Source organism: Mesorhizobium sp. AR10, assembly GCF_024746795.1.
In the GTDB taxonomy this organism is placed as follows: domain Bacteria; phylum Pseudomonadota; class Alphaproteobacteria; order Rhizobiales; family Rhizobiaceae; genus Mesorhizobium.
Genome location: NZ_CP080524.1, coordinates 230,200 through 287,048, shown reverse-complemented (window position 1 = coordinate 287,048; position 56,849 = coordinate 230,200). Strand labels below are relative to the sequence as shown.

Annotated in this window: 46 protein-coding genes, 1 tRNA gene, 2 pseudogenes and 1 riboswitch (2 of these 50 only partly in view); of the genes and pseudogenes, 30 read left to right on the top strand and 19 right to left on the bottom strand. The window is 62.7% G+C overall.

The genetic code is table 11. The features are described 5' to 3' along the window. The 3 genes from LHFGNBLO_RS04810 to pdeM all read left to right on the top strand — a co-directional run. A protein-coding gene (locus tag LHFGNBLO_RS04810; protein WP_258604822.1) for a C40 family peptidase crosses the window boundary here: on the top strand, positions 1–266 show its final stretch. It extends 595 nt beyond the left edge of the window; only the last 266 of its 861 coding nucleotides appear in the window; the start codon falls outside the window, past its left edge; it ends in the stop codon at positions 264–266. A gap of 67 nt (positions 267–333) precedes the next feature. Next, positions 334–2,853 (top strand): ligase-associated DNA damage response DEXH box helicase, encoded by a 2,520-nt coding sequence (locus LHFGNBLO_RS04805; protein WP_258610042.1) that lies wholly within the window; start codon positions 334–336, stop codon positions 2,851–2,853. A 13-nt stretch (positions 2,854–2,866) separates the two neighbouring features. Beyond that, on the top strand, positions 2,867–3,583 hold the full coding sequence (pdeM, locus tag LHFGNBLO_RS04800) for a ligase-associated DNA damage response endonuclease PdeM (protein ID WP_258604820.1): 717 nt from the start codon (positions 2,867–2,869) through the stop codon (positions 3,581–3,583). A 6-nt stretch (positions 3,584–3,589) separates the two neighbouring features. Here the strand turns inward: pdeM and LHFGNBLO_RS04795 are convergent, their stop codons facing one another. Genes LHFGNBLO_RS04795 through LHFGNBLO_RS04785 form a run of 3 tightly spaced genes read right to left on the bottom strand, consistent with a single transcriptional unit; the run spans position 3,590 to position 8,196 of the window. Next, entirely contained in the window at positions 3,590–4,525 is a 936-nt protein-coding gene (locus LHFGNBLO_RS04795) for a dimethyl sulfoxide reductase anchor subunit family protein (RefSeq protein WP_258604818.1), read from the bottom strand. Positions 4,526–4,534: 9 nt separating this feature from the next. Further along, the gene (locus LHFGNBLO_RS04790; RefSeq protein ID WP_258604816.1) at positions 4,535–5,269 is read right to left on the bottom strand and encodes a 4Fe-4S dicluster domain-containing protein; all 735 of its coding nucleotides are present in this window, start codon (positions 5,267–5,269) and stop codon (positions 4,535–4,537) included. Continuing rightward, the gene (locus tag LHFGNBLO_RS04785) at positions 5,266–8,196 is read right to left on the bottom strand and encodes a molybdopterin oxidoreductase family protein (protein ID WP_258604815.1); all 2,931 of its coding nucleotides are present in this window, start codon (positions 8,194–8,196) and stop codon (positions 5,266–5,268) included. The genes LHFGNBLO_RS04790 and LHFGNBLO_RS04785 overlap by 4 nt, the downstream gene beginning before the upstream one ends. Before the next feature lie 380 nt (positions 8,197–8,576). On the opposite strand from LHFGNBLO_RS04785, the gene LHFGNBLO_RS04780 reads away from it, so the two are divergent. Beyond that, positions 8,577–9,467 carry a LysR family transcriptional regulator gene (locus LHFGNBLO_RS04780; protein WP_258604814.1) on the top strand — a complete coding sequence of 297 codons (891 nt, stop codon included), beginning with the start codon at positions 8,577–8,579 and terminating at the stop codon, positions 9,465–9,467. Positions 9,468–9,473: 6 nt separating this feature from the next. Here LHFGNBLO_RS04780 and LHFGNBLO_RS04775 read toward each other — a convergent pair whose 3' ends face one another. The 4 genes from LHFGNBLO_RS04775 to LHFGNBLO_RS04760 form a co-directional block, all read right to left on the bottom strand. Further along, entirely contained in the window at positions 9,474–10,730 is a 1,257-nt protein-coding gene (locus tag LHFGNBLO_RS04775) for an Hsp70 family protein (protein ID WP_258604813.1), read from the bottom strand. A gap of 117 nt (positions 10,731–10,847) precedes the next feature. Next, entirely contained in the window at positions 10,848–11,636 is a 789-nt protein-coding gene (locus tag LHFGNBLO_RS04770; protein ID WP_258604811.1) for a TIGR02186 family protein, read from the bottom strand. Continuing rightward, positions 11,636–12,559, bottom strand: coding sequence for a sulfite exporter TauE/SafE family protein (locus LHFGNBLO_RS04765; protein WP_258604809.1), 924 nt, complete (start codon positions 12,557–12,559; stop codon positions 11,636–11,638). Before LHFGNBLO_RS04765 ends, LHFGNBLO_RS04770 begins: the two co-directional genes overlap by 1 nt. 191 nt (positions 12,560–12,750) lie before the next feature. Continuing rightward, positions 12,751–16,821, bottom strand: a complete 4,071-nt coding sequence (locus LHFGNBLO_RS04760; protein WP_258604807.1) for a peptidoglycan-binding protein — start codon at positions 16,819–16,821, stop codon at positions 12,751–12,753. A 439-nt stretch (positions 16,822–17,260) separates the two neighbouring features. On the opposite strand from LHFGNBLO_RS04760, the gene LHFGNBLO_RS04755 reads away from it, so the two are divergent. From LHFGNBLO_RS04755 to LHFGNBLO_RS04720, 8 genes and pseudogenes are all read left to right on the top strand, one after another. Beyond that, positions 17,261–17,722, top strand: a complete 462-nt coding sequence (locus LHFGNBLO_RS04755; protein ID WP_258604806.1) for a MerR family transcriptional regulator — start codon at positions 17,261–17,263, stop codon at positions 17,720–17,722. A gap of 295 nt (positions 17,723–18,017) precedes the next feature. Further along, positions 18,018–19,814, top strand: coding sequence for an acyl-CoA dehydrogenase (locus LHFGNBLO_RS04750; protein WP_258604804.1), 1,797 nt, complete (start codon positions 18,018–18,020; stop codon positions 19,812–19,814). A 52-nt stretch (positions 19,815–19,866) separates the two neighbouring features. After that, the gene (locus tag LHFGNBLO_RS04745) at positions 19,867–21,039 is read left to right on the top strand and encodes an acyl-CoA dehydrogenase family protein (RefSeq protein WP_258604803.1); all 1,173 of its coding nucleotides are present in this window, start codon (positions 19,867–19,869) and stop codon (positions 21,037–21,039) included. 31 nt (positions 21,040–21,070) lie between these two features. Then, a complete protein-coding gene (locus LHFGNBLO_RS04740; protein WP_258604801.1) occupies positions 21,071–22,279 on the top strand; it encodes an acetyl-CoA C-acetyltransferase in 1,209 nt (402 codons plus the stop codon). Positions 22,280–22,293: 14 nt separating this feature from the next. Beyond that, complete coding sequence (locus LHFGNBLO_RS04735; protein WP_258604799.1) at positions 22,294–24,513, top strand: 3-hydroxyacyl-CoA dehydrogenase NAD-binding domain-containing protein; 2,220 nt, start codon at positions 22,294–22,296, stop codon at positions 24,511–24,513. Positions 24,514–24,545: 32 nt separating this feature from the next. Beyond that, positions 24,546–24,926: pseudogene (locus LHFGNBLO_RS04730) on the top strand (thioesterase family protein); the annotation flags it as partial. 92 nt (positions 24,927–25,018) lie between these two features. Continuing rightward, positions 25,019–25,669: a helix-turn-helix transcriptional regulator gene (locus LHFGNBLO_RS04725; RefSeq protein WP_258604796.1), complete on the top strand. Its 651-nt coding sequence runs from the start codon at positions 25,019–25,021 to the stop codon at positions 25,667–25,669. A gap of 10 nt (positions 25,670–25,679) precedes the next feature. After that, positions 25,680–26,507: a thermonuclease family protein gene (locus LHFGNBLO_RS04720; protein ID WP_258604795.1), complete on the top strand. Its 828-nt coding sequence runs from the start codon at positions 25,680–25,682 to the stop codon at positions 26,505–26,507. On the opposite strand, the gene LHFGNBLO_RS04715 is transcribed toward LHFGNBLO_RS04720, so the two are convergent. Further along, positions 26,470–28,119: a lysine--tRNA ligase gene (locus tag LHFGNBLO_RS04715; protein ID WP_258604794.1), complete on the bottom strand. Its 1,650-nt coding sequence runs from the start codon at positions 28,117–28,119 to the stop codon at positions 26,470–26,472. The two genes, LHFGNBLO_RS04720 and LHFGNBLO_RS04715, sit on opposite strands and share 38 nt — an antisense overlap. Before the next feature lie 156 nt (positions 28,120–28,275). Here LHFGNBLO_RS04715 and LHFGNBLO_RS04710 point away from each other — a divergent pair, with 156 nt between their 5' ends. Beyond that, positions 28,276–28,689 (top strand): tellurite resistance TerB family protein, encoded by a 414-nt coding sequence (locus tag LHFGNBLO_RS04710; RefSeq protein WP_258604793.1) that lies wholly within the window; start codon positions 28,276–28,278, stop codon positions 28,687–28,689. Between the two features lie 83 nt (positions 28,690–28,772). On the opposite strand, the gene LHFGNBLO_RS04705 is transcribed toward LHFGNBLO_RS04710, so the two are convergent. Further along, positions 28,773–29,624, bottom strand: a complete 852-nt coding sequence (locus tag LHFGNBLO_RS04705; RefSeq protein ID WP_258604791.1) for a transporter substrate-binding domain-containing protein — start codon at positions 29,622–29,624, stop codon at positions 28,773–28,775. A gap of 258 nt (positions 29,625–29,882) precedes the next feature. Here LHFGNBLO_RS04705 and LHFGNBLO_RS04700 point away from each other — a divergent pair, with 258 nt between their 5' ends. The 3 genes from LHFGNBLO_RS04700 to LHFGNBLO_RS04690 all read left to right on the top strand — a co-directional run bounded on the left by LHFGNBLO_RS04700 (position 29,883) and on the right by LHFGNBLO_RS04690 (position 32,131). Beyond that, entirely contained in the window at positions 29,883–30,614 is a 732-nt protein-coding gene (locus tag LHFGNBLO_RS04700) for a helix-turn-helix transcriptional regulator (protein ID WP_258604789.1), read from the top strand. 96 nt (positions 30,615–30,710) lie between these two features. Continuing rightward, complete coding sequence (locus LHFGNBLO_RS04695; protein WP_258604787.1) at positions 30,711–31,349, top strand: acyl-homoserine-lactone synthase; 639 nt, start codon at positions 30,711–30,713, stop codon at positions 31,347–31,349. 32 nt (positions 31,350–31,381) lie between these two features. After that, positions 31,382–32,131 (top strand): enoyl-CoA hydratase-related protein, encoded by a 750-nt coding sequence (locus tag LHFGNBLO_RS04690; protein WP_258604785.1) that lies wholly within the window; start codon positions 31,382–31,384, stop codon positions 32,129–32,131. 108 nt (positions 32,132–32,239) lie between these two features. On the opposite strand, the gene ppk2 is transcribed toward LHFGNBLO_RS04690, so the two are convergent. Then, a complete protein-coding gene (gene ppk2 / locus LHFGNBLO_RS04685; protein WP_258604783.1) occupies positions 32,240–33,142 on the bottom strand; it encodes a polyphosphate kinase 2 in 903 nt (300 codons plus the stop codon). 113 nt (positions 33,143–33,255) lie between these two features. Here ppk2 and LHFGNBLO_RS04680 point away from each other — a divergent pair, with 113 nt between their 5' ends. From LHFGNBLO_RS04680 to LHFGNBLO_RS04670, 3 genes are all read left to right on the top strand, one after another. Beyond that, positions 33,256–34,518, top strand: coding sequence for an ATP-binding protein (locus LHFGNBLO_RS04680; protein ID WP_258604781.1), 1,263 nt, complete (start codon positions 33,256–33,258; stop codon positions 34,516–34,518). Positions 34,519–34,631: 113 nt separating this feature from the next. Further along, complete coding sequence (phoU, locus tag LHFGNBLO_RS04675; protein ID WP_258604779.1) at positions 34,632–35,357, top strand: phosphate signaling complex protein PhoU; 726 nt, start codon at positions 34,632–34,634, stop codon at positions 35,355–35,357. Positions 35,358–35,479: 122 nt separating this feature from the next. Further along, positions 35,480–36,487 (top strand): magnesium and cobalt transport protein CorA, encoded by a 1,008-nt coding sequence (locus LHFGNBLO_RS04670; RefSeq protein ID WP_258604777.1) that lies wholly within the window; start codon positions 35,480–35,482, stop codon positions 36,485–36,487. A gap of 113 nt (positions 36,488–36,600) precedes the next feature. Here LHFGNBLO_RS04670 and LHFGNBLO_RS04665 read toward each other — a convergent pair whose 3' ends face one another. Then, complete coding sequence (locus LHFGNBLO_RS04665) at positions 36,601–37,119, bottom strand: GcrA family cell cycle regulator (protein WP_258604775.1); 519 nt, start codon at positions 37,117–37,119, stop codon at positions 36,601–36,603. A 357-nt stretch (positions 37,120–37,476) separates the two neighbouring features. On the opposite strand from LHFGNBLO_RS04665, the gene LHFGNBLO_RS04660 reads away from it, so the two are divergent. From LHFGNBLO_RS04660 to LHFGNBLO_RS04650, 3 genes are all read left to right on the top strand, one after another. After that, on the top strand, positions 37,477–38,676 hold the full coding sequence (locus LHFGNBLO_RS04660; RefSeq protein ID WP_258604771.1) for an aspartate aminotransferase family protein: 1,200 nt from the start codon (positions 37,477–37,479) through the stop codon (positions 38,674–38,676). 16 nt (positions 38,677–38,692) lie between these two features. After that, entirely contained in the window at positions 38,693–39,604 is a 912-nt protein-coding gene (gene argF / locus LHFGNBLO_RS04655; RefSeq protein WP_258604768.1) for an ornithine carbamoyltransferase, read from the top strand. A gap of 78 nt (positions 39,605–39,682) precedes the next feature. Then, on the top strand, positions 39,683–40,711 hold the full coding sequence (locus LHFGNBLO_RS04650) for an Hsp33 family molecular chaperone (protein ID WP_258604765.1): 1,029 nt from the start codon (positions 39,683–39,685) through the stop codon (positions 40,709–40,711). Positions 40,712–40,900: 189 nt separating this feature from the next. Here the strand turns inward: LHFGNBLO_RS04650 and apaG are convergent, their stop codons facing one another. After that, positions 40,901–41,293 carry a Co2+/Mg2+ efflux protein ApaG gene (gene apaG / locus LHFGNBLO_RS04645; RefSeq protein ID WP_258604764.1) on the bottom strand — a complete coding sequence of 131 codons (393 nt, stop codon included), beginning with the start codon at positions 41,291–41,293 and terminating at the stop codon, positions 40,901–40,903. 208 nt (positions 41,294–41,501) lie between these two features. On the opposite strand from apaG, the gene LHFGNBLO_RS04640 reads away from it, so the two are divergent. Continuing rightward, positions 41,502–42,659 (top strand): ceramide glucosyltransferase, encoded by a 1,158-nt coding sequence (locus LHFGNBLO_RS04640; protein ID WP_258604762.1) that lies wholly within the window; start codon positions 41,502–41,504, stop codon positions 42,657–42,659. A gap of 50 nt (positions 42,660–42,709) precedes the next feature. Here LHFGNBLO_RS04640 and LHFGNBLO_RS04635 read toward each other — a convergent pair whose 3' ends face one another. Continuing rightward, complete coding sequence (locus LHFGNBLO_RS04635; RefSeq protein WP_258604760.1) at positions 42,710–43,900, bottom strand: O-succinylhomoserine sulfhydrylase; 1,191 nt, start codon at positions 43,898–43,900, stop codon at positions 42,710–42,712. 57 nt (positions 43,901–43,957) lie between these two features. Next, positions 43,958–44,035: riboswitch (SAM riboswitch) on the bottom strand. A gap of 82 nt (positions 44,036–44,117) precedes the next feature. On the opposite strand from LHFGNBLO_RS04635, the gene LHFGNBLO_RS04630 reads away from it, so the two are divergent. Together LHFGNBLO_RS04630 and LHFGNBLO_RS04625 are read left to right on the top strand one after the other, a co-directional pair. Continuing rightward, entirely contained in the window at positions 44,118–45,212 is a 1,095-nt protein-coding gene (locus LHFGNBLO_RS04630) for a 2'-deoxycytidine 5'-triphosphate deaminase (RefSeq protein ID WP_258604759.1), read from the top strand. A gap of 94 nt (positions 45,213–45,306) precedes the next feature. Beyond that, entirely contained in the window at positions 45,307–46,074 is a 768-nt protein-coding gene (locus tag LHFGNBLO_RS04625; RefSeq protein WP_258604757.1) for an ABC transporter substrate-binding protein, read from the top strand. Positions 46,075–46,238: 164 nt separating this feature from the next. Here LHFGNBLO_RS04625 and araD1 read toward each other — a convergent pair whose 3' ends face one another. From araD1 to chvE, 4 genes and pseudogenes are all read right to left on the bottom strand, one after another. Continuing rightward, positions 46,239–47,240: an AraD1 family protein gene (gene araD1 / locus LHFGNBLO_RS04620; RefSeq protein ID WP_258604755.1), complete on the bottom strand. Its 1,002-nt coding sequence runs from the start codon at positions 47,238–47,240 to the stop codon at positions 46,239–46,241. A gap of 194 nt (positions 47,241–47,434) precedes the next feature. Then, on the bottom strand, positions 47,435–48,727 hold the full coding sequence (gene mmsB, locus LHFGNBLO_RS04615; RefSeq protein ID WP_258604754.1) for a multiple monosaccharide ABC transporter permease: 1,293 nt from the start codon (positions 48,725–48,727) through the stop codon (positions 47,435–47,437). Next, on the bottom strand, positions 48,724–50,256 hold the full coding sequence (gene mmsA, locus LHFGNBLO_RS04610) for a multiple monosaccharide ABC transporter ATP-binding protein (RefSeq protein ID WP_258604752.1): 1,533 nt from the start codon (positions 50,254–50,256) through the stop codon (positions 48,724–48,726). The genes mmsB and mmsA overlap by 4 nt, the downstream gene beginning before the upstream one ends. Before the next feature lie 122 nt (positions 50,257–50,378). After that, a pseudogene (gene chvE, locus LHFGNBLO_RS04605) lies at positions 50,379–51,447 on the bottom strand (multiple monosaccharide ABC transporter substrate-binding protein). A gap of 317 nt (positions 51,448–51,764) precedes the next feature. Between chvE and LHFGNBLO_RS04600 the strand changes: the two are divergent. The 4 genes from LHFGNBLO_RS04600 (at position 51,765) to LHFGNBLO_RS04585 (ending at position 54,442) form a co-directional block, all read left to right on the top strand. Next, the gene (locus LHFGNBLO_RS04600; protein WP_258604750.1) at positions 51,765–52,754 is read left to right on the top strand and encodes a LysR family transcriptional regulator; all 990 of its coding nucleotides are present in this window, start codon (positions 51,765–51,767) and stop codon (positions 52,752–52,754) included. Positions 52,755–53,001: 247 nt separating this feature from the next. After that, complete coding sequence (locus LHFGNBLO_RS04595; RefSeq protein WP_258604748.1) at positions 53,002–53,298, top strand: PadR family transcriptional regulator; 297 nt, start codon at positions 53,002–53,004, stop codon at positions 53,296–53,298. A gap of 7 nt (positions 53,299–53,305) precedes the next feature. Beyond that, complete coding sequence (locus tag LHFGNBLO_RS04590) at positions 53,306–53,620, top strand: hypothetical protein (protein WP_258604746.1); 315 nt, start codon at positions 53,306–53,308, stop codon at positions 53,618–53,620. 339 nt (positions 53,621–53,959) lie between these two features. Further along, complete coding sequence (locus tag LHFGNBLO_RS04585) at positions 53,960–54,442, top strand: hypothetical protein (RefSeq protein WP_258604744.1); 483 nt, start codon at positions 53,960–53,962, stop codon at positions 54,440–54,442. A 76-nt stretch (positions 54,443–54,518) separates the two neighbouring features. On the opposite strand, the gene LHFGNBLO_RS04580 is transcribed toward LHFGNBLO_RS04585, so the two are convergent. Both LHFGNBLO_RS04580 and LHFGNBLO_RS04575 read right to left on the bottom strand, forming a co-directional pair. Continuing rightward, positions 54,519–56,039, bottom strand: coding sequence for a putative bifunctional diguanylate cyclase/phosphodiesterase (locus tag LHFGNBLO_RS04580; RefSeq protein WP_258604742.1), 1,521 nt, complete (start codon positions 56,037–56,039; stop codon positions 54,519–54,521). Between the two features lie 361 nt (positions 56,040–56,400). After that, a tRNA-Gly gene (locus LHFGNBLO_RS04575) sits at positions 56,401–56,474 on the bottom strand. A 141-nt stretch (positions 56,475–56,615) separates the two neighbouring features. Between LHFGNBLO_RS04575 and LHFGNBLO_RS04570 the strand changes: the two genes are divergently transcribed. Next, positions 56,616–56,849, top strand: the 5' portion of a protein-coding gene (locus LHFGNBLO_RS04570) for a DUF6460 domain-containing protein (RefSeq protein ID WP_258604741.1). It continues 30 nt past the right edge of the window; 234 of the gene's 264 nt are visible here — the first part of the coding sequence; it begins with the start codon at positions 56,616–56,618; its stop codon lies beyond the right edge, outside the window.

Genomic DNA, 56,849 nt, shown 5'->3' with positions numbered 1-56,849 from the left:
TGCGCATGGCCAGCAGGGACGTGCTGCGCGATTCCGACATGCAGGCCGCGACTATTGGCGAGCCGCTCGACCCGGGGCCGGAGTTTTCCGGGCTGCGGCGCGGCGACCTGGTGTTCTGGAAAGGCCACGTCGCTGTCATGACCGACGCCGAGACGATGATCCACGCCAATGGCCACACCATGCTGGTGTCGCGCGAGGGGCTGAAGGACGCCGTCGCCCGCATCGGCTATCTCTATGGCGGCCCGACCGGGTTTCGGCGGCCGTAAACCTTTTCGATCACCTTTTGTTCCGATTCTGCTTGGCGATTGCGTGCCGTCGCGGTACCTCTGGCGGGTGACAGAGCAGCCGCGCCTTGCCGAACAGAATGCCACTGTGGCCCTGCCCGAACCATTCATCAAATGGTTTGGGGAAAAAGGCTGGTCGCCACGCGCCCATCAGATCGAATTGCTGGCAAGGGCTCAAGCCGGGCAGTCGGTGCTGCTGATCGCGCCCACCGGCGCCGGCAAGACGCTGGCCGGGTTCATGCCCTCGTTGACTGAACTGGCCGGTCGGCCAAAGCGAAAGCCCGGGCAGGCGCATCACGGCATCCACACGCTCTACATCTCGCCGCTGAAGGCGCTGGCCGTCGACATTGAGCGCAATCTCGGCAAGCCGGTGGAAGAGATCGGGCTGCCTGTTGCGATCGAAACGCGCACCGGCGACACGCCTTCGCACAAGCGCCAGCGGCAGAAGCTGGTGCCGCCCGACATCCTGCTGACCACACCCGAGCAACTGGCGCTGCTGATTGCAGCGCCCGACGCAAGGCGCTTCTTCGAGGATCTGCGCTACGTCGTGTTCGACGAATTGCATTCGCTGGTGATCTCGAAGCGTGGACATCTGCTGGCGCTGGGGCTGGCGCGGCTGCGCAGCATCGTCCCCGGCCTGCAGACGATTGGACTTTCCGCCACAGTGGCAGAACCCGACGAATTGCGGCGCTGGCTGGTCAGCCAGAACCCGCCGGGCACCATGGCCGGGTTGATCACCGTTACCGGCGGCGCCAAGCCCGATATCTCCATTCTCGATTCGCAGGAGCGTGTGCCGTGGTCGGGACATTCGGCGCGCTACGCCATTCCCGAAATCTATGAAGCGATCAAGCGCCATCGCACGACGCTGCTGTTCGTCAACACGCGCAGCCAGGCCGAACTGCTGTTCCAGGAACTGTGGCGGGCGAATGAGGACTCGCTGCCGATCGCGCTGCATCACGGCTCGCTCGATGTCGGCCAGCGTCGGCGGGTCGAAAAGGCAATGGGCGAGAATGCGCTGCGCGCCATCGTCGCCACCTCGACACTCGATCTCGGTATCGACTGGGGCGATGTCGATCTGGTCGTGCATGTCGGCGCGCCGAAGGGCGCCAGCCGGCTGGCGCAGCGCATCGGCCGCGCCAATCACCGCATGGACGAGCCGTCCAAGGCGATCCTGATTCCGGCCAACCGCTTCGAGGTGCTGGAATGCCGGGCAGCGCTCGATGCAAATTATCTTGGTGCGCAGGACACGCCGCCGCTGATCAACGGCGCGCTCGATGTGCTGTCGCAACACGTGCTGGGCGTCGCCTGTGGTGCGCCCTTCCAGGCCGATCTCCTGTTCGAGGAGGTGCGCAGTGCCGCGCCTTACGCCGGGCTGGAGCGGGAAACCTTCGACCGTGTCGTCGATTTCGTTGCCACCGGCGGTTACGCGCTGAAAAACTACGAGCGCTATGCCCGCATTAGAAAGACGAATGACGGGTTATGGCGCGTCTCGCATCCGCGCATTGCGCAGCAATACCGGCTGAACGTCGGCACCATCGTCGAGATGCCGGAGCTGAACGTACGCTATGTCAGGCAGGGGCGGGGTCTTGTCGGACGCGGCGGGCCGGTGCTCGGCAAGGTCGAGGAGTATTTTGCCGAAACACTGCGGCCCGGCGACAATTTCCTGTTCGCCGGCAAGGTGCTGCGCTTCGAGGGCATCCGCGAGAACGAATGCGTCGTCTCCAACGGCGCCGGCGCCAACATCATCGTACCGTCCTATGCCGGCGGCAAGTTTCCGCTGTCGACCTATCTGGCCGACCAGGTGCGCGGCATGCTGGCAGATTCCGACCGCTGGCAGGCGCTGCCGGAACAGGTCGCCGACTGGCTGCGCCTGCAGAAAGAAAAGTCGGTGCTGCCGAAGCGCGGCGATCTTCTGGTCGAGACGTTTCCACGCGGCAACCGGCACTACATGGTCGCCTACCCGTTCGAGGGCCGCCTCGCGCACCAGACGCTCGGCATGCTGCTGACGCGGCGGCTGGAGCGGGTAGACGCCCGGCCACTCGGCTTCGTCGCTACCGACTATTCGCTGGCCGTGTGGGCGCTGGACGACATGGCGGCGCTGTTCAAGGCGAAGAAGCCGTCGCTCAGCGCGTTATTCGATGAGGATATGCTTGGCGACGATCTCGAAGCCTGGCTGAACGACAGCTGGATGCTGAAGCGTACCTTCCGCACCTGCGCGGTGATCGCCGGGCTGATCGAGAAACGGTTTCCCGGACAGGAGAAGAGCGGCCGGCAGGTGACCGTGTCGGCCGACCTGATCTACGACGTGCTGCGCAGCCACGAGCCGGACCATATCCTGCTGCAGGCGACGCGCACGGATGCGTCGGCGGGACTGCTCGATGTCAGCAGACTTGCCGAGATGCTCTCGCGCATCCGCGGTCGAATCATGCATAAGCATCTCGAACAGATCTCGCCGCTGGCGGTGCCGATCATGCTGGAGATCGGCAAGGAATCGGTGAATGGTGGCGCCAACGAGTCGCTGTTAATGGAAGCCGCCGATCTGGTCGAGGAGGCGATGGGCCAAAGATGAGTCTGATTTCGCGATGAATTTTTCGCTGGCGCGCGCATCGCTGGTAGCCGAAGCCGAAATGGTCGGCATCGCCGGCGAGCGTGCCGTCTGCGATCCGCGCGGCGTCCTCTACTTTCCCGAGCTTCGGCTTCTGGCTGTGTCCGACCTGCATCTGGAAAAGGGTTCCTCGATCGCCAGGCGCGGCACGCTGATCCCGCCTTACGACACCGGCGCGACGTTGCTGCGGCTCCAGGCAGTGATTGCCGAATATCAGCCGGCCATCGTCATCAGCCTGGGTGACTCGTTTCATGATGGCGGCGGCGCCGAACGCATGCATTCGAGCTTCCGCGAGCGACTGCAAGCGCTGATGGCTGGCCGTGACTGGTTCTGGGTCGCCGGCAACCATGATCCGGAAGCGCCGGCCGATCTGCCCGGCGACACCGTGCGCGAACTGGCCATCGGCTCTCTGCTGTTTCGGCACGAGCCTTCGGCGGTGAGAGTGGAGGGCGAGGTCGCTGGCCATCTGCACCCTTGCGCCCGCATCGTCCAGCGCGGCCGCTCGGTGCGGCGGCGCTGCTTTGCCGGCGATGGCGGCCGCATGATCATGCCGGCCTTCGGCTCCTACACCGGCTCGCTCAATGTGCTCGACCGCGCCTATGACGGGCTGTTCCGTCTGGAAACGCTGATGGCCTACATGCTCGGCACTGAGCGCATTTTTGCGATATCACACTCGATGCTGCGGTCCGGCTGAGCAGTCCTATCTGCCGTAATAGAGAGTGACTGTGTGCTTCGCCTCTGCGAAGAACAGCCAGCGCTCGACCAGCATGCCGGCAAACTGGCCGATGGCGGCGAGGCCCGACAGCACCGTCGCATAAGGCCAAGGCAAAGCGAACGCGGCTATCAGCAGCGCGGCGGGCAGGGCGAAAGTCAGGATTTGTGTGATCTGGCGCAGCCTCGCGCTGTGCTTGCGCGCGATGCGAAAGCCCATTTCCTTGAGCAGATAGTTTTCCTCGGTATGCGGCCATTCCAGCGACTGCACCGAGCCGCCGGCCAGCCCGGTGGCGGTGTTGGCGGTTGTCGGGATCTCCAGCCTGTCATTGTATCGCCAGGTCGCCAGCTTCCAGCCCCAGCCGAACAGGGTCAGTAGCACGCAAGCTATCAGAAGGATGTTCGAGGCCATTCCAAAACCTTGCAGCAGCGCGTTCAAAAGTACGCTGCCGGTCATCACCGAAAAGATCAGATAGGCCGGCAGAGTGAAGCGGCTGTGCCACTGGGCGATCGGCTTTAGCGACGCATAGATCATCCCGGTCGTGCAGACGGTGACGACCGCGCCGATAGCGGCCAGCACCCCTGCAATGGCCACCCAGCCGTTGGTGCGGCCGAGCAGTACCCAGCCGATGGCAAACAGCCCCGCCGGAACGAAAGTGGCCACCGACGCAACGCCTTCGCGCGACAGCCAGGAGCTCCGCCATTGCGAAAAGGCGCGCCAGGCGCGCTCGGGTCGGCCGAGATGGCCGGCCGACGACAACAGGCCGGCCGAGATCAGCCCAAGCGCCAGCCCCATACCGACGAGCCCAAGCCAGAAATCTGGCGGGACGAACCCTTGTCCGGCGAGCACGCCAAGCAGCGCGAGCAGGCCGTAACCGGCGCCCGTGGCGGTGGTGAAAAAGACGACGGAGAAGGCTGGATGCATGAGGGCTGGTCAGTTCGAAAGCATGCGGTCGACCCAGCCAAGGAAGCCGCCTTCGGCCCGCACCGGCTCAAGCGCAGGTGCGGCCACCGATGCGGCGCGCGTGCTGTGGGCGCGCGGCGGCAAATATTTGTTGGTCGGACGATAGCCGAGTTCCGGCATCAGGTCGACGCCGCCGCGCTCGGCAACCAGTTGCGAGACCGCCGACAGGGGATCGCCGAGATCGCCGAAATGCCTGGCGCTGGTCGGGCAAGCGGCGACGCAGGCCGGCACGCGGTCTTCCTCGGCCAGATTGTCGTTGTAGATGCGGTCGACGCACAGCGTGCATTTCTTCATCACGCCGACATCGGTGTCGAACTCGCGAGCGCCATAGGGACAGGCCCAACTGCACAATTTGCAGCCGATGCACTTGTCCTCGTCGATCAGCACGATGCCGTCCGAGCTTCTCTTGTAGGAGGCGCCAGTCGGGCAGACGGTGACGCAGGCCGGCGTCTCGCAATGCAGACAGGAGCGCGGGAAATTGACCGTGCGCCCGCCCATCTCGGTCGTGTGTTCATAGCTGTGCACGCGGTTGAACCAGACGCCGTCGACATTGCCGCCATAGGGGTCGATGTCGGTCAGCGGCGCCATGTGGCCGCCGGTGTTCCATTCCTTGCAGGCGGTTACGCAGGCCTGGCAGCCGACGCAGGTGTCGAGGTCGATGACCAGGCCGAGCCTCTTGTCGGTATGAGCGGGGAGGCAGGTCATTGGGCTCTTTCCCGTTCAAGTCGGAACTCGGCGCCGAAACTGAGCTTGTCGGGCGAGGGGTCGACATGCGGCGGTTGCTGGAAGCGCTCGAACTGCGGTTCGGTGAAGCCGGCCTCCTCGGCTGCGCATTTGACGATGCGGACGCGCAGATCAAACCACGCCGCCTGTCCCGTGACAGGATCGGAATTCGAATAGCGCTTGCCATTTGCGTCGGCAGAAGTCTGGTCGCCGATGATGTGGTTGAGCAGGAAGCCGCGATTGCTCTCAGCGGCATCGTCCTTCAGCCCCCAGCTGCCGCGGCGCTTGCCGATGGCGTTCCAGGTCCACACCGTATCCGCGTTGACGCCGTCGACCAGCTTGATCTGTCCCTTGACCTTGCCGTTGATGCTCTCGATCCACACCCAGTCATCATCGATGAGCCCGAGGCCGGCGGCGGTCTGCTGATGCACGAACAGCCGGTTCTGGCTGGTGATTTGCCGCAGCCAGGCGTTCTGCGATCCCCAGGAATGGTACATGTGCATCGGCCGCTGGGTCAGCGCATGCAACGGATATTTCTGCAGGTCGACGCTGGCCTCCTCGAACGGCGTGTACCAGAACGGCAGCGGGTCCATATAGGTCGCGATTCGATCGCGCTCTGACTCCGGCGGCAGCACCTTTCCATGGCCGCGTGCGGCGAGGCGGAAGCGCTGGAGCGGCTCGGAGTAAAGCTGGAAGACGATCGGCTCGGCTTTCGGGATGAAGCCCATGCTCTCGGCGAAGTCGAGATAGGAACGGTTGGCCATCTTGTAGTAGCGCTGGTCGTCGGCAAAATCATGGTGCCAGAAGCCGCCATTGTCGATGTAGCGCTGCAGCTGGTCGGGATTGACCTCGCCTCGACCGATCGAGGTCCCGTCCTTGCCGCGCCAGCCGGCAAGCGGGCCGATGCCCGGCGTGCGCTCGTGGTTGACGATGTAGTCGGCATAGTCGCTGTATTTGGCCGCGCCGTCGTCGTTGACGAAACCGGGCAGTCCCAGCCGCGCGCCGAGCTCGATCAGCACCGACTGGAACGGCCTGACATCGCGGTCCGGCTCGACGACGGGATGGCGGATGGCATCGCCCGGCCCGTCGGCGTGGCTGATCGGCCGGTCGAGCAGGCTGATGCAGTCATGCCGTTCGAGATAGCTGGTGTCCGGCAGCACCAGATCGGCGAACGGCACGGTCTCGGAATAATAAGCGTCGGAATAGATGATGAAGGGGATCTTGTAGTTTCCGGCCTCGTCGGTGTCGGTCAGCATCGCCATCGTCTCGACGGTGTTCATCGACGAATTCCAGGCCATGTTGGACATGTACATCATGAGCGTGTCGATCTTGTAGGGATCGCCGGCCCAGGCGTTGCGGATCACCGTGTGCATCAGGCCGTGCGCGGCAAGCGGCGTGTCCCAGGAATAGGCCTTGTCGATACGAACAGGCGTGCCGGCATCATCGACCAGCAGATCTTCCGGCCCGCAGACGAAACCGAGCGGCATGCCTTCCAGCGGCGTCATCGGCTTGACGTTTCTGCCCGCGGGCCTCAGTTCCGGCGGCGCCGACCGGGGATAAGGCGGCTTGAAACGAAATCCGCCGGGAACGTCCACTGTCCCCAGCAGCACCTGAAGCAGGTGGATGGCACGGCAAGTGTGAAAACCGTTCGAATGGGCCGAGATGCCGCGCATGGCATGCATCGACACAGGCCGTCCCTTGATCGTCTCGTGCCGGCGACCGGCCCAGTCTGTCCATGCCACCGGCAGTTCGATCGTTTGTTCGAAGGCGACGTGAGCCAGTTCGGCAGCGATCCGGCGGATCGTGTCGGCTGAGACGCCACAGCGCCCGGCCACCGCATCGGGTGCATAACTCTCGTCCAGATAGCGGTCGGCGACGAGCTGGAACACCGGCACGCAGCGGCGGCCGTCGATGGTGAAGCTGCCGGTCAGCGCCGGTTTCGCGTTGGCATCGGCGGCGTTGATGGGCGTCTTGGCCGCCCGGTCCCAGGCCAGCGGATTGCCGTCGCCGTCGCGCGCAAACAACCCGTCGTCGGCAGCACCCGGCTCCTGGATGACCAGCACGTGCGCGTTGGTGTAGCGCAGCAAATAGTCGAGGTCGACGCGGCCGGCCTTCAGCAATTCATGGATGAGGGCAAACACGAACAGGCCGTCGGTGCCCGGCCTGATGCCGATCCAGTCGTCGGCGATAGCGTTGTAGCCGGTACGGCACGGATTGATCGAAACTACCTTGGCGCCGCGCGCCTTGAGTTTGCCCAGGCCGATCTTGATCGGATTGGAATCGTGGTCCTCGGCAACGCCGAACAGCATGAAGTATCTGGTGTTGTCCCAGTCGGGTTCGCCGAACTCCCAGAACGAGCCGCCGATCGTGTAGAGGCCGCCGGCGGCCATGTTGACCGAGCAGAAGCCGCCATGGGCGGCGAAATTCGGCGTGCCGAACTGGCTCGCCCACCAGCCGGTCAGCGATTGCGACTGGTCGCGCCCGGTAAAGAAGGCGAATTTCCTGGGATCGGTCCGTCGGATGTTCGACAGCCGGTGCGTCGCGATCGAGAAGGCTTCTTCCCACTCGATCTCACGGAACTCGCCCGAGCCGCGCGGACCGCTGCGCAAGAGAGGCTTCTTCAGCCGCGCCGGACTGTAATGCTGCATGATGCCGGCGCTGCCCTTGCCGCACAGCACACCGCGGTTGACCGGATGATCCTTGTTGCCGTTGATGTAGCGGACCTTGCCATCCTTGATATGGACGTCGATGCCGCAGCGGCAGGCGCACATGTAACAGGTGGTCTTGGCGATGCTGTCAGAGATGCTTGGCGAGGTGTCGACGCCGTCGCCTTCGTCAGGCGCGCGCGTGTCGGCAAGCGGCCCTTGGGACGGTGCGGAATTGGCGCCGCGCGGCGCTCCGTTGCTCATGATCTGGGGGCGCTTTTGCGGTCCGCGTTCTTGGCTCTCGTCTTGGGTCCGGGACCGCGCATATAGTGCTGCTCAGGGTGGTAACGTTCGCCAGCGACGCGCCGCTTCAGACTGCGCGTCCAATGTGCGAACAAAGACCTAAACCGCCCCATCATTTCTAACCTTCGCGACTCGCGCATGACCCCGAAAATCGGAATCGATTTTCGGAAAGGATCATGCGCCAATCAAATTTCTACAGCGTCCTTTGCGCGTCCAAGTGGACGCGCGGCGCTGTAGTGCGCGATTTTTTTCCAATTTCACGCAAGAACTTAGAACAAAGCAATCGATCTGTCTAACAAGTTGCTCTTGTAATTCCGATCGATTTTGCTTCTTAATTCGATATGACACTTGACCAGTTGCGCATCTTCGTCGCGGTCGCCGAGCGCGGGCATATGACCAAGGCGGCCGAGTTGCTGGGTATTTCCCAGTCGGCGGCTTCGGCCGCCATCCGCTCACTTGAACAGCAGCACGGCGTCAAGCTGTTCAACCGGGTCGGCCGCAACATCGAGCTGGCCCAGACCGGGCTCAGGTTCCTGCCCGAGGCCAAGGCCGTCCTCGAACGGGCGGCGGCTGCCAACAATGTGCTGGAACATGTCTCGCAGACGATATCAGGCAGCCTTTCGATCGCCGCCAGCCAGACGATCGCCAGCTACTGGCTGCCACGCCGGCTGGCCACCTTCCACGAAGCTTATCCCGCCGTCAGGCTGAGCGTCACCATCGGTAACACCAGGCAGGTAGAGACCAATGTCCTCGATGGCACGGCGGACTTCGGCCTGGTCGAGGGGCGCACAGAATCCGACATCCTCCGGCGCGCCAAAGTCGACGTCGATCGCATGATGCTGGTCGTGGCGCGTTCGCATCCACACTTCGCCGAAGTCGCGCGCGGGCGTCCCGATATCAGGGGGCTACGCTGGATCATCCGCGAAGCTGGCTCGGGCACGCGCGAGGTGCTGGAGGATGTTGCAAGCCGCGAGGGGATTTCGTTCGCCGAGCTGCAGATTTTCCTGGTGCTGCCGAGCAATGAGGCCATTCGCCAGGCGGTCGAGGCCGGCGCCGGCGCCACGATCATTTCGGAGCTCGTCGTCGCGCGCGCGGTTGCCGAGGGCAGCCTGCGATCGGTACCGATCGACCTGCCGAAGAGGGATTTCGCCATGATCACGCATCGCGACCGGCAGGCGAGCCTGGCACAGATGGCGCTCAAGGCGCATCTGGGGGCGAAGCTGCCGGAGTAGGAAGACTCAGCCGAACTTCCGCTGTGCGTCCAGCGCCAGCCCAAGTCCTACCGAGCCGAACATGTCGCCTTCGATGACGGACGCCTGCGGCAGCAGCCCCAGGATCTGCTGCCGGGCCAGTGGTATTGCCGTCGATCCGCCGGTCAGGAACACCGCCGTGATCTCTGCGGGCTTCACTTGAGCATCCCGAATGGTCTGCGCGACCGTGGCGGTGACCCGCTCGATGTCCCTCGCGATCGTGGCCTCGAGTCCGCCGCGGGTAATTTCAGCCGCGAACTCCACCCCAGGCAGAGCAACCGCGACATGCGCGGACAGTTGATCCGTCAGCTCGATCTTGGCCCTTTCGACCAGAGCGGCCAGCGCGTGGCCATAACGATGTTCGACAATGTGGATGAAGCGGTCGACCAGGTCGGCGCGTTCCGCCTCGTAGCGGATCTGGCGCAGATGCGTCATCGCTTTGGCGGTGTAGACCAGGTTGATGCGCTGCCATGTCGCCAGGTCGATGAAATAGCTGGCCGGCAAATTGCGCTTGCCGTCCTTTGTCGGCGAGAGATAGCCGAGTTGCGGCATCACATGGGCGATGCTCAGCAGCCGGTCGAAGTCGGTGCCGCCGATGTGGATGCCGCGGCTGGCCAGGATGTCATCCTTGCGGTCGAGGGCGCGCGCGCGTTGCGGCGAGACCCGCACGACCGAGAAGTCTGACGTGCCGCCGCCCATGTCGACGATCAACGCCAGTTCTTCGCGCGTAACCTTCTGCTCGTAGTCGAGTGCAGCCGCGATCGGTTCGAACTGGAAAGCGATATGTTTGAAACCCTGGGCGCGTGCTGCGGTTTCGAGCTCACCCTGGGCCTTTGCGTCGGCCTCGGCATCGTCGTCGACAAACTGCACGGGACGGCCGAGCACGACGCTCTCGACTGTGTCATGGGCGTGCTCGTCCAGCCTCTTCTTCAGATGGCCGACGAACAGGCCGACGATCTCCATGAAGCCGATCGAGCGAGATTTGATGCGCGTCTTTTCATGGGCGAGCGAACTGCCGAGCACGCTCTTCAGCGAGCGCATCAGGCGGCCTTCGATGCTGTCGGTGTAGTTGGCGATGGCGCCACGCCCGAAATAGGTGCGGTTGTCCTCGAAGTTGAAGAACACCGCACTGGGCAGTGTCACCTGGCCGTCTTCCAGCGCCACAAGCCGCGGCTGGCCGTTGCTGACCACACCGACGGTGGAATTTGACGTGCCGAAGTCGATACCGCCGAATGCTGGTCGCATCGCAGGGTTCCTGTAATTGTCTTTGGGGAGCGGCAGCTCATGTCCGGCCAGCCCGGGGAGAGCGCGGTCTAACGCATGACCCTTGAAAGGGAAACCACCTTTCGGAAAAAGCTGGTCCTAATCTCGTCTGAAGATCAGCCTTCCGAGCCAACCAGTCAGCATGGCCAGCGATACGGCAAAGACGCCGTAGAGAAATGAATAGTCGTGCGCGGCACGGAAGATCGACTGTTCGAAACCGGACTTGCGGATTTCGAGCTGGGCGGAGCTTTCCTTGATGAACAAACCACTCTTGAACAGGAAGGCGCGAGCCTTGTGGGTGCCGACCGGAACGTTGGGGGCGAGCCTGACCGTGGCGCGGAACAGGTTCTGCGACAGGAACTGCACGCCGCCGACATTCTCGCTGTAGAGGCCGGTTGCCGACTTGCGCTCGCGCAGTGCTGTGGTGAATTCCGCGATCGTCGCCGGGCTGTCGCCGGCGTCGGCCGGCTTCATGTAGAGGTTGGAGGCGCCGAGCGACAGTTGCTTGTAGCTGTTCGGTTCGGTGATGTCCTGGAGCGGCCGCGTCGTCGCCACGGAATAGGACATCGGTACGTTCTCGAAGGTCTCCGACTCCAGGTTGACCCAGATGCCGAGCACCCGGTCCTTGCGACGCACGACAACCGGCCGGGCCGGGCCTTCGAGCACGACGATGACATCATAGCGTCCCTGGCGTGCGACCAGCGGGTCGGCGTTTTCCAGCGAGCCGAAGATGGTGAGGTCGGCGCCGGAGAAGTCGGCGGTGATCGACACGGCGTCGGTAGACAGGCCGATCTGGATGCTTTCCATCGGCGTCTGCGCTTGCCCCGGCGACCCCGCGGCGAGAAGCGACAGGAAAGCAGCGGCCACGAACGTCCTCAGCTCCGCCATCAGTTCAGGCCCACGCCGGACAGCGAATAGAGGTTGGGCGGTGTGACGAAGAGATCGATGGCAAGCCGGATGGCAACCGCCAGCACCAGCAACGCCAGCAGCGCCCTGAGCTGTTCGCCGCGCAACTTCTGCCCGGCCTTGGCGCCATATTGCGCGCCTGCGACGCCGCCTGCCATCAACAGGAAGGCGAGCATGACGTCGACCGTCTGGTTGGTCGTGGAGTGGACCAGCGTGGTATAGGCCGAGGTGAAGATGATCTGGAACAGCGAGGTGCCTATGACGACGTTGGTCGGCACTTTCAGGAGGTAGATCAGCGCCGGCACCATGATGAAGCCGCCGCCGACGCCCATGATCGACGACAGGAAGCCGATGCCGGCGCCCAGGCCAAGCACCGGGATGACGCTGACGAACAGCTTCGACGCCCTGAAGCGCATCTTCAGCGGCAGCCGGTGGATCCAGTTGTGCTGGCCGGACTTCTTCAGCACGGGTGCAGCACCGCTGCGGGTGGCGCGCAGCGCATTGACGCTCTCGACCAGCATCAGCCCGCCGACAGTGCCGAGCAGCACGACATAGAGCAGCGAGATGAACAGGTCGAGCTGGCCCAGCCGGCGCAGGAAGGCGAAGACAAAGATGCCGCCGGTGGAACCGACAATGCCGCCGGCCAGCAGCACGCCACCGAGCTTGAAGTCGAGCGTGCCGCGCTTCATGTGCGACAGGGCCCCGGAGAAGGAGGAGGCGATGACCTGATTGGCGCCAGTGGCGACCGCGATCGCCGGCGGGATGTTGTAGAAGATCAGCAGCGGCGTGATGAGAAAGCCGCCCCCCACTCCGAACATGCCCGACAGAAATCCCACCGCCGCGCCCATGGCCAGCAGCACGAAGACGTTGACGGAAAGTTCCGCGATCGGGAGATAGATGCCCACCCGTCAGTCTCGATCAGTTTTGCCCCAGGCGAATGCAACCGTTGCGGGCATTTTGCGCCGAAAAGCTGTCTCGTTCTTGCGCCGGCAAGGCGGCGAAGTCAAACCGCGCCGCGTCGCCGAAACAAAAAACATCTCAATCAGTTAACAGGCAAATGTGTGGCGGTGGCGTCGCGGAAGCGACGCATCTGCCGTTATTTGCGCGCCAACAGCGCCTTGATCAGCTTTTCGTCGACCAGCCCCGTTGCCGTCATCTTGTTGTCGGTCTGGAAAGCCATGATCGCGTCTTTGGTCTTCTGACCCATCACGCCGTCGGCGCCACCGGCCTCATAGCCGTTCTTGTTGAGGATGAGCTGGATGTTCTTGACGGCCTTCTTCATGTCGACGCTGGCGGTCGTCTGCGGCGTGCCTTCCTGCCATGATTCAGGGATGTCGGCCGAATTCGCCGCCGGCTCGAGCGCCTTGGCCTTCCACAGCTCGGTGGCGGCGCGCGCGCGCTCCAGCTGCTCGGGCCTGAGCGCATTGGCGATCTCGTCGCGCTTGGCCGCCGCGTCCTTGTCGCCGGTCTTGGCGACGAGCGCGAACCATTTGTAGGATTCCTCGAGGTTCTGCTTCATGCCGACGCCCTTTGCCGCCAGGATGCCCAGATTGAACTGGCTGTCCTTGACGCCGAGGTCGGCTGCTGCCTGGAACCAGTGCGCCGCCGATTCATTGTCGGTCACACCGTCCGCCGCCATGGCGAAGAGCACGGCGAGGTTGTGCATGGCGCTGGCGTTGCCTTGCTCGGCAGCGAGCTGGTACCAGGTCTTCGACTTCTTGACGTCGCGGGCGACACCGATGCCCTTCTCGTAGAAATTGCCGATACGGTACTCGGCCGGTGCAAAGCCAAGCTCGGCTGATTTCTCGTACCATTTGGCCGCCGCCGCCAGGTCTTCCTTGACCCCGCGCGATTCGGCGTAGCGCGAACCGATCTCGAACAGCGCCTTGGCGTCGCCGCCGGCAGCCGCATCACGCAAGGCGGCGGGGCCGGCATCGGCCGGGATGTCGATCTTGGCGGCGGTTGCCGCCGTTGAAGCATCGGCAGGCGGGACTGCGCCGGTCGTATCCTGGGAGGGCGCGGCTGGTGCGGTGGCCATAGGCTGAGCGCCAGCATCTGACGCCGCCGGTTCAGCAGCATCCGGGATGGATGCGGCCATCGCGTCCGTTGCCGGCGCCGCCGGCTCAGGAAACGGTGCCGAAGCCGGCGCAGCCACATTGTCCATCGGTGCTTCGATGTTGGATGGCATGGCTGAGGCAATTTGCGCCGGCATCTCGTCCTTGGCTGCCGGTTCGGAGGGTTCTGCTTGCCTGACGACACGGGCCGGCGCGTCTTGCGCCGCAACTGGCGTCTCTGCCTTCGGCTGGCTTGTGGCACTGACCGCAGCCGTTTCCATCGGTTGTGCGGCAACGATCGGCGCCGCATTGTGGCTGGCCATTTCAACAGGGTCGGTGAAGAAAGCCTTGCCAAGTTGCAGGCCGGCAAGGGCGAGCATGATTGCGATGGCCCCCATCAGGATCGGCTTGCGCCGAGCCTTGAGCAGGTCGCCGATCCTCAGCGCCTTCACCGGGCCGCTCATCGTCGACTGGCGTTTCAGGGCTTCGGCCTCTGCCGCTGCCGCCTGCGCCGCCCGCCTGGCTGCGGCAATGAAGTCGGACTTCGACGCATCGGTATCGCTGTGCCGGACCGGCTGGCCGCGTTCGTCGCGCACGCGTTTCATGATTGCGTTGAGGTCCGGTGCGCCCGAACCGGGTTCCAGCGGCCGGTTGGCGAGCTTCGGGTCGAGCGGCTCGTCGAGATCGACGCTCGGTATGTCGACGTTCGGCGCCGAGCCGGCAAGTGGCGGGGTGTCTGCTTCCTTCTTGCCCTTGAAGGCGCGCGCCAGTCCACCGAACAGCGATTTCTTGCTGCCGGGCTGCCCGCTTTTCTGCCGGGTGGTGTCCGAACCAAGCGCCGCCATGGCGGCAGCGGCGGCAGCTTCGGCCGGTGTGCGCGTGCCCGGTTCGCCAAGCGAGCCCAGGTCGCCACGCGTACCCAGGTTGCTGCGCATACCCAGGTCGCTGCGCGTGTCGAGATCGCCATGCGTATCCAGGTCGCCATGCGTACCCGGGTCATGAGAACCGGGCTCGTTGCGCATGATCGCGGCGACGCGGTCGTCGAGATCGGCCATGTCTCCCGTCAGCGGCAGCGGCTGGTCGATATCCATCGAAGGCGCATCCTGCACCGCGATTTTGGCGGCGCGTGCGGCGCGCGCCGTCCGCGCGCGCGCCGGCTCGGCCGGCTGCGTGTCCAAGAGTTCGCTCACGGCCTCCATCGGCTCGCTGGTTTCCAGCGAACCCAGGCGGTCGACGATCTTGAGCAGCGTGTCGTGGATGGCCTCGAACGTCCGCGAATTGCGTTCGTCGGAACGGCGGGTCAGGGATTCGAGCGTCTTCAAATCCTGGGCGAGGCCGGAAACAGCCGCCGTGTTGGCGCTGGAGCCGGCCAGCGAACGCACGGCACTCTCGGCCGCCTCGCGCGCAGCACCCATGATGGAATCGCGAGTTCCGGCCAGCGACTTCTCGATTTCGTTGAGGCGCGGGCTGATGTCCTCGAACTCCGGCAGCGGCGTGCCGGGCTTGGACAGATGGTCCGACAGGCCGGCGACCTGCGCCTCTAGGCTGCGGATCAGCGCCGGGTCGATGCCGGCGACTTGCGCCGCCGACGATTCCAGCCGGCTTGATATGTCTTCGAGCCGGCTTTCCAGGCCGCGGATCGCGGCTTCGTTGGCCGGGTCGGGCACGCGCGTTTCCATACGCTGGGCCAGCGCCGTGAAGCGGGCGTCGATGGCGTCCATGATGACGGCGCCGTCGACCTGCGGCACACGCTGGTCAAGCCTGTCGGCAACCTCGTCCAGTCGCCGTTCGAGATCGCGAAACAGCATGTTGCCCTGTTCGAGAGCATCGCCCTGGCGGTGTTCCATCATGCCGGACAGCACGTCGAAGCGCTGTTCCAGCCCCTGGAAAATGTAATCCGCGTCCGGCATGGCCGGGCCGCGGTCGATCTTGTCGGCGATCAAGGCGATCTGCTTGCCGAGGCGCTCCATCGCCTGTTCCGGCAGATTGGCCCGGCCGGCGAGATCGTCGACCCGGTTCGACAATATGTTGAGGCGGTCGATGACTTCGTGGCTCGGGTGTTCCTGCGTGACCTCCTCGATCTGCTGGGCAAGCGAAGCGATCCGCTTCTCGATGCGCTCGAAAGGCTCGGGGTCGAACGCATTGGCCTGCGCGGCGATGGTCGAGGCGACGATGGCACGGGAAATCTCGTCAAGCCGCTCGTCGATCATGCCGAACGTGTCGCTGCCGCGATTGTCCTGCTGGCTGGTGAAATGATCGACCGCGCCGGCAAGCGTGCGGACCTTTTCCTCGAGCGAACGCAGCTGCAGCGATTCAGGCAAATTGTTGACGGCATTGCTGATCTGTTCCAGCCGGTCGGTAAGCATCGACAGGCCGGGGGCATCCGATCGTTTGCGCTGATCGGCATCGACACGGTCTTCGAAAGCGCTCCAGCGGCGGTCGAAATCGTCCCAGCGGCGGTCGACCGCCTGCACGCTTTCTTCGCGCGCCAGCGTATCGAGCGCGACCTTGACCTGTTCCACCTCGAGCCGCAGCATGTTGACGCTTCTGTCATCGCTCTTTTCGGCCAGTGTCTGGATGGCGCCGGAAAGCCGCTCGAACTCGACGCCGAGTTCTGCGCTGCCCTTGCCCGGCTGGCCGCCCGATTGGCTGCTTGCCTGGAAGGCCCGCTCGATGTCCTTGCGCAGCGCGTCGAATTCGCGCTGCAAGCCGACGGTCATCTGGTGACGCAGTTCCTCACGCAGGCCGCGCAGCTCGCCGGCGATCTTGCCGACCACGGCGACGCTGTCTTCCTGGCCGCGCACGCGGTCGATGTCTCGGGCGATCGTCTGATATTTGTGGTCGAAGGCGGGTGCTGCCGGCGCCGGGCTCTTCGACCGCTGCGCGGGATGCGGATCCTCGTACCAGCGCGGCTGGTCGTAGGGCTGGGCGCTGGCGTAGCGCGGTTCCGCACCCGGTCGGCGCGGATCGGGGCGCTGCGCCCTTTCTTCGCGGGTCCGTTCCAGCCGCTGCTCCAGCGTTTCCAGGGAACGGTTCAGCTCGTCAAGCGTGGTCTGAGGCCTGCGCTGCCGGCCGGCGTTGAGTGTATCGAGATAGGACCGCTTGCTGTTCATCGATGCGCCCGTTTTTCAGAATTGCTGGTTTGCAACCAGTTTTCCCCAAAAGTCCCTGCCGGGCACGAGGCGACCGCGCTGTTCTGCTACGGTGAAAGACGAGCTTCCCGGGGCCTTACCCGCGCTCCGAAAAACCGTGAAAAATTCGATACAGGATAAACACGGGTAACCGACATGCGCACATTTCGCCCAACGTGGTAAACAACGCGTTAACCAAGCTTAAGAAATTGCAACGGTGTTGGCAGGTGCGGCATAAGGTTCTGCCCGCAGAACATGCTTGCGTCGTTCGACGGCTATCGATATAGAATTGACGTAAACGTAAAAGGGGCGCAGATCGCGCCTTTTGTTGAAACCACGATTGGAAGCATGCCCCCGCTTCCACTCAGGCGACGCAAGGTCTGGGGACCGCGACGCCACCAGACGGGGAAAGCCAGTAACCATGAAACTTGTTTCGCCCGGCGAAGCCGCGGCCAATACCAATGATATATCGAACGAATCCGGCGAGGATCTTGTCCGCATCGGCGAGATGGCCAAGAAATACGGCGTGACGCTGCGCACGCTGCGTTTCTACGAGGACAAGGGCCTGCTCAACCCACAGCGCGACGGTTCGACCCGTCTCTACACCCGCCGCGACAAGGCTCGTCTGAAGCTGATCCTGCTCGGCCGCAAGGTTGGGTTCTCGCTGCGCGACGTCAAGCAGATGATGGATCTCTACGATCCGACCGGTTCCAACACCAAGCAGTTGCGGCTGGCGCTCGACAAGTCGGAGAAGCAGCTTGCCCGCCTGCAGAAGCAGCGCGCACTGATCGACGATGCCATCAACGAACTGAGCGGCTCGATGTCGGCGGTGCGCCAGATGCTGGCCGAGCGCTCGGCGCCGCAGGCCAGCGCTGCCGGTTAATCTCGGCTTCGCTCACTTCAGAGCGGCCTTTTGACGAATGAGAGCCGCGTGGCGTTGCCGCGCGGCTCTTTCTTTGTCGTGCGGCCACCCCGAAAAGAAGACATTGCGGGCCGCTCCGTGCTGGCTTCCATGACGTCGCGCCGCTACGCTTCTGTGCGAGCGGTGAAGAAAATTTGTCGCATCAAAAAATTGACGTTTACGCAAACGTCAATTTTTGCTATCCCGGCTTCAACATTGGCCCGCTTGCCGTAAACGGCTTGATTTCGGGACCAAGACCGCATGGTGGAGGAAACGCATGCCGATCTACAGGGCGCCGGTCCAGGACACGCTGTTCGTGCTCAACGAAGTGCTGGGCTACCAGCGCTATTCCAATCTTCCCGGATTTTCGGACGCGACGCCGGATGTGGTGGAGGCAATCCTTGCCGAGGGCGCCAGGCTCGCCGAAAACGTCATGCAGCCGCTGAACCGCGTCGGCGACATGGAAGGCTGCGTGCGCCATGCCGACGGCTCGGTGACGACGCCGAAAGGCTTCAAGGAGGCCTTCGACCAGTATCGCGAAGGCGGCTGGATGGGGCTGGCCGCACCGGTCGAATTTGGCGGCCAGGGCCTGCCCTACGCGGTGCATACGGCGGTCGCCGAATATATGGTGTCGGCCAACATGTCGCTGATGATGTATCCCGGTCTGACGCAAGGCGCGATCGCGGCGATCATCACCCACGGCACCGACGAGCAGAAGTCGAAATGGTTGCCGAAGATGGTCGAGGGTTCCTGGACCGGCACCATGAACCTGACCGAACCGCACTGCGGCACCGACCTCGGGCTGCTGCGCAGCAAGGCCGTGCCGAATGGCGACGGCACTTATAGAATTTCCGGCCAGAAGATCTTCATCTCGGCCGGCGAGCACGACATGTCGGACAACATCGTCCATCTGGTGCTGGCCCGCATCGAAGGCGCGCCGGAAGGCGTCAAGGGCATTTCGCTGTTCATCGTGCCGAAGCTCAAGCTCGATGCATCGGGCAATCCCGGCGAAAGGAACACGGTCTCCTGCGGCTCGATCGAGGAGAAGATGGGCATCCATGGCAATTCGACCTGCGTCATGAACTATGACGAAGCGGAAGGCACGCTGCTTGGCGAGGCCAATGGCGGCCTCAAGGCCATGTTCACGATGATGAACGAGGCTCGCCTCGGCGTCGGCCTGCAAGGGCTTTCTCTGTCCGAGGTCGCCTACCAGAACGCTGTGTCCTACGCCAAGGACCGCCTGCAGGGCCGCTCGCTATCCGGGGCAAAAGCGCCGGACAAGAAGGCCGACCCGATCATCGTCCATCCTGACATCCGCCGCAGCCTGATGACCATGAAGGCCTTCAACGAGGCCGGTCGCGCGCTGGCGCTGTGGACGGCGATCAAGTCGGATATCGCCCACCGCTCCGGTGACGACAAGGACCGCCAGACTGCCGACGACTACACCGGCCTGATGACGCCTGTGGTCAAGGGCGTGCTCACCGACAAGGGTTTCGACCACGCGGTGATGGCGCAGCAGGTGTTCGGCGGTCACGGCTACATCGAAGAACACGGCATGAGCCAGTTCGTGCGCGATGCCCGCATCGCCATGATCTATGAAGGCGCCAACGGCATCCAGGCGCTCGACCTCGTCGGCCGCAAACTGGGCTTGAATGGCGGCCGCGCCGTGCAGGCCTTCTTCAAGGAAGTCGGCGAGTTCTGCGAAGAAAACCGCGCCGACGATAAGATGGCGCCCTTCACCAAGGCGCTGAAGAAGGGCCTCAACGATCTGCAGGCGGCGACGATGTGGCTGGTGCAGAACGGCATGGCCAAGCCCGACAATGCCGGTGCGGCCTCAACCGACTACATGCATCTCTTCGGCCTGGTGGCGCTGGGCTACATGTGGGCGCAGATGGCCAAGGCGGCCGGTGCCAAACTGGCAAACGGCGCCAACGGGTCTTCGTCCTTCTACGACAACAAACTGGTGACGGCGCGCTTCTTCATGGAGCGCATCATGCCGGAAACCGGAGCCCATCTCGCCCGCATTTCCAGTGGCGCGGACACGCTAATGGCGCTGCCGGCGGAAGCGTTCTAGGTTTGGCGGGTCGGCACAGCCGACCCACAATTGTCGGAACGCGGAGGAAATCGTGGCGACAAATCCCGCAGAAGTGCTCTCTTTGCCGAAGCCCGCCTGGGCGGCGGATGAGGTCGGCATGCTCTACGACATGGCGCATCGCTTCATGTCGGAGGAGATCGCCCCGCGCTACGACGAGTTCGAGAAGAACGAGATGGTCGACCGCGAAAGCTGGCTGAAAGCCGGCGCTGCCGGCCTGCTCTGCGCCTCGATGCCGGAGGAATATGGCGGCTCCGGCGGCAGCTTCGCGCATGAGAGCGCCATCATCGAGGCGATAGGCCATGTCGGCGTCGACGGTTTCGGCATCGGCCTGCACAATTCGATCGTCGCCCCTTACATCCTCCACTACGGCTCGGAGGAGCAGAAGAAGAAGTGGCTGCCGAAACTGGCGACCGGTGAGCTGATCGGCGCCATCGCCATGACCGAACCGGGCGCCGGTTCCGACCTGCAGGGTGTCAAGACGCGGGCCGAGAAGGATGGCAACCAGTACAAGATCAACGGCTCCAAGACCTTCATCACCAACGGCCAGCTCGCCAATTTCATCATCATCGTCACCAAAACCGATCCGGCCAAGGGCGCCAAGGGCACCTCTCTGATCGTCGTCGAGACCGACGAGGTGGATGGTTTCGAGCGCGGCCGCAACCTCGACAAGATCGGCTTGAAGGCCAACGACACGTCGGAACTGTTCTTCAACGACATGCGCGTGCCGACCTCCAATCTGCTCGGCCACGAGGAAGGGCAGGGGTTTGTCCAACTGATGCAGCAATTGCCGCAGGAGCGGCTGCAGATCGGTACCGGCGCCATCGCCATGATCGAGCGCGCCCTGGCGCTGACCATCGACTACGTCAAGCAGCGCAAGGCCTTCGGCAAGGCGATCATCGAATTCCAGAACACCCAGTTCAAGCTGGCCGAACTGAAGACCGAGGCGACCATCGGCCGCGTCTTCTACAATGACTGCGTCGCCCGCCACATCAATGGCGGCCTCGACCCGGTGACGGCCTCGATGGCCAAATACTGGCTGTCCGACCTGCAGGGAAAAGTGGTCGACGAATGCCTTCAATTGCATGGCGGCTATGGCTACATGAATGAATATCCGATCGCCCGCATGTTCCGCGACGCCCGCGTCCAGCGCATCTACGGCGGCACCAATGAGATCATGAAATTGCTGATCGGACGCTCTCTCTGAGCGACTGTCAGCAAACCCAAGGAGCAAGAAAATGACCGAAGCCTATGTCTATGACGCCGTGCGCACGCCGCGCGGCAAGGGCAAGAAGGATGGCTCGCTGCACGAAGTGCCGGCGGTACGGCTCGGCGCCAAGGTGCTGGAAGCGTTGCGCGACCGCAACGGGCTCGACACCGGCACTGTTGACGACATCATCTTCGGCTGCGTCGATCCGGTCGGCGAGGCGGGTTCGGTCATTCCGCGCGCTGCCGCTTTCGAGGCCGGCTACGACACCAAGGCGCCCGGCATGCAGATCTCGCGCTTCTGCGCTTCCGGTCTTGACGCCATCAATTTTGGCGCCGCCAAGATCGCGCAAGGCGCCGACGAGATCGTCATTGCCGGCGGCGTCGAATCGATGTCGCGCGTCGGCATGGGCGCGTCCGGCGGCGCCTGGTTCATGGATCCTTCGGTTGGTCTGCCCGGCTGGTTCGTGCCGCAAGGCATCTCGGCCGACCTGATCGCCACCAAATACGGTTTTTCGCGCGACGACGTCGACGCTTATGCCGTCGAGAGCCAGAAGCGTGCCGCCAAATCCTGGGCCGACGGCCGCTTCAAGAATTCGGTGATCCCCATCAAGGACCAGAATGGGCTCACCATCCTCGACCATGACGAGCACATGCGGCCGTCGACCGACATGCAGTCGCTGGCAGCCCTCAACCCGTCTTTCGTCATGCCCGGCGAAATGGGCGGCTTCGATGCCGTCGCCGTGCAGAAGCATCCTGAGGTGGAAGAGGTCAACCACGTCCACCATGCCGGCAATTCATCCGGCATCGTCGATGGCGCGGCGGCCGTTCTGCTCGGCTCGAAAAAGGCCGGAAAGACGCTCGGCCTGAAGCCGCGCGCGCGCATCCGCGCTTTTGCCAACATCGGTTCCGAGCCGGTGCTGATGTTGACCGGTCCGGTCGACGTGACGGAGAAGCTGTTGAAGCGCGCCAAGATGAAGCTGTCCGACATCGACCTGTTCGAGCTCAACGAGGCTTTCGCATCGGTGGTGCTGCGCTACATGCAGGCCTTCGACATTCCGCATGACCGGATCAACGTCAATGGCGGCGCCATCGCCATGGGCCATCCGCTCGGCGCCACCGGTGCCATGATCTTCGGCACAGTGCTGGACGAGCTGGAGCGGCGAAACCTGAACACCGCGCTGGTGACGCTGTGCATCGGCGCCGGCATGGGCACCGCAACGATCATCGAACGCGTCTGACGGGGAGAGAGACCATGAGCTACACCAATTTCACCCTCGATATCGACGCCGACGGCATCGCGCTGGTCACCTGGGATATGCCCGGCCGTTCGATGAACGTCTTCACCGAAGAGGCGATGCTGGAGTTGAACGCCATCGTCGACAAGGTGGCGGGCGACGCAGCCATCAAGGGCGCGGTGATCACCTCCGGCAAGGACACGTTTTCGGGCGGCGCCGACATCACCATGCTGCAGAAGATGCTGTCGGCCTACGCCGCCGAAAAAGGCAAGGACGCTGACAAGGCGATCAAGGCGCTGTTCGACAATGCAGGTTATATGACCGGCCTGTTCCGCAAGCTGGAAACTTGCGGAAAGTCCTGGGTATCGGCGATCAACGGCACCTGCATGGGTGGCGCGTTCGAGCTTTCGCTCGCTTGCCACGGTCGTGTCGCGGCCGATTCCGACAAGGTCAAGATGGCGCTTCCCGAGGTGAAGATCGGCATCTTCCCGGGCGCCGGCGGCACCCAGCGCGTGCCGCGGCTGACCGACCAGCAGCAGGCGTTGCAGATGCTGACCTCCGGCCAGACGCTTTCGCCGCAGAAGGCCAAGGCGATGGGCTTGATCCATGAGATCGCCGAGCCGGCCAGGCTGGTCGAAACCGCCAAGGCGATGATCAAGAATGGCCTGAAGCCGGTGGCGCCGTGGGACGAAAAGGGCTTCAAGCTGCCCGGCGGCCCGGTCTATTCGGTGGCGGGCGCCAATCTGTGGCCGCCGGCCATCGCCATCCTGCGTCGCGAGACCTTTGGCAATTATCCTGCTGCAGCCGCGATCCTGAAATGCGTCTATGAAGGCCTGCTGGTGCCGTTCGACACCGGCCTGCGCATCGAACAGCGTTATTTCACCGAGATCATGCAGACCAAGGAAGCGGCGGCTATGATCCGCTCGCTATTCGTGTCGCTGCAGGAACTGAACAAGGGCGCGCGCCGCCCGGCCGGCGTGCCGGAAACCAAGTTCAAGAAGATCGGCGTGCTCGGCGCCGGCTTCATGGGCGCCGGCATCGCCTATGTGACGGCCAAGGCCGGCATTCCGGTGGTGCTGCTCGACCGCGACATGGAGTCCGCCGCCAAGGGCAAGGCGCATTCCGAAAGCTTGGTCTCGGATCAGGTGAAAAAGGGCCGCGCCAAGCCCGAGGACAAGGACAGGCTGCTGTCGCTGATCACGCCGACGGCCGACTATGCCGACCTTGCCGGCTGCGACCTGGTGGTCGAGGCGGTGTTCGAGGATTCAGCCGTCAAGAAGGGCGCCACCGAACAGGCGGAAGCCGTGCTGAAGCCGGCGGCGATCTTCGCGTCGAACACCTCGACCATTCCGATCTCGTCGCTGGCGAAGAATTCGGCGCGGCCGAAGAATTTCATCGGCATCCATTTCTTCTCGCCGGTCGACAAGATGATGCTGGTCGAGATCATTCTCGGCAAGAAGACCGGCGACAAGGCGCTGGCCACTGCGATCGACTTCGTCCGCGCCATCAAGAAGACGCCTATCGTCGTCAACGACACGCGCGGCTTCTACGTCAACCGCTGCGTGCTGCGCTACATGTCGGAAGCCTACAAGATGCTGATCGAGGGCGTTCCGGCGCCGATGATCGAGAACGCGGCAAAGGCCGCAGGTATGCCGGTCGGTCCACTGGCGCTGACCGACGAGACGGCGATCGACCTTGCCCAGAAGATCATGAAGCAGACCATCAGGGATCTCGGCGACAAGGCCGTCGACGCCAAGCAGATGGCGCTGATCAACACTCTGGTCGACAGCCATGGCCGCTTCGGCCGCAAGAACGGCAAGGGTTTTTACGACTATCCGCAAAAGCCGGCCAAGAAGAAGCTTTGGCCAGGTCTGAAGGATCTCTACCCGCAGCTAGCGCCGGAGAAGGTCGACTATGAGGAGCTGCAGCAGCGATTGCTCTTCACCATCGCGCTGGAAGCGACGCGGGTGATGGAAGAAGGCATCGTCACCGATCCGCGGGAGGCCGATGTCGGTTCGATCCTAGCCTTCGGCTTCGCGCCCTATACAGGCGGCGCGCTGTCCTACATCGACGGCATCGGCGCCAGGGAATTCGTCAGGATCGCCAAGGGCCTGCAGAAGAAATACGGCGCCGAGTTCAAGGCGCCCAAGCTGCTGCTCGACATGGCCGAGAAGGGCGAGACCTTCTACCAGCGCTTCGATCCTTACGCCAAAGACGAGGCGAAGAAGGCGGCGTAACGCCGCTCCGATGTATGTCTGGGCGCTGTAGCCGCATCGACATTTTCCTGCGCGCCGGCCTCATCAGGCTGGCGAGAAAGAATGGCTGGGCGCCGATGATAGGCGGGCTGCAGTTGGTCTATGTGCGCGAGATCAAATTGTGGCGACGCTTCGAAGTGGTCTCTTCGATCGAGACCTGGCAAGGCACCGAGGCTGTCGGCAAACATCGCTTCGTCCTCGACGATGGCGAAACGGCTGCATCGATCATGACCACGGCCGGCGTCTACGACCGCGCCAGCCGCCGCTTCCTCGCCATCGACGAGGTGGTCGCAGCACTTGGCCGCACGGCTCAGCCGCGTCCGCTGACGGAGGCGGAGCGGATTTTCGTGACCTCCCACCGAGGGCTACGTGCTCTGGCCAAGGTCGGCGATTGAGCCCTCTTGTGATCAGTCTGCCGATGGACAAATCCGCGATCGAAGACTAGAAAGGAAAAGGTATTTTTTCCTGTTTTGGAGGAGAGCAAGATATGCTCTCGCACGACCGCGTATGGGCCGCCATCGACGCTCTGGCCGAGCGCTATTCGCTGTCGGCCTCGGGTCTGGCCAGGCGCGCGGGTCTCGATTCGACCGCCTTCAACAAGTCGAAGCGGCTGTCCTCCGACGGGCGGCCGCGCTGGCCGTCGACCGAATCGCTGGCCAAGATCATCGAGGCGACGGGCGCCTCGCTCGACGAATTCACCGGGCTGGTCGAGGGGCGGGGCAAAACCGGCGCCGGGTCTTTGCCCCCGCAGAGATCATCGGTGCCGCTGCTCGGCTTCGCCCAGGCCGGCGCTGGTGGCTTCTTCGACGATGCCGGCTTCCCCGCCGGACAGGGCTGGGATCTGGTCGAGCTTCCGGCCAGCTCGACCGAAACCTCCTATGCACTGAAGGTCCAGGGCGATTCCATGCTGCCTCTCTACCGCAATGGCGACGTGCTGATCGTCGAGCCGGGCGCTGTCACCCGCAAGGGCGACCGTGTCGTCGTCAAGACCAATGCCGGCGAGGTAATGGCCAAGGTGCTCGACCGCCAGACAACGAAGTCGATTGTGCTGGTCTCGCTCAATCCCGACCACGCGGACCGCGATATTCCCATGCATGATGTCGAGTGGGTGGCGCGGATCGTCTGGGCAAGTCAGTAGGGGCGGCCGGATGCGTCCGCATCACGCTGTCGTGGCTGCTCTGGCGATCCTGGCGATGGCTGCCGCGGTGGTCGCTGGCGGACGCGTCCTGCAACGCGGGGACGACAACGTCGGCGTCGACAAGATCGAGGCGAACGCTGACACCGTGCCCAGTGAGCCGGCCACCTCAGCCATTCCTCAAGCCATGCCTGCAAAGCCGGCAGTGCATTCCAGGGCAATCGACCCTGAAATCGTCGCGCCGCCGCAGCTTCCTGCCGAAGAGCTAGAGCGGGTCGAGCCGCGCGCACCGCTGGGCAAGCTGGCGCTGGCCGTGCCGCTGAAGCCGAAGATGCCCGACGACTGGAAGGGAACTCCGCTCTTTCAGCCGGTCGCGTCTGCTGCCGGATTGATCGAGGCGAAGGGCTATTCCGTCGCCATCTCGGGAATCGACATTATCAGGCAGGACGAAACCTGTTCGGATGACGGCAAGTCATGGGCATGTGGCATCCGGGCACGGACGGCATTCCGCGCCTTCCTGCGCGGCCGCGCCGTGATCTGCGCAGTGCCACCGGAAGGTGGCCGCGACCTGATCGCCGCCGAGTGCCGCATTGGCAAGCAGGATGTTGGCCAATGGCTGGTCGAGAATGGCTGGGCCCGCGCTGCAGCAGGCGGTCGCTATGTCGAAGCGGGCGACAAGGCGCGCGCGGCGAAAAAGGGCATCTTTGCTGCCGCCCCCAATCTTTCGGGCCTGCCCCCGGCCCCAACTCCTGTCGTGGCGGCACCGACGACGCAGCAGATCCTCGATCCGTCGGCGACGGAGGCTACGCCGCCAACTGACCAGCCAGCGCCCGCTCAATGAGCCCGCGGGTCTCTGCAATGCCGTAAAGTGCTGCGAACGAACCGAAGCGCGGGCCCCGCTCCTGTCCGATCAGTACCTGGTAGATCATCTGGAAGAAGGCGCCTGATACGCCCGGGCCACCTTCCGGGCTCTGCTTGGAATGATCCTGGTAGCGTTCGATCTTGCGCGCGACGTTGAGGGCCGCGTTCTGGATCGCCTCGCCGCTGGCCCCAGATGGCAACGCGGCGAGCGCGTCGGAGAGCTTCGTCAGCGCCTCGCGCTCGACCGCGTCGGCGGCCCGGTACACCTTGGCCGGCTTCACGAAATCGTCGAAATAGCGGATCGCATAACCGACCAGCTGGTCGAGCTCGGGATGGGTCGCAGGGGTCACGCCCGGCGCATGGCGCGAGATGAAACCCCACAACACATCCGTGTTCTGGGCGTTGGAGGCACTGACGAGATTGAGCAGCAGCGAGAACGGCACCGGCAGGTCGATCGTTGGCGGGTTGCCGTCATGCATGTGCCAGACCGGATTGCCCAGCCGCTCTTTCCAATCCTGCCTGCCATAGGCGGTGAGGAACGTGTAGTACTCGTCCACGGCCCGCGGGATGACGTCGAAATAGAGCTTCTTGGCTTGCCGAGGCCGCTGGTACATGTAGAGCCCGAGACTTTCGGTCGGCGCATAGGCCAGCCACTGGTCGATGGTGATGCCGTTCCCCTTCGACTTCGAGATCTTCTGGCCGTTCTCGTCCAGGAACAGTTCATAGACGAAGTGCTCCGGTGCCCGCCCGCCCAGAATGTTGCAGATACGGTCGTAGACCACCGCATTCGTCTGGTGGTCCTTGCCGAACATTTCGAAATCGACGCCGAGCGCTGCCCAGCGCATGCCGAAATCCGGCTTCCACTGAAGCTTCACTCTGCCGCCCGTTATCGAAAGCGTGGTCTCGGTGCCGTCATCGTCGAAGGTGATGGTGCCGGCCTTGGCGTCGACATGCTTCATCGGAACGTAGAGCACGCGGCCGCTCTTCGGGGAAATCGGCAGGAACGGGCTGTAGGTCGCCTGGCGCTCCTGCCCGAGCGTCGGCAGCATCACCGCCATGATCTCGTCGAAGCGTTCGGCGGCGCGCAACAACATCGCGTCGAAGCGGCCTGCCTTGTAGTACGCCGTCGCGCTGGCGAATTCGTAGTCGAACCCGAACGTGTCGAGGAAGCGGCAAAGCATCGCGTTGTTGTGGTCTGCGAAGCTCGCATAGTCGCCGCCGAAGGGATTGGGCACCGACGAGAGCGGCTTGTGCAAGTGCGGCTCGAGTGCGGCGCGATCCGGCACGTTGTCGGGAATCTTGCGCATGCCATCCATGTCGTCGGAGAAGCACAGGAGCTTGGTCTTGACGGTGTCCCTGGTCAGCACGCGGAAGGCGTGGCGCACCATCGAGGTGCGCGCGACCTCGCCGAACGTACCGATATGCGGCAGGCCAGACGGACCATAGCCGGTCTCGAACAGGATGGTCTCGGGAAAGCCCGTGTCCTTGTAGCGCTCGATGATCTTTTTGGCTTCCTCGAACGGCCAGGCCTTGCTTTCTGCCGCTGCCGCAAGCACCTCGGGATTGAGATCGACGATGTTTGATCCCGCCATGTCACTGTTTTCCAAATTATTCGCGGCATCGCCGGAAGGTGGAGTTCAGCCCGGTCTCTAGGCGTGCGTGGCCGGAGCGTCAACGATCCCGGCGTTTTTTCCTTGCGGCACAGAGGCCGCGTTCCTACCTTCGGAGCCCGTTTCAAGGAGCAAGAAATGCCATTGCCGACACCGCATGAAGCCCTGATCTACCTGATGGTCATCACCTCGGCCTCCGACCGTGACATGACCGACGTCGAACTGGCGCGGATCGGCGACGTCGTTCGCTCATGGCCCGTGTTCCAGGACTTCAGCCATGACAGGCTGGTCTCGGTAGCCCAGGCCTGTCAGAAGCGCCTGCACGAAAAGGACGGGCTGGAAGGCGTTCTGGCGCTGGTCGCCGAGGCGCTGCCCGAACGGCTGCGCGATACCGCCTATGCCGCGGCCTTCGAAGTTGCGGCCGTCGATCTCGAAATGCGCATGGAGGAGGTGCGGGTGCTGCAGCTCATCCGCCGCCAGCTCGACCTCGACACGCTGACCGTGGCCGCCATCGGCCGTGCCGCCAAGGCCCGCCTTCGCACGCTGACTTGAATCCAGGCCCCTAGAAAAAGCTGACCGGAACCGGATCAGAAAAAACGGACCGGGCCGGATCAGAAAAAACTGACCGGGCCGGATCAGAAAAAACTGACCGGGAAATAGCGCAGATAGAACTCGGCGAACGTGCCCTTGATGGAAATCTCCTGCAGCGCATAGTCGAGAGCCGCGGCCAGTGCCGGATCGCCGGCCCTGGTGGCGATGGCCATGCCCGAGCCCAGATATTCGGGCGCCAGATACGGGCCACCGGCAAAACGGCAGCAACCGGCGGCGTCAGAACCGCCCAGCCAGAAGGCGAAGCGCATGCCGTCGCCGAAGGCGGCGTCGATCTTGCCGGCCTTGAGGTCGCCGTAAAGCGCCTCCGGTCTGTCGAACGGGACGACCTGAACGGTGCCGAAGTAATCGCGCAGCATCCGCTCATGCGCGGAGCCGGCGATGACGCCGACGCGCTTGCTGCGCAGTCTGTCAAAAATCGGTTCCGCGAAGGCTTTCGTCTTCGGCATGATGAAGCGCGCCGGAAACTGCAGATAGGAGCGTGAGAAGGCGTATTTCGATCGCGATTCCGGCGTCGCGGCGATGCCGGCGATGATCGCTTCTCCTTCGCCCTTCTGCAGCGCCCCTTCGAGCTCGGCCCAGGGCAGCGCCTGGATCTGGCATTTGTCCGCGACGTCGAGTTCGGCGCAGATGGCACGCGCCAGATCGATGTGAAAGCCGGACAACCGGCCGGCGCTGTCGAGAAAGTTGAAGGGCGGGAAATCCGTGGTGGTGAGGAATCTCAGTCGCGGCAATGCGGAAAGGTCCGGCTTCGGTAGTCGCTCCTTGGCGTCCCAAAGCACCGGCACCTGCGGCTCCGCGGCCCGTGCAATGCCGGCGAGGGACTGTACCCCGATCAACATCGATGCCAGCGCGATCGATATCCATCGGAATGCCACAATAAAACTCCGCCCCAGTTCTGACTTGTTGGCTTTTCGTACGAAAATGGCGCAGGCACAACGCTTTTTGATTTCAACACGCCGAATTAGGGGTATGCTTTAGTGAGTTTGCAAGTAGTTGCATGGCGTGGACTGGAGGGGCAGTTGCCGGCGCCACAAACGGGGCGCTGCTTTGCAATCCGGGGTTGATAGCAAAGTGCAGGTCGGGCACATACTATTGATCTCAGTAACGGGAGGCAACATGGGGTAGATGTTGCGATGGGTCATTTCGATCGCACACTGGAATTCATAGATCAGCTGCAGCAGGCTGGCACGGCGGCCGCGGTCTGCGAAAAACTGCTAGGTGTCACCTCGAACTTCGGCCTGACGGCGCTGATGGCCGGAACGGTACCGCAGCCAGGCACGCCAAGGGGCCAGCAAAAGGATCATGTGCTGCTCTGCGACTGGCCCGTGGAATGGCTGGAGCGCTATGTGGCGCGCAACTATGTCGATCATGACCCCGTCGTCAGCCACATGAAGCAGCTTCAGGCGCCGTTCCAGTGGCGGGAGGCGGCTCAGGGCATTCGCATCGACAACGGTAGCGACGAGGTGATGGGCGACGCCAGCGAATTCAAGCTGCGCGACGGCCTGGCCTTTCCTCTGATCACGCTCGATGGCCAGATCGTCATGGTGTCGCTGGGCGGCGAGGCCGTCGAATTGTCAGGGGCCGAGTTCGGGCTGGTGTCGCTCGTCTCGACTTATGCCGTCGGCCGCGCCATGCAGCTCCACACGATGGCGAGCAAGACCATCGACCATATCGAATTGACGCCGCGCGAACGCGAGTGCCTGAAATGGGCAGCCGTCGGCAAGTCCGAATGGGAGATTTCACAAATTCTCGGCATTTCGGAGCACACCTCCGAAAAACATCTCCTTAACGCTAAAAGCAAACTCGGTGCCGTCAACCGGGTGCAGGCGGTCGCCGAAGCGATAAGGCGCGGCTATATTAGCTAGGTCGGCCGCGCCGGCCTAAGAAATCCCGCCTACGCGATCGCGTAATTTTCTCACAACAGCACGGCCGTATCTTCCTTTTGAACCAGGAGACGGCAAATGCTTTTTTCCCTTACAACACAGGAATTGATGGAACGTCCCGACCTTTGGGAGGCCGTTCATCGCTTGCGCTATAAGATCTTCGTCGAGGAGATGGGATGGTCCGATCTGAAGCGCCCCGACGGGCTTGAGGTCGACCAGTTCGACCACGACGAGGCGGTGCATCAGATCGTCATCCGTGGCGGTGAACTCGCCGGCTATCAGAGAATGCTCCCGACGACCCGGGCGCATCTTCTGACCGAGGTGCTGACGGATCTCTTTGAAGGGACGCCGCCTTCCGGACCGAATGTCTACGAGTTGACCCGCTATGCGGTGGCGCCCGGGTTTCGCGACGGCCGACGTGGCGTGTCGACGGTCGGCACCGAGCTGATTGCAGGCTTCGTCGAGTGGGGGCTGAAGCGGAACGTCAATCAGGTGATCATCGAATTCGAGCCGATGTGGGTCCTGCGCGCGTTGCAGCTGCATTTCCTGGCGACGCCGCTTGGCTACCAGCGCACCTATGGCAACCAGCAGGTCGTAGCCACGCTGCTCACCTTCAACGAGCATACGCTGCAGGTGGTGCGTTCGCGTCGCAATCATTTCGCGCCGGTGCTGGCCAGAGGTTATCCCGACATGCTCGGCCTCAGGCTGGCCTCGTGAGAGTGGAGAGTATTGTGAGAGTGGAGAGTGTAATGAGTATCCATCCGCAACCAGAATTGCGCAATCATACGCTGGTCGTCACCGTGTCGTCGGATGACGGCCGGCCGGTACTGGACAGGCGAGCCTATGAAAGCCTGGCAAAGGCTTTCCATGAAGCCGCCATCGACGACGAAGTGCGTGTCGTGGTGCTCCGCGGCTTGGCCGGCTGCTTCTGCCTCGGCGGTGATTTTTCCGAGTTCCTCGATGCCACCAAGCATCAGCAGCTGATCGCCGCCGTCACCGACATGTTCCGAACGCTGGCGACGTTTCCCAAACCGATCCTCGCCTGTGTCGATGGCGATGCCGTCGGTGTCGGCTGCACCATCTTGTTCCATTGCGACATGGTGATCGCGTCGAGCAAAAGCACGTTCCGGGTACCGTTTGTCGATTTCGGCCTGGTGCCGGACGCCGCGACCAGCATCTTGGCGCCGCAAAAACTCGGTTACGCCGGCGCTTTCCGCTTTTTCTGCCTGGGCGATACGCTGGCAGTCGACGACGCCAAGGCACTCGGTCTCGTCGCGGAGATCGTCGCGGACGGCAGCGTCGAGGATGCGGCGCTTGCCAGGGCAAGGCAGCTTGCCAAGAAGCCGGTCGCCGCTCTGCTGCAGACGCGCGGCCTGCTCAGGGGTGACACAGGCGCGCTCTGCGACCGCATCGATCACGAGATTTCGCTTTTCCAGCAGGCGCTGCAGGACGACACCACGCTGCGGCGGTTGCAGCGGATCGCCCGGCTGGCGGCTTGAGAAGCCATCGCGGCAATCGCGATGCGTGGAGCTTTTTCACCTGGGTTGAACCCGCCGCCGGCGGAATGGTTCAATCCAGGTGCAACACGCTCTATTGGAGCGCGCACGCTACTTGTTCAGGAATGACGGCCCTTCGCCGATGATCTTCTTGTCTTCCTTGCCGATGATGTCGAGATCGCGTCCGTCATAGGGCAATGACAGAAGGATGCGCCGGATCACGGCCAGCCGCTCGCGCCGCTTGTCGTTGGCGCGAACGATGATCCACGGCGCGAATTGCTTGTGGGTGCGTTCGACCATGAGATCGCGCGCCTTGGTGTAGTCGTCCCATTTCGTGATGCCGGCAATGTCGATCGGCGAGAACTTCCAGCTCTTCAGCGGAGACCACCGGCGATCGTGAAACCGTTCGAGCTGTGTTTCCCGGCCGATGTCCAGCCAGAATTTGAAGAAATGAATGCCTTCGTTGCAGATCATCCGTTCAAAATGCGGGGTCTCGTCCAGGAATTTCTCGTGCTGTTCCGGCGTGCAGAAACCCATCACCGGCTCCACACCGGCGCGGTTGTACCAGGAGCGGTCAAACGTGACGAACTCGCCCGCGGTCGGGAAATGCGCCACATAGCGCTGGTAATACCACTGTCCGCGTTCGGTCTCGGTCGGCTTGGTCAGCGCCACATTGCGCGCGGTTCGAGGGTTCAGATACTCGCGCAGCACGAAGATCGTGCCACCCTTGCCGGCGGCATCACGTCCCTCGAACAGCGCAATCACTCGCTTGCCGGTCGATTGCAGCCATGCCTGCGCCTTGACCAGCTCGATCTGCAGCCGCTCGAGCGTCTCGTCATAGTCCTCGCTTTTCAGTTTCTTGTCGTAGGGGTAGCCGCCGGCGGTCAGCTTGTTGTCCTCGACCCAGTCCGGAAGCTCGGGATTCTCGATGTCGAACTCCCGCTCCTTGCCGTCGATCCTGATCTTGAGCGGCCCCGACGCGGGTGCGGAGGGCGTTTCATTGGCATTTTTCATCGAGACCAACCCTTTTCAGCTTCCGGACTCATGCTATTGGGAGCCTCCATACCGGTCCAGCAGAAGTTTTCCAGCCGGCCGGCCGACTGAGTGCGAAGGCACGGGACGCGCGAATGGCTGACATCGGCGCAGAGCAGAAAAGTACGGCGCAGGCCGTCGCCATCCGGCTCTGGAACAGCCGCTGGCTGCTCGCCGCGGGGATCGTCGCGGTTCTGGCCGTCTATGGTTTTTCCGGTATGTCCGCCTATGTCGTCCTGTTGGCATGTGCCGTGCTGCTTGCCGCGGCGATGCTGCCGGCCGGAGTCGCGGGCCAACCCACCGAGAGTGCCGCGATCGAGGCGAGCGGGCTGCAAAGGCTTTCCGGCGAATATCTCGCCGCAGCCGTTGCCGATCCGCTGGTCATTTTCGATCGCACTGCCACCATCGTCCACGCCAACGCCGCCGCCTTTGCCGCCTTTGGCGGGATCGCGCCGGGCATGTCGCTGTCGCTGAAGTTCCGCGCGCCCGAAATGCAGGCCTTGCTGGACGGCGTTTTGTCGGGGAACGTCGCCTCGGACGTTGTCGACTACACCGAAAAGCTGCCGGTCGAACGGACCTACCGGGTCAGCGCATCTTCGGTCGGCCACGCCACCGATCTCTATGTGCTGGTGTTCAAGGACCAGAGCGAGGCGCGCCGGATCGACCGCATGCGCGCCGACTTCATCGCCAACGCCAGCCATGAACTGCGCACCCCGCTGGCCTCGATCTCAGGTTTCATCGAGACGCTGCGCGGTCCGGCCCGCAACGACCCGGCGGCGCGCGAGCAGTTCCTGCAGATCATGCAGAGCCAGACCGGCCGCATGGCGCGGCTGATCGATGATTTGCTTTCGCTATCGCGGCTCGAAATGAAGCCCTATCTGACGCCGGGAACCGAGGTCGATCTTCGCCAGACCATCGACAGCGTCATCGATTCGCTTGGGCCGCTCGCCAGGGAAAACGGCATCGTCATCGAGCGGGATTTCGCTGAGGGACCGCTGGACGTGCCCGGGGACCGGGACGAACTGTTCCAGGTTTTCGAAAACCTGCTGGAAAATGCCTGCAAATACGGACAATCAGGCGGCCGCGTCGTGGTGTCGATCGCGCGCAACGATGCCGGTCCCGAACCAGGCATCGACGTCACCATCAGGGATTTTGGTCCCGGCATTCCCGAAGAACACATCCCGCGCATCACCGAGCGCTTCTACCGCGTCGACGTCGAGAGCAGCCGGAACCAGAAAGGCACCGGCCTTGGCCTGTCGATCGTCAAGCACATCCTGACGCGTCACAACGCCAGACTTTCGATCAAGTCGGAAGTCGGCAAGGGCGCGGCGTTCTCGGTTCATTTGCCGGCTCGCTGACGCGATACTATCTAGTCAACGATACGTTTCTTTTTTCTGTCATCCGGCTAGCGTATCAGCGGAGGATTCGAGGAAACGACTCAGGCCAGAAGATTCGGGAAGGCATTTCGTCCATGCAATCCGTGCACATCGTCAGCGCCTATGACGAGGAGCTGAAATATCTGTCGAAGCGCATCGCCGCGATGGGCGGGCATGCCGAACGCATGGTCGAACAGGCGATCTCCGCCCTGGTCAACGCCGATCCCGGCCTCGCCCAGAAAGTCATCCGGGACGACATCGTCCTCGACGAGGGCCAGCGCGAGATCGACGACAAGGCAATCGTCATCATTGCCAAGCGCCAGCCGATGGCGACGGACCTGCGCGAGATCGTCGGCGCGATCCGTATCTCGGCGGATCTCGAACGGATCGGCGACCTCGGCAAGAATGTCGCCAAACGAGTGGTGGCCGTCACCGACGGGCGCCAGCCGACCAGCCTGTTCCGCGGGCTCGAAGCGCTGGCTGACCTGGCGTTGACGCAGCTCAAGGAAGTGCTTGACGTCTACGCGACGCGCTCGGTGGAAAAGATCGGCTTCGTGCGCGACCGCGACGACCAGATCGACGCCATGTACACCTCGCTGTTTCGCGAGTTGCTGACCTACATGATGGAAGATCCGCGCAACATCACGCCGTGCACGCATCTGCTGTTTTGCGCCAAGAACATCGAACGGATCGGCGACCACGCCACCAACATCGCCGAGACCATCTTCTACATCGTCACCGGCGACCAGATGCCGGCCGAGCGGCCGAAAGGCGACAAGACGGACAAGATTGTTCTTCCCGCATCGCCACCGGTGAAGTGAACGGCCTCCTCTCCAAACTGACGCGAATTTCAGATTCGCCACATCGGACGAAATCGCGCTAAACTATCCGGACGTTAAGCTTCTCGGTTCCCTAGTGAAGGCCATGCTTTCAGGAGGTTGCGATGGAATATGTCCGAGAGTTCGCTCCTGCACCGCCGACGGCGGGCATCATCGCTTCCAGCGTCTACACGGCAGGCCGCCGTGTCGCCGACATTCCGATCGAGGAAGCCGGCGAATGGGCCAGGAAGTCGGGTCACGTCGTCTGGATCGGCTTGCTCGAGCCCGACCGCAACCTGCTGCTTCGCGTCCAGGCGCAATTCCATCTGCATGAGCTGGCGATCGAGGATGCCGAGCATCCGCACCAGCGGCCGAAGATCGAGCAATATGGCGATGCCTTGTTCATCGTTGCCCGAACCGCCCAGCTGATCGACGGCCGCGTCACCTTCGGCGAGACGCATCTGTTCGTCGGCTCAGGCTACATCGTCAGCGTCAGGCACGGTCCATCGACATCCTACGCCGCCGTCCGTCAGCACTGGGAAAGCTGCCCGCATTCGCTGGCCAAGGGCGAGGATTTCGTCCTCTATGCAATTCTCGATTTCATCGTCGACAACTACATGCCGGTGCTCGAGCAGATCGAGGACGAGGTTGAGGCGATCGAGGACAAGATTCTGCTGAAGCCGATGACCGGCCCCGATATAGAACGGCTCTACATGCTGCGCCGCGATCTGTTGCGCCTGCGCAATGCGGCACTGCCGCTGGTGGAAGTCTGCCGCCGGCTGACCAGCGCCGAACTGCCGCAGATCCATACGGCGATGCACCCGCTGTTTCGCGACGTCACCGACCACATCCGCACCGTCCAGGAGAAGATCGACAGCTTGCGGGAGGTTCTTGCCTTCGCCTTCGAGGCCAGCCTGCTGGTTGGCCAGAGCCAGGAAACGGCGAACACCAAGAAGCTCGCCTCATGGGCCGCCATCCTGGCGGTGCCGACGGCGCTCGCCGGCATTTACGGTATGAATTTCAACGACATGCCGGAGCTGCGGATGGAATATGGCTACCCGGTGGTGCTGGCCACGATCGCGCTGATCTGCTCGTTCCTGTACTGGCGGTTTCGGAAGAATGGCTGGCTGTGAAAGAGAGCGAATAGCGAATAGGGAGTAGTGAATAGGGGAAAACGGAGTTGCGTCCTCGCGGAGGCTCAATCCCGTTTCTATTCGCTATTCGCTATTCGCTATTCGCTATTCGCTCACCGGCTCCGCCGCCGCTCCGAAGCCGGCTGGAACGCGACGCGGGCGTGGTATTTGCAGTAGGGGCCGGTTTCGGCGGCATCGTTGCCGCAGAAATGGAAATCCTCCGAAAGCGGATCGCCATTCGGCCATTTGCAGGTGCGCTCGGTCAGTTCGACGAGCTGCAGATGCCGCGAGATCGGTACGACGACGTTTTCAACCGGACGGATGTAATGGCGTGCCACCGGTTCGGCATCGAACTGTGTCTGCAGCGCGTTTGCGCCGATCGAACTGGTGACATGGCGCGTGGCACTTGCGGCGCGCGACACCGATTTCTGGATGGATGATCCTTGCACGGTCTTTTTCTGCCGTGCCGGCGTCGCGGTCGAGCGTCCGCGGCCCGACAGCTTCAGCCGATGCACTTTGCCGATGACCGCGTTACGGCTGACGCCGCCAAGTTGTGCGGCGATCTGGCTGGCGCTCAGACCCTCCGACCACAATTTCCTGAGAAGTTCTACCCGCTCGTCAGTCCAGTTCATGAGACCGCTCCTGCTAAGCGTGCGGCAATCGGAATCCATTCCCGGCCCGGCAAACCCTTGCCGGGGCAGACACCACATATACTGGGTGATTAGGTCCGCCGCACGAAATCTAGTTATTTCTCGACTACAATTACCCTATGCGTTGACTCGGTGACAAGAGTCCCAAGGGCAACACGAATCGGTTTTTTCGGTTTTCCCCAACTTGCCCGGTCGCTTATGAGCCGGCGTCTCGTCGGAGGGCTTGTCGCGCGCCTTTGCACGACGTTTTCGTTGACTTCATGGCCGAAAAACACGATAAGCCGCAAAGGCCGCCGCTTTGGCGGCTTTTTTGATTTTCCGGTTCCGGAGACGCATATAATGAGCGGTTCGGCGCTTTTCGAGACCTTTGCTCGCGCACCCCTGGCTTTCGACCACGGGGAAGGCACCTGGCTGGTCACTGACAAGGGCGAGCGATATCTCGATTTTGCCGGCGGCATCGCCGTGAATTCGCTCGGCCACAGCCACCCGCATCTGGTCGCAGCACTCACCGAGCAGGCAGCCAAGCTCTGGCATGTCTCCAATCTCTACGAGATTCCCGGGCAGAGCCGGCTCGGCGAGCGGCTGGCGGAAGCCACTTTCGCCGACAAGGTATTCTTCACCAATTCCGGCGCCGAGGCGCTGGAATGTGCCATCAAGACGGCGCGGCGCTACCACTTCGTCAAAGGCCATCCCGAGCGTTTTCGCGTCATCACCTTTGAAGGCGCTTTCCATGGCCGCACCCTGGCGACCATCGCCGCCGGGGGCCAGTACAAATACCTGGAAGGCTTTGGACCCAAGGTCGAAGGCTTCGACCAGGTCGGTTTCGACGACATCGACGCCGCCGAAAAGGCGATCACGCCGGAGACCGCCGCCATCCTGATCGAGCCGGTGCAGGGCGAGGGCGGCATCAGGCAAGTGCCGACGCAATCGCTGAAGCGGCTCAGGCAATTGTGCGAACAGCACGGCCTGCTCCTTATCTTCGACGAGGTCCAATGTGGCATCGGCCGCACCGGCAAGCTGTTTGCGCATGAATGGGCGGGCGTCACTCCCGACCTCATGGCGATTGCCAAGGGCATTGGCGGCGGCTTCCCGATGGGCGCCTGCCTTGCCACCGACGAAGCCGCGGTCGGCATGACCGCTGGCGTGCACGGCACCACTTTCGGCGGCAATCCGCTGGCGATGGCGGTCGGCAACGCCGTGCTCGACGTCGTGCTGGAAGACGGCTTCCTCGAGGATGTCCAGCGCAAGGCGCTGCTGATGAAGCAGGGGCTGGCAGGTGTCGCCGACGAATTTCCCGATGTCATCGAAGGCATCAGGGGTAGCGGCCTGATGCTTGGCCTGAAATGCGCGATGCCCAACACCAAGGTCAACATGGCGCTGCGCGACCAGCACCTGCTGGCGGTTCCGGCCGGCGACAACGTCATTCGCCTGCTGCCGCCGCTCACCGTCACTGACGCCGAGATCCACGAGGCGCTCGACCGCATCCGCGCCGGCGCCCGGGGCCTGACTGAAGCCATCGCCGCGGCTGCCGCGAAGTAATCCCGGAAAAGTCCTGATGAGCCTTCGCCATTTCACCGATCTATCCGCCGTTTCCGAAGGCGATCTGCGCGTCATGCTGGACGACGCAGTGGTGCGAAAGGCCAGGCTCAAGGCCGGCGAGCGGACAAAACCGCTCGAGGGCAAGGTGCTGGCGATGATCTTCGACAAGCCATCGACGCGCACGCGCGTGTCCTTCGACGTCGGCATGCGCCAGCTCGGCGGCGAGACCATCATGCTGACCGGCACCGAGATGCAGCTCGGCCGTTCCGAGACCATCGCCGACACCGCCAAGGTGCTGTCGCGCTATGTCGACGCGATCATGATCCGCACCACCTCGCATGAGCGGCTGCTCGAACTGACCGAGAACGCCACCATCCCCGTCATCAACGGGCTGACCGACGACACCCATCCGTGCCAGCTGATGGCCGACATCATGACCTTCGAGGAGCATCGCGGTCCGGTGGCCGGCAAGACCATCGCCTGGACGGGCGACGGCAACAATGTGCTGCATTCGCTGCTGGAGGCCTCGGCGCGGTTCCGCTTCAACCTGAATGTCGCCGTGCCAGAAGGCAGCGAGCCGGCACAAAAGCATGTCGACTGGTCGAAGGCGCATGGCGGCAAGCTGAACTTCACCCGTTCGCCCGAGGAAGCCGTTCATGAAGCCGATTGCATCGTCACCGATTGCTGGGTATCGATGGGCCAGGAACACCGCGCGCGCGGTCACAATGTCTTCTCGCCCTATCAGGTCAATGCGACACTGATGGCCAAGGCAAAGCCGGACGCCCTGTTCATGCACTGCCTGCCGGCGCATCGTGGCGAAGAGGTCACCGACGAGGTCATCGACGGACCGCATTCCGTGGTGTTCGACGAGGCCGAAAACCGGCTCCATGCCCAGAAGGCGGTTCTGGCGTGGTGCCTGGGCGCTTGATCCGGGAGCGCGTGATGCCTATCTGCGGGCCATCACGCAAAAACCGCGCGTTTCGACGCATGCGCCCCGGAGGGCGGCATGGCCGCGCCCCGGAGCTTTGTCATGTTGGAAACTCATCAATTGGCTGAACAACCCAAACTCGGCGAATTCGGCTACGCCGGCGACGATCATGTCGTGCCCTTCGAGGTCGGCCCGCTCGACGTGCGCGGCCGCACCGTCCAGCTCGGGCCGATGCTCGACGCCATCCTCAGCCGCCACGACTACCCCGAGCCGGTCGCCCGCCTGCTGGCGGAAGCCTGTGTGCTGACGGTCCTGCTCGGCACCTCGCTCAAATTCGAGGGCAAGTTCATCCTGCAGACCCGTACCGACGGGCCGGTCGACATGCTGGTCGCGGATTTCTCCACGCCGCAGGCGCTGCGCGCCTATGCGCGCTTCGATGCGGACCGGCTGGAGGCGTTGGTGGCTGCCGGCGAGACTTCGCCGCAGACGCTGCTTGGCAACGGCGTGCTGGCGCTGACTATCGATCAGGGCGCCCACACGCAGCGCTACCAGGGCATCGTCCAGCTCGACGGCGAAACGCTGGAAGAGGCCGCCCGCACCTATTTCCGTCAGTCGGAGCAGATCCCCACCGATCTCAGGCTTTCAGTGGCCAAGCTGTTGACGCCCGGCGTCGGCGGCGCCCGCCAGCAATGGCGCGCCGGTGGCCTTTTGGCGCAGTTTCTGCCGCAATCGCCCGAACGCATGCGCGTGCCGGACTTGCCCGGCGGCGACGGCGATCCGCGTGAGGAAATCCACGATCCGGCCGACAATTCATGGCAGGAGTTGCTGGCGCTGCTCGGCACCATCGAGCCGACCGAACTGATCGACCCGACCATCGGCGCCGAGCGGCTGCTTTATCGGTTGTTCCACGAGCATGGTGTCCGCGTCTTCGGCGGCGTCCCGGTCGCCGACCAGTGTTCGTGCTCGCGCGACAAGATCCGCGGCATACTCGAAGGCTTTTCCGCCGACGAGATCAAGGACAGCACCGAGGATGGCGGCATTCACGTGGCCTGCGAGTTCTGCTCGAAGCAATATGACTTCGACCCTTCGGAGTTTGCGGCTCAGTAAGTCTCTTCCTTCTCCCCGTTTTCGGGGAGAAGGTGCCCGAAGGGCGGATGAGGGGCAGCGTGACCGTCGGCAAATGGCCGCGCCATTCACTAGACGCCCTTGTGCGTGGAAGATAATCTCATCGGTCCGGCGCCGCGCCTCATTGCCCTGCCGGGCATTTCTACCCGTATAAAGACGGGGAGAAAGTCGCTAATTCACCGTTCGCCGCGTGCCCGGCAGGTCGAGCGAGAAGGCGGGGATGGCGATGTCGAACGTCTCGCCCCGCTTGTTGCGCATCGTGTAGTGGCCGACCATGATGCCGGACGGTGTCGAGAGCGGGCAGCCGGACGTATACTGATAACTGTCGCCGGGGTTGAGTTCGGGCTGGTCGCCGACCACGCCGGCGCCGCGCACTTCCTCGACCCGGCCGGTGCCGTCGGTGATGTGCCAATAGCGCGATAGAAGCTGCACGAAATCGTCCGACTGGTTGTCGATGGTCACCTGATAGCCCCAGACATAACGGTTCTCCGCCGGATCCGAGCGATCCTCCAGATAGAACGGCCTGACCTGCACTTCGATGTTGTGCGTAACGGCGCGGTACATTGGCTACTCCAAGACCATACGAACGGAACTGTCGGCGCTCTCCCCGGCTTGGTCAACGACCTCAAGGGCAGGTGCCGACAAACAATGTCATTTAAGTGACACACGACAATGATGGTGTGCGCAGGCTTGTGCCGGGCGACTCAGCGCTCTGTCGAACTGTTGAAAACGGCTGTTCGTGGCCAGGTTTTCCCGGAGTGACCAGATCCCGATGGAACTGACCTTCATAGCCGCCCTGCTTTCGTCAGCCCTGCTTCTTTCAAACCTCGCCAGCATCCTGCTCGCCTCATCGCGGCTTAAGCGGCCGCGCATCATCCCGCCGCCCGTCGGCAATCAGCCGCCGGTGTCGATCGTGGTGCCGTCGCGTGGTGTCGAGCCGTTTACGCAGGAGACGCTGGCGCGCGCCTTTGCGCTCGACTGGCCGCGCTACGAACTCGTCTTCTGCGTCGCTCATGCCGACGATCCGGTGGTCAAGCTGATAAACAGGGCGATCGCCCTGTTTCCGAAGACACCGGCCCGGCTGCTGATTGGCGACGACCGCATCAGCGGCAATCCGAAACTCAACAATTGCGTCAAGGGCTGGGAAGCGGCGCGGCACGACTGGGTCATCCTTGCCGATTCCAACGTGCTGATGCCGAAGGACTATGTCCAACATTTGCTGGCGGCGTGGCGGACCGACACCGGCCTGGTCTGCTCGACGCCGATCGGCTCGCGGCCGGACGGGTTCTGGGCGGAGGTCGAATGCGCCTTCCTCAACACGCTGCAGGCCCGCTGGCAATATGCCGGTGAGGCACTTGGCCTCGGCTTCGCCCAGGGCAAGAGCATGTTGTGGAACAAGCCGATGCTCGACGCCAATGGCGGCATCCGCGCGCTTGCTGCCGAGATCGCCGAGGACGCCGCCGCGACCAAGCTGGTCAACGGGCTCGGATTGCGCGTCAATCTTGTCGCCTCGCCCTTCGAGCAGCCGCTCGGCCAGCGCACGCCTGGCGAAATCTGGTCGCGCCAGGCTCGCTGGGCTCGCCTGCGCCGCGTCACATTTCCGCTGTTCTTCGCGCCCGAGATATTCACCGGGGCGGCGGTGCCACTGGCGCTGGCGCTGATGGCGGCGGCTGGTGCCGGCTTCAGCCTGCCGGCAACCGCGATTGCCGTGCTGGCAGTCGCCTACCTGCCGGAATGCGCCCTGGCCTCGGCCAAGGGCTGGTACCTGTCGCTGCGCATGGTCCCGGCGATGATCGCGCGTGACGTAATGCTTCCCGCCATCTGGGCGCGCGGCTGGCTCGGCTTCGCCGTCGACTGGCGCGGCAACGCAATGACCATCCGCACCAAGGCCATGGCGGCCGAACTGGAAGAGACGCCGTCGGGCGCCTGAGTGGTAGCGCCCGCCTCCTGGCAGGTGAGAGTGTCCTGCCTGACAGCGCCCTATTTGGCTGACTTGAGCGCCTGTTCGATGTCCGCGAGCAGATCGTCCGCGTCCTCGAGGCCGACGGACAACCTCAGCGTGCCCGGGCCGATGCCGAGTTCGGCACGGGCTTCGTCGCTGAGGTTCTTGTGCGTCGTCGTCGCCGGATGGGTGATCAGGCTCTTGGCGTCGCCGAGATTGTTGGAGATCAGCACGATGTCGAGCGCGTTCTGGAAGGCGAAGGCCGCCTGCTTGCCGCCCTTGACGTCAAGGCAGATCAGCGTCGAACCACCCGACATCTGCTTCTTGACCACAGCCGCCTGCGGGTGGTCGGCACGGCCCGGATAGATGACGCGCGCGATTTCCGGCCGCTCTGCCAGGAAGTCTGCGATTTTGCCCGCACTTTCCGTCTGCTGGCGCACGCGCAGCGTCAGCGTCTCCAGCCCCTTCAGCAGCGTCCAGGCGTTGAACGGCGAGAGGCTGGGGCCGGTGTGGCGGAAGTAGTCGTGCAGGTTCTCGTCGATCCATTTCTTGTCCGACAGGATGACGCCGCCCAGGCATCGCCCCTGGCCGTCAATATGCTTGGTCGCCGAATAGACGACGATGTGAGCGCCAAGCTGCAAAGGCTTTTGCTGCAAGGGGGTGGCAAAGACGTTGTCTACGATCAGCCGCGCACCGATCGAATTGGCAAGCGCGGCGACAGCGGCGATGTCGACCACTTCCAGCGTCGGATTGGTCGGGCTTTCCAGGAAGAACAGTTTGGTGTTCGGCTTGACCGCCTTTTCCCAATTGGCGATGTCGGTGCCGTCGACCAGCGTTGCCTCGATGCCGTATTTCGGCGCCAGCGTCTCGATTACCCAGCGGCAGGAGCCGAACAGGGCGCGGGCCGCCACGATATGGTCGCCGGCCCTGGCGCTGCACAGGAGGGCCGCGGTCACCGCCGCCATGCCGGAAGCGGTGGCGCGAGCGTCCTCGGCACCTTCCAGCGCGCACATGCGCTTTTCGAACATGTCGACCGTGGGATTGGCGTAGCGCGAATAGATGAAACCCGGCTCTTCGCCCTTGAAGCGCGCTTCGGCGGCTTGCGCGGTCTCGTAGACATAGCCCTGGGTGAGGTACATCGCCTCGGACGTTTCGCCGAATTGGGAACGCAAGGTCCCGGCATGCACGAGTGCGGTCTGAGGCTTCCAGTTACGCTTCTTGGTGCTCATCGCTTTTGTTCCAGACACAAAAAAACCGGCCGCGAAAGTCGCAACCGGTCCATACGGCCTTGCGGCCCGACGGTCCTTTAGCGACTTGTTTAACGTGGCTGCAAGCCGACCGGCCAAATCACCACGGGATAACGACCCTTTAGACCCGCACCGCGCTTGCGTCAATTCCCGGCTTGATTAAGAGGTTTGTACCAGTGGCCTTCGAGCGGAGCCAGCTTTGCGGCAGACAGGCATTCTTCCCGATCAGGATATTTCCGCGCTTTTCCAATCGGGCGCGCTGAAGTCGCCGCGCGCCCTCGATGCCGACCAGATCCAGCCGGCCAGCCTTGATCTCAGGCTTGGCGACAAGGCCTGGCGCGTGCGCGCCTCCTTCCTTCCAGGCCCCAGCCACCGCGTCGCCGAAAAGCTCGACAGGCTGAAGCTGCACGAAATTGATCTTGCCGACGGCGCGGTGCTGGAAACAGGCTGCGTCTATATCGTGCCGCTGCTCGAAAGCCTGGCGCTGCCTGCCGAGGTTTCCGCTTCGGCCAATCCGAAGAGCTCGACCGGGCGGCTCGACATCTTCACCCGCGTGATGACCGATCGCGGCCACGAGTTCGACAAGATCGCTGCCGGCTACAACGGTCCGCTCTATCTGGAGGTCAGCCCGCGTACCTTCCCGATCGTGGTCCGCACCGGCTCGCGGCTGTCGCAGATCAGGTTCCGCACCGGCAATGCACTTTTGTCGGAAGCCGAGCTGAGCGAATTGCATCGTGCCGAGATGCTGGTCGCCACCGAGCCGCCCAACATTTCCGGCGGCGGTATCGCGCTGTCGATCGATCTCGACGGCGACAAGGACGGTCTGGTCGGCTATCGCGGCAAGCATCACACCGGCCTGGTCGATGTCGACAAGCGCGCCGCGCAGGATGTCGTCGACTTCTGGGAGCCGCTCTACAAGAGCGGCGCCGGCGAACTGGTGCTCGATCCCGACGAATTCTACATCCTGGTTTCGCGCGAGGCGGTGCACGTGCCGCCGCTCTACGCCGCCGAGATGACGCCCTTCGATCCGCTGGTCGGCGAATTCCGCGTCCACTATGCCGGCTTCTTCGATCCCGGCTTCGGCCATTCGGCGTCCGGCGGCACCGGCAGCCGGGCAGTGCTCGAAGTGCGCAGCCATGAGGTGCCGTTTATCCTCGACCATGGCCAGATCGTCGGGCGGCTGGTCTACGAACACATGCTGAAGCGGCCGCAGGCGCTCTACGGCACCGATCTCGGCTCCAACTACCAGGCGCAGGGCCTGAAGCTGTCCAAGCACTTCCGCGCCGCCCGCTGAACTTCCAATCTCCGTCAGACTGCGCTTGCCTGACCGGGCGCGCCATGCTTGGCTGTGCCGGCCGTCAAACGACAAAACTGCTAGGGGAACAAAAATGCAGATTTCGAGATGGATCATATCGGCAGCAAGCGCTGCGATGCTGGCAGCCGGCGCCTTGTCGGCGCAGGCACAGGAAAAATTGAAGATCGGCACCGAGGGTGCCTATCCGCCGTTCAACACCATTACATCGGACGGCAAGGTTGTCGGCTTCGACATCGACATCGCCGATGCGCTTTGCGCTCAGATGAAGGTCGAATGCGAAATCGTCACGCAGGACTGGGATGGCATCATTCCCGCCCTACAGGCCAAGAAGTTCGACGCCATCATCGCCTCGATGAGCATCACCGAGGAGCGCAAGAAGCAGGTCTCCTTCACCAACAAATACTATACGACCCCGCTTTCTCTGGTGGCGCCGAAGGACAGTGATCTCACTTCGACCGAACCTGCGGCACTTGCTGGCAAGACTGTGGGCGCCCAGGCGTCGACCACCCAGGCTACCTATGCCCAGGATGTCTATGGCAAGGCCGGCGCTGAAGCAAAGCTCTACCCGACCCAGGAAGAGGCGATCACCGACCTGCAGAATGGCCGTCTCGACGCTGTCATTTCAGACAAGTTCGTGCTTACGGACTGGCTGAAGAAGTCGAGCGAGGACTGCTGCAAGCTGGTTGGCGACGTCAAGGGCACCGAGACGGAAGCCGGCATCGCCGTTCGCCTGGAGGACACCGCGCTGCGCGACAAGCTCAACGCGGCAATCGACGCCATCGTCGCCGACGGCACCTACAAGAAGATCCAGGCCAAATATTTCGACTTCGATATTTATTGAGGGTGAAGCTGCAATCTCCCCCTTTGAGGGGAGATGGCCGGCAGGCCAGAGGGGTCGCTGCGCGTAGAACGCCAACGCCGTCTGGTGTCGCGGAAGACGTCGGCGCTCCACGCGCGGCGAGCCCCTCTGTCGCCTTTGGCGACATCTCCCCCTCGAGGGGGAGATCAGGCGCTACAGCGCGCCTTCACCGCCACTTTCACCGGCTGCTCGATTTCGAGCGGGTTGCGCAGTGGCAGGCCGAAATCCTGGGCCTCGATTTCGAACGTGTCGCCGGCCTGCGTCCTGATGCCGTCCGCGAACGACAGCGTTGCCGTGCCGAACATATGCACATGCACGTCGCCCGGCTGACGGAAGGCCGAATATTTGAAATGGTGATGTTCGAGATTGGCGATGGTGTGCGACATGTTCGCCTCGCCCGACAGGAACGGCTTCTCCCACAGCACCTTGCCGTCGCGAACGATGCGCGAGGCGCCCCTGATATCGGGCGGCAGGTCGCCGATCAGAATTTCGGGCCCGAACGAGGCGTTGCGCAGCTTGGAATGCGCCAGGAACAGATAATTCACGCGCTCGGTGACGTGGTCGGAAAACTCGTTTGACAGCGTGAAGCCGACGCGGAACGGCGCGCCGTCGTCGCCGATGACATAGATGCCGGCGACCTCCGGTTCTTCGCCGGCGTCCTGCGCGAAAGCCGGCGACATAAGGGCCGCACCCGGCGCCACCGCCATGGTGCCGTTGCCCTTGTAGAACCATTCCGGCTGCACGCCCGTCTGGCCCTTCGCCGGCTTGCCGCCCTCCAGTCCCATGCGGAACATCTTCATCGAATCGGTGAGCTGCTCCTCGCCGTCGGTGCTGAGCTTCTTGTGCATGGAATCGCGCGTCGCGGCCGAGCCGAGATGCGTCAGCCCGGTGCCGGTGAGATGGAGATGCGCGGGATCGGGATGGTTTATCGGCGACAAAAGCCGCCCCTTCTTGTAGGCAGCGTCGAGGTCGACGACCTCACCGAACCCCTTGCGTTCGATGAGCGCGACCAGCCCGGTGCCGGTGCGCGCGGCCTCCATCGCCAGCGAATAGACGCTGCGGGCGCCGTTGATGATCCGGGTCTTGCCGCCGTTGCGGGCAACGACGCGGATGGTCTCGGCGTCGTCGATGATCTGGGAGATCAGCATGGTGTACCCTCTCTCTGGTGCCTTGGCCCGGCCGCCTATGTGGCAAACCCTGACCTGCGCGGCTCGGGACCAATCCGCGCCACGGGTGAAATTCTTCGTCCGGATTGCGCTCGCGGCCTGGTCCCTCAGGGGACTTCTTTGCACCGCCCGGTGGGGCCGCGATGTTACCCGTATGCCTTGCCTGTCCCTCGCCCTTAACCCTTGTTCTTGTTGTAAACGTCGAAGACCACGGCGCCGAGCAGCACCAGGCCTTTGACCACCTGTTGCCAGTCGACGTTGACGCCCATGATCGACATGCCGTTGTTCATGACGCCCATGATGAAGCCGCCGACCACCGCGCCGATGACCTGGCCGACGCCGCCCATGGCCGAAGCACCGCCGATGAACACGGCGGCGATGACGTCGAGCTCGCTGCCGAGGCCCGCCGCCGGCACGGCCTGCCCCAGGCGCGCCGCGATGATCAGGCCGCCAAGCGCCGACAGCACGCCCATATTGATGAACACCATCAGGGTCAGCCGCTCGGTCTTGATGCCCGATAGCTGCGCCGCCTTGGCGTTGCCGCCCATTGCGTAGATGCGGCGGCCGATCGTCATGCGTTTGGTGACGAAGACGAACAGCGCGATCAGCACGCCCATCACCATGAGTACGATCGGCAGGCCCCTGTAGCTGGCGAACTGGTAGACAAGGAACAGCGCCAGCGCGCTGGTCACCAGGGTCTTGATGACGAACAGCGTGAACGGTTCGGCTTCATAGCCATGCTGTTCGCGGGTGCGCCGTGCCCTGAGCCCGAAATAGGCATAGGCGAGCACAGCGATCAGGCCCAGCACAATCGTCGTCATGTGCAGCGTCAGGCCACTGCCCATAATGGTCTTGCCGGCCGCATTTACCGTCGGTGGGATCAGTGTCAGGGGGCCGATGACATCCGGGATGAAGCCGGAGCTGAGCGCCTTGAAGCCGGCGGGAAGCGGCCCGACCGAGGATCCGCCACCCAGCAGCGCCTGGCAGATGCCGCGGAAGATCAGCATCCCCGCCAGCGTGACGATGAAGCTCGGTATTCGGTGATAGGCAATCCAGTAGCCTTGGGCCGCGCCGATGCCGCCGCCCACGATGAGGCAGATGATCGACACCACCAGTGGATTGCTGAACGGGCCGAGCGGCCAGATAACCATCATCATCGCCGCCAGCGCGCCGATGAAACCGGCGACGGAGCCGACGCTGAGATCGATATGGCCGGAGACGATCACCAAGAGCATGCCCAGCGCCATCACGATGATGAAGGAGTTCTGCTGCACCAAATTGCTCAGGTTCACCGGCTTGAACAGCGTGCCGGACGTGGTGAACTGGAAGAACACCATGATGGCGATCAGCGCCAGGATCAGGCCGTAGTCGCGCAAATTGGTGACCAGCGCCGAGACGGCAACGCGCGGCCCCTGCTGTACATCTTCGGCGACGCCGCTTTTCGGCGCGGGAGCGCTTTCGGTGCTCATGATGCTTTTCCTTCTCCCCGAACGATGGCGCGCATGATCTTTTCCTGGCTGGCGTCGCTCGCCGCCATTTCGCCGACCATGCGCCCTTCGTTCATGACGTAGATGCGGTCGGTGATGCCAAGCAGTTCAGGCATCTCCGACGAGATGACGATGATCGCCTTACCCTCGGAGGCGAGGCGGGCGATGATGGTATAGATCTCGTACTTGGCGCCAACGTCGATGCCGCGCGTCGGCTCGTCGAGGATCAGCACTTCCGGATTGGCGAACAGCCACTTCGACAGCACCACCTTCTGTTGATTGCCGCCCGATAGATTGCCGGTCATCTGATAAACGCTGGATGAGCGGATGTTGGTCTTGGCCTTGTAGTCGTTGGCGACGGCCAGTTCGCGCAAATCGTCGATTACGGCGTGGCGCGACACACCGCCAAGGTTGGCCAGCGTGATGTTGTGCTTGATATGATCGATCAGGTTGAGACCGTAGGTCTTGCGGTCCTCGGTGACATAGGCAATGCCATGGTCCACCGCCTTGCTCACCGAGGAGACATCGATCGGCTTGCCCTTGAGCACCACCTCGCCGGTGATGCGCCGGCCATAGGAGCGGCCGAACAGGCTCATCGCGAATTCGGTGCGTCCGGCGCCCATCAGCCCGGCGATACCCACCACCTCGCCCTTGCGGACGTTGATGTCGATGCCCTTGATCACTTGCCGCTCGGCATGGATCGGGTGATAGACCGACCAGTTCTTCACCTCGAGCACGATCTCGCCGATCTTCGGCTCGCGCGGCGGATAACGGTCGTCGAGTGAGCGGCCGACCATCGAGGTGATGATGCGGTCTTCCGAGATGTCTTTCTTGGCCAGTGTTTCGATGGTCCGCCCGTCGCGGATGATGGTGACCTTGTCGGCGACACGGTTCACTTCGTTGAGCTTGTGCGAGATCAGGATCGAGGTGATGCCTTGCCGCTTGAATTCGAGCAGCAGGTCGAGCAGCGCCTGGCTGTCCTTTTCCGACAGGCTCGCCGTCGGCTCGTCGAGGATCAGCAGCTTCACTTCCTTGCTGAGCGCCTTGGCGATCTCGACCAGCTGCTGCTTGCCGACGCCGATATTGGTGATCAGCGTCTTGGGGTCCTCCTTGAGGCCCACCTTCTTGAGCAAGGCGCTGGTGCGCGTCTCGTTGGCATTCCAGTCGATGATGCCGAATTTGGCGTGTTCGTTGCCAAGGAAAATGTTCTCTGCGATCGACAGCATGGGCACCAGCGCAAGTTCCTGGTGGATGATGACAATGCCCTTGTGTTCGCTGTCGTGGATGCCTTTGAAATGGCATTCCTCACCGCGGTAGACGATCGCGCCGTCATAGGTGCCGGATGCATAGACGCCCGACAGCACCTTCATCAGCGTCGACTTGCCGGCGCCGTTCTCGCCGACCACGGCATGGATCTCGCCTTCCTCGACACTGAGGTTGACGTTCGACAGCGCCTTCACGCCGGGGAACGTCTTGGTGATGTCGCGCATCTCCAAAATCGTCGAGGCCATCAGGAATACCGCTCCTCCGAGGTCCGGAACAATGCCGGGAGGCTAGTATGCGAATTTTGGATTCACCACGCTAGCAAAAAGGGGCCCCGCTGCGCGCGGGACCCCTGGCTTTGCAAATGCGATTACTTCAGCTCTTCGGCCTTGATGTAGCCGGAATCGACCACCAGCGCCTGGTAGTTCGACTTGTCGACATCATGCGGGGTCAGCAGGATCGAAGGAACAACCTTGACGTCGTTGTTGTAGGTCTTTTCATCGAGGCCTTCCGGCTTGCCGCCCGAGAGCACCTTGTCGACGAGTTCGACGGTGGCCTTGGCCAGTTCGCGGGTGTCCTTGAACACGGTCGAGTACTGCTCGCCCGAGATGATCAGCTTGACAGAGGCGGTCTCGGCGTCCTGGCCGGTGACGATCGGCCAGGGCTGAGCGTCCGTGCCGTAACCGACGGCGCGCAGCGAGGCGGTGATGCCGCGCGACAGGCCGTCATAGGGCGACAGAACGCCCATCGACGCGGCTGCCGTCCGAGTAGTTGGCCGACAGAAGATTGTCCATGCGCGCCTGGGCGGTGGCAGCGAGCCAGCGCAGCGTGCCGACCTTGTCCATGCCGGTCTGGCCGGACTTGATCTTGATCGAGCCGTCGTCGATCAACGGCTGCAGCACGGAGATCGCACCGTCGTAGAAGAAGAAGGCGTTGTTGTCGTCGGGCGAGCCGCCGAACAGTTCGACGTTCCACGGCTTGGTGTTCGGGAAACGCTCCTTGAGGCCCTTGACCAGCGAATTCGCCTGGATCACGCCGACGCCGAAATTGTCGAAGGTGGTGTAGTAGTCGACATTGGCGGTCTTCTTGATCAGGCGGTCATAGGCGACGACGACGACGCCGGCGTCAGCGGCCTTCTGCAGCGCGTCCGACAGCGTGGTGCCGTCGATCGAAGCGATGATCAGCGCCTTCGGGCCCTTGGTGATTTCGTTTTCCAGCTGGCTGAGCTGGTTCGGAATGTCGTCCTGCGCATATTGCAGGTCGACCGTGTAGCCGAGGGCCTCGAGCTGGGACTTGACGGCGTCGCCGTCATTGATCCAGCGCTGCGAGGTCTTGGTGGGCATCAGCACGCCGATCAGGCCTTCGCCTGCCTGCGCCGGGACCGTCATGGCCGCGATGCCAAGGGCCGCGATGGCGGCCAGTGTCTTGATGATTTTCACAGTAAACTCTCCCTGGTTGATGGACGCGACACCCCGGGGCTTCGCGGGCCGCGCAGTCGAGCGGATGCGCGAGCGCGCCGCCGCTGTCATATCGATCTCTGGTATCCTCCCAATGGTCTCGAGACGCTGATTTCAATCGATGCGATTTTTCTCGTCATCGACCGTCAAGTCCCAAGACGCGCCAAGGGTGGGTCCCTTTGCCATAACTGTCAAATGCGATCTTTGATGGTTGCTATATCGAAACTGATATATATTAGGAGCCGACAAAAGCTTGGCCGGATTACCGGCCGGTCATGCGCGGAAGGCAAGGGAAAATCATGGCGGCGCTGCGCAATCCCACAGGAATATCAGGTGGTTACGACGAGCTCCCGGGCGACGGCGAAACCCTTTTGCGCAGCGGCCTCAGCCTGCGTCACATGCGCATGATCGTGGCGCTGGACGATCACGGCCGGGTGAGTGCGGCGGCCCAGGTCATGAACATTTCGCAGCCGGCCGCATCGCGCATGATCGCCGAGATGGAAGCGGTGCTCGACGTCAAGCTGTGCGAAAGGCTGCCGCGCGGCATCACGCTCACACCCTATGGCAAGGCGCTGGCCAGGCGCGCCCGCTCGATCCTGCTTGAGATGCGCGAGGCGGACCGCGAGATTTCCGAGCTCAAGGCGGGTAAGGGCGGTTCGGTGTTCCTCGGCGCGGTGACGGCGCCGGCGATCGAGCTCGCAGTGCCGGCGATCCGCGAGATCCGCCGCATCTACCCGCGCATCGAGATCACCATGCAGGTCGAGACCTCCAACGTGCTGGCGCGCGAACTGATCGCCTCGCGCCATGATTTCATCATCGCGCGCATCCCCGACGACCTCAATCCGCGGCTGTTCGAATCGCGCGTCATCGGCGTCGAAAAGGCCTGCCTGATCGTGCGCCGCGGCCACCCGCTGACCAAGGGCAAGGTGGTCAGGCTGGAGGAAACCGCCGCCTATGACTGGGTTTTCCAGTCGGGCGGCTCGCCGCTGCGCCAGGCGATGGAAAGCAATTTCCTGAACCGCAACATTTCGCTGCCGGACCGCATCCTCAACACCAGCTCGCTGCTTCTCACTCTGGTCATGGTCGCCCAGTCCGACGCCATCGCTCCGGTGTCGGTCCAGGTGGCGAAATTCATCCAGAACCCCGAAGGGCTGGCCGGCGCCATCGACGTGGTCCAGACCGAGTTCGACATCGAGGTCAGGCCTTACAGCCTGATCACGGTAAAGAACCGCGTGCTGTCCCCGGCGGCCAAGATGCTGCACGATTTCATTCTGCGGGAGGTGGGATGACGGCTGGAGCGGTTCTGGAAGCAGACATCGCGCGCATCATTCGCGGCCGCTCCGCTGCCAGGAGCGTATCAAAAGCTCAACTACAAGGCTTGAGCGACGGCAAATGCTCGGCAATCTGCCCGTGGGTCATTTTGAAAGATCGACTTAGGGTCGCCATCGAACCAGCGACTTGACGTATGCGCTGCATACGTTACATTGGACGAGGTATGCGACGCATACCAAGCGAAGTTTCAGTTTGAGGCAGAAAATGATTGGCAAGTTCGAAGAGCTGACGCTCCTCGCGCTGGTGCGCGCGGGCCCAGCTTCACACGCAGCAAAGGTCTATAATGCGCTCGAAGAAGGTCTGCCCAAAACGCCTCAATTCGCCGCTCTTTACACAGCCCTCGACCGGCTGGCTAAGAAGGGTATGGTTTCCGAGACCAAGGACAAAGACGACCCTCGTGGAAAGCGACTTTTCACGATTACCGGAGCAGGCCGAGTTGCATTGTCCGAAGCTGTCCGGGCCTCTGTCGCTTTGGGAGGTTACGAGCTTGGTCTCGCCTAAGAAGGGAATGCTCGTATTTAGCGCTGACTCGAACGCCTACCTCGGAAACCTTACGACGAAGGAAGCCTACGAGGCGGCAGTCGAAATGCACAACACGATGAGGAAGACTGACGCCCTTCTTGCCGACAGAGGCGCGCACTATCGCCTCTGGCGACTCGTCTCTGTCGCTCTAGACGAAGCGAAGGAGCCAACCCCCTCGTCCTTCTGGCTCTCAATGCTAATGCCGGCCGACAAGAGCGCCGACATCATCGCCAACATGGAAGAACTCTACCGGGAAGTGTGGCTGCCGAAATACGGTCAGCGCAAGGCGAACTGGATCTAGAAGCTGCAGAGTTTCCAGTTCGTCGCGTGGCGCTGGGCACTGCCGGTCACCTTCGTATTGGGATGGCTAAAGGCACTTAGGCTAGGCTGACTCACCCAGCTATCCAGTCCAAAGAGAACGCAAGCTGTAAAACAAGCTGGAGCGGGTAGAGGGAATCGAACCCTCGCGTTCAGCTTGGGAACCTAGCCTTTTCCGACGGATTTCAACCGCTTGGCTGTAAAACTCGGCGATACGCGCCTGTTTGATATCAATAGGTTACCTTCCGATTGTAAAACCACTCAGCGCCCATCTTTCGCCTTGGCATAGGTGCTTCCCGCTGGCGGCAGGATGTTCGCATAGATGGCGCCCGCAGAGGTTGTGGACGTCGAAATCGTCAATCCTGGTGCAGCCCTTGCGACGTGCGATCTCGTTGAGCAGCAGGTCGAGCGGCCGATAGCCGCCGGCTTCGAGCATTTCCAGCTTGTCGAACTTGGCGCGCATGCCACATGTCTCGCATTCGACGATGATTTTGGCGGCCGGATAGGTCGATATCAAAGCCGTGTTTTTCGAGTTCATCGCGCCATCCTTGCGGCCGCAGTGTCGCTGTTGCTCGGCATGGTAATGCCGACCGCGACCTGGCGCGAGCCGCACTTCGGACATCTCAGCCGCGCCGACAGGCGGCTCAAGGGGGAAGTCCCGGCCGCGTGTCCACAGCATCGAATAGACGTCCAGCTCGTAGCGGTTGTTGCACTCACGATCGTCTTCTCGCGGTTGCCCCAGATGCACCGCGCGTGCAGCCTGACGCCATGGTTCCAGGCATCGCCGACCGTCTCAATCTCATGAGAACAGAAAAGGAACAAATCCTTGAACGTCAAGGGTGCATGTTACATGTTATGAGGATTGGGAACCTTCAGAGGTTCTATGCGCGGAGTCGCACAGACTCGCGCTCGATGAATTGCACCAGTTCGCTTGCCGGGATGGCTGGACTAAACAGGTATCCCTGGCCGTTCTCGCAACCCATGCCTTTCATCAGGTCAAATTGCGCCGCCGTTTCGATGCCTTCGGCTGTCGTGTGAATTCCAAGGCCCTTTCCAAGGTTCAGGATCGCCTTGATGATCTTGAGCCGCTTTGGATCCCGCTCGCACTCTGCGACGAAGCTGCGGTCCACCTTGATTCGATCGAACGAGAAATTGCCCAGTTGCGACAGGCTCGAAAAGCCCGTGCCAAAATCATCCAATGCCACCTGGATGCCGGCACTCCTCAGGTCGGAGATGATCTGCGTCGCGGCGGCGAGTTCGCGCACAACCGCACTCTCGGTGATCTCGATCTCCAACCGATTGGGTGGCAAACCCTCCGCGTCGAGGATCCTGACAATGCGCAGGCCGAGGAGTTTGTCGCCCATCTGCATGGGCGACACGTTGAACGCCAGCCTCAAATCGTTTGGCCATGTGGCGGCGACGCGGCAGGCTTGACGGAGAAGGCTGTCCGACAATTCCGTGATCAGCCCAGCCTGCTCCGCCAGACTGATGAACACATCCGGCGGCGTCGAGATTCCATTGCCGCGATTCCACCGGGCGAGTGCTTCGAAGCCAATCAGGCGCCCGCTCGCGAGATTCACCAATGGCTGGAAATAGGGAACAATATCGCCATTGCGGATGGCATGGCGCAATGCCTGGCCCATCTTCGCCCGCTCCGACGCGAACTCCATCATTGCGGCATCGAAGACCTTGGCTGTGTTGCGCCCGGCGCTCTTGGCCACGTAAAGAGCGACATCGGCCTGATCCACAAGATCGGCTGCGTTCTTGCCCGGTTCTGCGATGGCGATTCCAACCGAGACACCGATCTCGACATCAGTGCCACCAATCTGAATGGGCTCGCTGATGAATGCGATCGTCTCTTGCGCTGCGACCAGGGGAAACGGCACCGAGGCTTGAGAAGCCAGGATCAGGAATTCGTCCCCGCCCTGTCGCGCAATCATGGATGTTGGAAACTGCTTGCGGAGGCGATCGGCGACGATGGTCAGTACTTCATCCCCGGCCGCATGGCCAAGCAGATCATTTGCTCGCTTGAAGCCGTCGAGGTCGAGCGCGAACACGACCTGCACCTCGCCAGCTACTGCGGAGGCAGTGAAGTCGGCGAGATAGCGGCGGTTCGGAAGCCGTGTGAGCGGATCGTGACGCGCTATCCAGCTTGCGTCGTCTTCGGCAGTCCGCCGCCGACGCACCTCGCTTCGCAGGTCGGTTAAGCGCCTCGCTGCAAAAATGAAGCCGGAAAGTCCAATACAGAGCAGCGCGAGTATGATCTCGTCGAGCTCCAAGGATTCATGCTCCTCCATCGTCTCGATCAGCATGTCCATCACGTCGAAATAGACGGCTAACAACCAGATAGCCACTCCGCCCAAACCAATAGCCAAGGCGTCAATGCTAGATTTGTTGGGCATAAAGCCTCCAGTCCGAGCTGAGTACGGACAACTCAATGACGAACTCGGGAGAAACGCAATGATCTAAATCAAACTAAATCTGCTGTAGCGCAATTTAGAACCTCCAATGATTATATGGCGAAGACGTCTGCTTCGTGAGGCAAATATTTAACAGAAGGCCGGACGGCATAACAATAAGCCGGTGATGCGAATTTCGTTCCGGCTGCGGACAAAGACTGACACCTGTTCGATATTGAGGGCTTACGACTGGCGTAGCCTCGTGTCTATGCGGCGAAAATAGGGAACGAAAACTGCAAACTGCCTGTAAAACCGCTGGCTTTTGGCACTCACCAGATCAGGCGCAAAGCCTTGTGGCATAAGCTGGAGCGGGTAGAGGGAATCGAACCCTCGCGTTCAGCTTGGGAAGCTGACAAGCTACCATTACATCATACCCGCGTGAATTCTCGATACCATGATGGCCCATCTTCGGGCAATCGCAAAGCGCTCGGGATCCCGAGCCCGGCTTGATGCCGGGCGGCCAAGTGCGTATTTCTGGGCCTGTGCCCGAATCGGGGCAACCGACTGTGGAGACAGGCCTTGTCCGCATTGACACGCTTTCTCGGCGACTCGCCGCTCAGGGTGTTCCTGAAACTGCTGGTGGTGTCGTTCCTCGTCGGCCTGGTCATGAACGCTTTCGGCTGGTCGCCGATGGATGTGCTCTACGGCATCCAGAAGTTCTTCCGCGACCTTTGGAACCTCGGCTTCAATGCCGTTTATCGCTTCCTCGGCTATATCCTGCTGGGTGCGGCGATCGTCATCCCGGCCTTCATC

Bases quoted from the DNA above. Each gene is read 5' to 3' on its own strand.
- pdeM (WP_258604820.1), top strand. From the start codon at position 2,867: ATGAATTTTTCGCTGGCGCGCGCATCGCTGGTAGCCGAAGCCGAAATG.
- LHFGNBLO_RS04795 (WP_258604818.1), bottom strand. From the start codon at position 4,525: ATGCATCCAGCCTTCTCCGTCGTCTTTTTCACCACCGCCACGGGCGCC.
- LHFGNBLO_RS04790 (WP_258604816.1), bottom strand. From the start codon at position 5,269: ATGACCTGCCTCCCCGCTCATACCGACAAGAGGCTCGGCCTGGTCATC.
- LHFGNBLO_RS04785 (WP_258604815.1), bottom strand. From the start codon at position 8,196: ATGAGCAACGGAGCGCCGCGCGGCGCCAATTCCGCACCGTCCCAAGGG.
- LHFGNBLO_RS04780 (WP_258604814.1), top strand. From the start codon at position 8,577: ATGACACTTGACCAGTTGCGCATCTTCGTCGCGGTCGCCGAGCGCGGG.
- LHFGNBLO_RS04775 (WP_258604813.1), bottom strand. From the start codon at position 10,730: ATGCGACCAGCATTCGGCGGTATCGACTTCGGCACGTCAAATTCCACC.
- LHFGNBLO_RS04770 (WP_258604811.1), bottom strand. From the start codon at position 11,636: ATGGCGGAGCTGAGGACGTTCGTGGCCGCTGCTTTCCTGTCGCTTCTC.
- LHFGNBLO_RS04760 (WP_258604807.1), bottom strand. From the start codon at position 16,821: ATGAACAGCAAGCGGTCCTATCTCGATACACTCAACGCCGGCCGGCAG.
- LHFGNBLO_RS04755 (WP_258604806.1), top strand. From the start codon at position 17,261: ATGAAACTTGTTTCGCCCGGCGAAGCCGCGGCCAATACCAATGATATA.
- LHFGNBLO_RS04750 (WP_258604804.1), top strand. From the start codon at position 18,018: ATGCCGATCTACAGGGCGCCGGTCCAGGACACGCTGTTCGTGCTCAAC.
- LHFGNBLO_RS04740 (WP_258604801.1), top strand. From the start codon at position 21,071: ATGACCGAAGCCTATGTCTATGACGCCGTGCGCACGCCGCGCGGCAAG.
- LHFGNBLO_RS04735 (WP_258604799.1), top strand. From the start codon at position 22,294: ATGAGCTACACCAATTTCACCCTCGATATCGACGCCGACGGCATCGCG.
- LHFGNBLO_RS04725 (WP_258604796.1), top strand. From the start codon at position 25,019: ATGCTCTCGCACGACCGCGTATGGGCCGCCATCGACGCTCTGGCCGAG.
- LHFGNBLO_RS04720 (WP_258604795.1), top strand. From the start codon at position 25,680: ATGCGTCCGCATCACGCTGTCGTGGCTGCTCTGGCGATCCTGGCGATG.
- LHFGNBLO_RS04715 (WP_258604794.1), bottom strand. From the start codon at position 28,119: ATGGCGGGATCAAACATCGTCGATCTCAATCCCGAGGTGCTTGCGGCA.
- LHFGNBLO_RS04710 (WP_258604793.1), top strand. From the start codon at position 28,276: ATGCCATTGCCGACACCGCATGAAGCCCTGATCTACCTGATGGTCATC.
- LHFGNBLO_RS04700 (WP_258604789.1), top strand. From the start codon at position 29,883: ATGGGTCATTTCGATCGCACACTGGAATTCATAGATCAGCTGCAGCAG.
- LHFGNBLO_RS04695 (WP_258604787.1), top strand. From the start codon at position 30,711: ATGCTTTTTTCCCTTACAACACAGGAATTGATGGAACGTCCCGACCTT.
- LHFGNBLO_RS04690 (WP_258604785.1), top strand. From the start codon at position 31,382: ATGAGTATCCATCCGCAACCAGAATTGCGCAATCATACGCTGGTCGTC.
- ppk2 (WP_258604783.1), bottom strand. From the start codon at position 33,142: ATGAAAAATGCCAATGAAACGCCCTCCGCACCCGCGTCGGGGCCGCTC.
- LHFGNBLO_RS04680 (WP_258604781.1), top strand. From the start codon at position 33,256: ATGGCTGACATCGGCGCAGAGCAGAAAAGTACGGCGCAGGCCGTCGCC.
- phoU (WP_258604779.1), top strand. From the start codon at position 34,632: ATGCAATCCGTGCACATCGTCAGCGCCTATGACGAGGAGCTGAAATAT.
- LHFGNBLO_RS04670 (WP_258604777.1), top strand. From the start codon at position 35,480: ATGGAATATGTCCGAGAGTTCGCTCCTGCACCGCCGACGGCGGGCATC.
- LHFGNBLO_RS04665 (WP_258604775.1), bottom strand. From the start codon at position 37,119: ATGAACTGGACTGACGAGCGGGTAGAACTTCTCAGGAAATTGTGGTCG.
- LHFGNBLO_RS04660 (WP_258604771.1), top strand. From the start codon at position 37,477: ATGAGCGGTTCGGCGCTTTTCGAGACCTTTGCTCGCGCACCCCTGGCT.
- argF (WP_258604768.1), top strand. From the start codon at position 38,693: ATGAGCCTTCGCCATTTCACCGATCTATCCGCCGTTTCCGAAGGCGAT.
- LHFGNBLO_RS04650 (WP_258604765.1), top strand. From the start codon at position 39,683: ATGGCCGCGCCCCGGAGCTTTGTCATGTTGGAAACTCATCAATTGGCT.
- apaG (WP_258604764.1), bottom strand. From the start codon at position 41,293: ATGTACCGCGCCGTTACGCACAACATCGAAGTGCAGGTCAGGCCGTTC.
- LHFGNBLO_RS04640 (WP_258604762.1), top strand. From the start codon at position 41,502: ATGGAACTGACCTTCATAGCCGCCCTGCTTTCGTCAGCCCTGCTTCTT.
- LHFGNBLO_RS04635 (WP_258604760.1), bottom strand. From the start codon at position 43,900: ATGAGCACCAAGAAGCGTAACTGGAAGCCTCAGACCGCACTCGTGCAT.
- LHFGNBLO_RS04625 (WP_258604757.1), top strand. From the start codon at position 45,307: ATGCAGATTTCGAGATGGATCATATCGGCAGCAAGCGCTGCGATGCTG.
- araD1 (WP_258604755.1), bottom strand. From the start codon at position 47,240: ATGCTGATCTCCCAGATCATCGACGACGCCGAGACCATCCGCGTCGTT.
- mmsB (WP_258604754.1), bottom strand. From the start codon at position 48,727: ATGAGCACCGAAAGCGCTCCCGCGCCGAAAAGCGGCGTCGCCGAAGAT.
- mmsA (WP_258604752.1), bottom strand. From the start codon at position 50,256: ATGGCCTCGACGATTTTGGAGATGCGCGACATCACCAAGACGTTCCCC.
- LHFGNBLO_RS04600 (WP_258604750.1), top strand. From the start codon at position 51,765: ATGGCGGCGCTGCGCAATCCCACAGGAATATCAGGTGGTTACGACGAG.
- LHFGNBLO_RS04595 (WP_258604748.1), top strand. From the start codon at position 53,002: ATGATTGGCAAGTTCGAAGAGCTGACGCTCCTCGCGCTGGTGCGCGCG.
- LHFGNBLO_RS04590 (WP_258604746.1), top strand. From the start codon at position 53,306: ATGCTCGTATTTAGCGCTGACTCGAACGCCTACCTCGGAAACCTTACG.
- LHFGNBLO_RS04585 (WP_258604744.1), top strand. From the start codon at position 53,960: ATGGCGCCCGCAGAGGTTGTGGACGTCGAAATCGTCAATCCTGGTGCA.
- LHFGNBLO_RS04580 (WP_258604742.1), bottom strand. From the start codon at position 56,039: ATGCCCAACAAATCTAGCATTGACGCCTTGGCTATTGGTTTGGGCGGA.